Here is a 55,347-nt window from a genome sequence, read left to right on the forward strand (position 1 = left end):
TGCCTCGTCAACTTCTACGGCGAGGGCGCGCGGATGGGGCTGCACCAGGACCGCGACGAGGCGTCGTTCGACTGGCCGGTGATCTCGGTCTCGCTCGGCGACGAGGGGCTGTTCCGGATCGGCGGGGGCGGGGAGGGGGGGAGCACCGGAAGCGGCTGGGCGGCCCCCCGCGGCGGGGGGGGGGGAGCAGCAAGAGGCCCCCGCCGCCGCCTCACTTCCGACAATCCTGCAATTTCCTGATGTCCGCGGCCCCGGTTTGCGCTTAAAAATGCACAAATCGAACAACGCCGTGAGGGCCCCATGGGGGAACGAGCCTTGATCGCAGACGACCTGCGCAGCCGCATCATGTCCGAGCCCGACGTGATCCTCGAGGATCTGGACCTGATGCGCGCCCTGATCGCGGGCAACGACCGCGCCAAGGGCAGCAACGTGGTGGACCTGCGGGCCATCGCGATGGAACGGCTCGAGAACCGGCTGGAGCGGCTCGAGGACACCCACCGCAGCGTCATCGCCGCCGCCTACGAGAACCTCGCGGGCACCAACCAGATCCACCGCGCCGTGCTGAAGATGCTGGATCCGGTGGATTTCGAGGGCTTCCTGCACGGGCTGGCCACCGATGTCTCGGACATCCTGCGCCTCGACGCGCTGCGGCTGGTGCTGGAAACCGATCTCGCCGACAGCGATCCCGACATCCGCAGCATGTCCGACGTGCTGTCGATCGCCCAGCCCGGCTTCATCAGCGGCTATCTCACCCGCGGCCGCAACACGCCCGAGCGACGCGTCACCCTGCGCCCCTGCGACGGCGGCGATCCCCGCGTCTACGGCGCGGCGGCGGGCGACCTGCGCTCCGAGGCCTGCCTCAGGCTCGACTTCGGCGACGGCCGCCTGCCCGGGCTGCTGGCCCTCGGCAGCGAGGATCCGCACATGTTCACCCCGGCCCACGGCACCGACCTCCTCGGCTTCTTCGCCGGGGTGTTCGAACGCTCGATGCGCCGCTGGCTGGCCTGATTCCGCGCCGATGATCTCGCCCGCCGCCCGCGACGCGCTCCAGGCCTGGCTCGACGGCATGGGCGCCATGGGCGGCGCGGCGGACAACACCCTGACCGCCTACCGCGCCGACGTGCTCGGCTGGCTCGAATTCCTGCAGATGCACTTCGGCCAGGGCACCGGCATCACCACCATCGCGGGGGTCGGCATCTCCGACATGCGCGCCTGGATGGCCCACGAACGCGGCCGCGGCGTCCAGGCCCGCTCCCTCGCGCGGTCGCTTTCGGCGGTGAAGAGCTTCGCCCGCTGGCTGTCCGAGCGCGAGGGCTTCGACCCGACCGCGATCCTCTCCACCCGCTCGCCGAAGTTCCGCCGGAAGCTGCCCCGCCCGCTCTCGGAAGACGCGGCGCGCGAGATGATCTCGACGGTCGAGCTGCAGGCGACGCAGGGCTGGGTCGCCGCCCGCGACGTCGCCGTGGTCACGCTCCTCTACGGCTGCGGGCTGCGGATCTCCGAGGCGCTCGGCCTCACCGGCGCCGACCACCCCCTGCCCGATCCCCTGCGCATCCGGGGCAAGGGCGGGAAGGAGCGCATCGTCCCCGTCCTGCCCGCCGCGAGGAAGGCCGTCGCCGCCTATGTCGCCCTCTGCCCCCACCCGCTCGAACGCGACGCGCCGCTGTTCCGCGCCATCAGGGGCGGCCCCCTCGCCGCGCGCACGATCCAGAAGGTGATGGAGCAGTCGCGGATGCAGCTCGGACTGCCCGCCACGGCGACGCCCCACGCCCTGCGCCACTCCTTCGCGACCCACCTCCTTGACGCCGGGGGCGACCTGCGCGCGATCCAGGAGCTTCTGGGTCACGCCTCGCTTTCCACGACCCAGGCCTACACCGCAGTGGATACCGCCCGCCTGCTGGACGTCTACGCCCGCGCCCACCCCCGCGGCTGAGGCCTGAGGGGCAACACCGCCGCCGCCCGCAGCGCCCTCGCTCCCTCCCCCGCACCCCCTCCCATCTTTGCTTATATAAATATCCCGGGGTCCGGGGCAGAGCCCCGGTCCCGCACTCTCCACCCGCGCGCCCCCCCGGACAAAAGGGAACCGTTTGCACCCCCGCCCCGTTTGCGCCATGACATGTGGATGCTTCCTGCGACGCGCGCCCTTCTCGTACATCTCCTGACCGCCACCGGCGCGGTCTTCGCCATGCTGGCCATGCTGGCCGCCGTCGAGGAGGAGTGGAGCATGATGTTCCTCTGGCTCGTCGTGGCTTTCGGCGTCGACGGGATCGACGGGCCCCTCGCCCGCAAATACGACGTTAAGACCCACGCGCCCCAGTACGACGGGGTGCTGATGGACCTGATCATCGACTACCTGACCTATGTCTTCATTCCCGCCTACGCGCTGTTCAAGTCGAACCTGCTGGAGGGCTGGACGGGCTGGACCGCGATCATCGTCATCACCTTCACCAGCGTCGTGTACTTCGCCGACACCCGGATGAAGACGAAGGACAACTCCTTCTCGGGCTTCCCGGGGTGCTGGAACATGGTGGTGATCGTGATGTTCGCGCTCGCGCCGAACTTCTACGTCATCCTCGGCATCGTCGTGCTGCTCGCCATCGCGATGTTCCTGCCGCTGAAGTTCGTCCACCCGGTCAGGACCGAGCGCTGGCGCGCCGTCACGCTGCCCATGGCCCTGTTCTGGACCTTCTGCGCGGGCTGGGCCGCCTGGGTGGACTTCGACCCGGCCTCCTGGGCGCACTGGGGGCTGATCGTGACCTCGATCTACCTCGTCCTCGCGGGCATCGCGCAGCAGATCATCCCTCAGCCCGACTGAGCCAGCCGCAGCCGGATCGGCCCTTTCGCATCCCTCGCGTTGACCCGCTCCCCTTTCTGCACCGCCTCGATATCCTCCAGGCCGTCCGCCACGCGCCGCACGTCGTCCATCAGCGGCCGCCAGTCCTGCGCAAGGGCGCGGGCGGCTTCGGACGGGCAGAACGTCTTGTCCGCCCCCCGCCGGTGAGCGAGGTCCAGGAGCGTGTCGCGGATCCGGGCGTCGGTGATGGGCATTCTCATGGACCTGGTTTGGACACGCTACACATAGCGCCCGCCCGACACTTGTCTTGAACGAACCCGTTTCGCACCGAGGGCAGCCCCCGACCGCCGGCGGGAGAGTAGCCCCCGGTTGTCATTGTCGCGCCATTGATGCGAGAGACAATGGCGACGAGGGCGGTCGGGAGTTGCCCGGGGTGACACCCGGGCGCGTCGTCCGAGCTGCAGCACATCGCACCGCAGCTCGGAAAACACTTCAGCTTGTCAGGCCAACCCGTTCGCAAGAAACGGGAAACCCTGCATCATCCCAGCGCCGCGTCGCACCGCCCGCACACCCCGGGATGGGCGTGCGTCCCGACGTCGGGCAGGATCTTCCAGCACCGCTGGCACTTCTCCCCCTTGGCCAGCGCGAAGACCACGCCGATCCCCGGCACGTCCGGCAGGCGGAACGCCGACCCGGGCGCGGGATCGCCCGAGAGGGTCATTCCCGAGGTGATGCAGATGTCGTCGAAGGCCACCGTGCCGAGGTCGGCAAGCAGCCGCGCATCCTCGACATGGACCACCGGCGCCGCCTCGAGCGAGGCGCCGATCACCTTGTCCCGCCGCTGCACCTCCAGCGCCGCCGTCACCACGCGGCGCGCGCGGCGGATGCCTGCCCACTTCTCCGCCAGCGCCTCGTCCCGCCAGGCGGCGGGCGTCTCGGGGAAATCGACCAGATGCACCGAGGAGTCCTCGCCCGGGAACCGCTCCAGCCAGACCTCCTCCATGGTGAAGACCAGCACGGGGGCGAGCCATGTGGTGAGACGGTGGAACAGCAGGTCCAGCACGGTCAGCGCCGCGTTGCGCCGCTCCGACGGCCCGTCGCAGTACAGCGCGTCCTTGCGGATGTCGAAATAGACCGCCGAGAGGTCCACCGTGGCGAAGGTGAAGATCGCCTGGAACACCCCCTGGAAATCGTAGGCGGCATAGCCCTCGCGCACCACCTGGTCGAGTTCCGCCAGCCGGTGCAGCACCCAGCGCTCCAGCTCGGGCATCTCCGCGGCCTCCACGCGATCGGCCTCGGTGAAGCCCGCAAGGTTGCCGAGGATGAACCGCATGGTGTTCCTGAGCCGCCGGTAGCTATCGGCGGTCCCCTTCAGGATCTCGTCGCCGATCCGCTGGTCGGCGGTGTAATCCGCCTGCGCAACCCAGAGCCGCAGGATGTCGGCGCCGTACTGCTTCACCACCGTCTCGGGCTGCACCACGTTGCCGAGCGACTTGGACATCTTCATGCCCTTCTCGTCCAGCGTGAAGCCGTGGGTGACGACCGCCTTGTAGGGCGCGCGCCCCCTGGTCCCGCAGGCCTGCAACAGCGACGAATGGAACCACCCGCGGTGCTGGTCGGTGCCTTCCATGTAGACGTCGGCGATCCCGTCCGGCGCCCCGTCCGCGCGGTCGCGCAGGACGAAGGCGTGGGTCGAGCCGGAGTCGAACCACACGTCGAGGATGTCGAACACCTGCTCGTAGTCGTCGGGATTCACGATCCCCGACAGGAACCGCTCCTTCGCGCCCTCGACGTACCAGGCATCGGCGCCCTCCTTCTCGAAGGCTTCGACGATGCGGGCGTTCACCTCTTCGTTGCGCAGCAGGAAATCCGCCGCGTCCGGCTTGGCCCCGACCCTGGTGAAACAGGTCAGCGGCACGCCCCAGGCACGCTGGCGCGACAGCACCCAGTCGGGCCGCTGCTCGATCATCGCGTGCAGCCGGTTGCGGCCGCGCGGCGGCGTCCAGGTCACCAGCTCGTCGATCGAGGTCAGCGCCCGCTCGCGGATCGTGCTGCCGTAACGGTCCTGCCCGTCACCCACGGCACGGTCGATGGCGGCGAACCACTGGGGGCGGTTCAGGCGGATCACCGGCGCCTTCGACCGCCACGAATGGGCGTCCGAGATCGTGATCCGCTTCAGCGCGAACAGCGCGCCCGGCTCCTTCAGCTTCTCGATCACCGCCTTGTTGGCGCCGCCGGGCTTGCCGTTCGGCTTCAAGACCGCCTCGCCGCCGAAGAACGGCAGGTCCGCCCGGAAGGAGGAATCGTCGAGGATGTTGAAGGTCATGGGCAGCCCATGCTTCAGCCCGATCTGGTAGTCGTCGTCGCCGTGGGACGGCGCGGTGTGCACGAAGCCCGTCCCCGCATCCGCCGTCACATGTTCACCCGGGAACAGCCGCACGTCGAAGTCCCACTCGCCGTGCGCGCCGTCGAGCCCGCGGAACGGATGGGCGCAGACCACCCCGGCCAGCTCCTCGGGATGGACCGGGCGCAGCCGCCGCACCATGTCCTTGTCCAGACGCCCGGCGGCGAAGACCTCCTCGGCCAGGTCGTCGGCCACGACGAACAGCTCGCCGATGGCCGCCCAGCATTCCTCGGGCCGCCCGGTGACCTCGTAGAGGCCGTAGGAGATCGACGGGCCGAAGCAGATCGCGCGGTTCTGCGGGATCGTCCAGGGGGTCGTCGTCCAGATCAGCACCGCCGCGCGCTCAAGCTGCGCCTGCCGGGCGGATCCCGCCGCCGCCACCGCCTCGCGCGTCTCCGGCGTCTCCTCCTCGAAGGGGATCACGTTCTCGCGGTCGTAGATGTCGGACTGCGCGCTCGCCACCGGGAAGCGCACCCAGATCGCCTCGGTCTGGCGGTCGTGATACTCGACCTCGGCCTCGGCCAGCGCGGTCTTCTCGACCGGCGACCACATCACGGGCTTCGATCCCTGGTACAGCGTCCCGTTCATCAGGAACTTCTGGAACTCCGCCGCGATCACCGCCTCGGCGTGGAAGTCCATGGTCAGGTAGGGATCCTCCCAGTTGCCGGTGACGCCCAGCCGCTTGAACTCGTCGCGCTGGATGCCGATCCAGCCCGCGGCGAATTCCCGGCACTCCTTGCGGAACTCGACCACCGGCACGGCGTCCTTGTCCTGCCCCTTGGCGCGGTACTTCTCCTCGATCTTCCACTCGATCGGCAGGCCGTGGCAGTCCCATCCGGGCACGTAGCGCGAATCATGGCCCATCATCTGGCGCGAGCGCACTATCATGTCCTTGATCGTCTTGTTCAGCGCGTGGCCGATGTGGAGGTGCCCGTTGGCATAGGGAGGACCGTCGTGCAGCACGAAGGGCACGCGACCCGCGGCGGTCGAGCGCAGCCGGCCATAGACGCCGATCCGGTCCCACCGCGCCAGCCACTCGGGCTCGCGCTTCGGCAGGCCCGCGCGCATCGGGAAATCGGTCTGCGGCAGGCGCAGGGTGTCCTTGTAGTCGTGGGAAACGGTCTCGGAGGAGGTGTCGGAGGACATGGGTAAAGCCTCGGTCAGTCAGTCGGTGAAGGGGCAGAGGAAGGGCGGCGCGGGTCCATACGCCTTGTCCCGGCAGCTCGGTTGGTCAGAGCGCCGGGCCGCTAATTCGGGCGATGATCGCACGAGGGCTCCACATGGGCAGGGGTATAGGCCGCACGCTGCGCGGAAACAAGCCGTCCCGACCGTCCCATGGCTCACCGGGGCGCGTTCACATGCTCCCACACCGCCGAGATCACGACCGACCCCTCGCCGACGCCCGAGGCCACCCGCTTGACCGACCCCGCCCGCACGTCGCCGACGGCGAAGATGCCGGGATGCGAGGTGGCGAAGAAGCTGGCACCGCCCACCTCCGTCCCGGTCCTGACGAAGCCCTTTCCGTCCAGCTCGACCAGCCCCGAGAGCCACGCGGTATTGGGCGCCGCCCCGACCATGACGAAGACGGCGCCGGTGCGGATGTTCCAGTCCTGCCCGCCGACACGCTCGTGAACGGTGATCCCCGTCAGGTGCTCATCGCCATGGAGCGTGGTCATCTCGGTGCAGTAGTGCAGCGTGATCTGCGGGTTCCGCTCCAGCCGCGACAACAGGTAGTCGGACATGGAACTCGCCAGCGAGTCGCCGCGCACCAGAACGTGCACATGCCGGGCGGTCCGGGACAGGAACATCGCCGCCTGCCCGGCCGAATTGCCGCCGCCGATCACAACCACCTCGGTATCCCGGCAGTACCGCGCCTCGACGTCCGTCGCGGCATAATAGATCCCCGCCCCCTCGAAATGCTCCAGCCGCTCCAGCGGCAGCCGCCGGTACTGCACCCCCGTCGCCACCACCACCGCGCGCGCGCAGACCACGCGGCCGTCGTCGAGCGTGACGCAGAACAGCCCGTCCTCCCGCTTCTCCAGCCCCACGGCCCGGCGCGGCATGGCGAAACGGGTGCCGAACTTCATCGCCTGCACCTCGCCGCGGAAACACAGGTCGGCGCCGGAGATGCCCGTGGGAAACCCCATGTAGTTCTCGATCCGGCTCGACGTGCCGGCCTGCCCGCCGATCGTCAGGTCCTCGATCACCAGCGACGAGAGCCCCTCGGCCCCGGCATAGACTCCGGCGGAAATGCCCGCGGGCCCGCCGCCGACGATCAGCACGTCGAACACCTCGTCCGTCCCGATGCCGAGGTCGAGCCCGAGGCGCGCCGCCACCCGCGCGGGCGTCGGATCGCGGATCACCTCGTCCTTGCCGAACAGCACCGCCGGTTCGGTCACGGACAGCGAACAGGCATTGGCCAGCGCCTCGGCCTCGTGCTCGCCCAGGGTCAGGCTGCGGCAGGGGATGCGGTTGCGCCCTGCGAAGGCGGCGATCTGGCGGATCTCGCGGCTGACCTCGGCCCCGATCAGCGTCAGCGATGAACTGCCCGATTCGAGCGCCCGCCGCCGCCGCGCCGCCAGCACCGTCACCACGATGTCGCCCATCTCGGGCACCGCCGCCATCAGCGCCAGCATCCGCTCCCGCGGCACGCAGAGCAGGCGCGAGGGCTGCACCGTCCGCGCGCCCAGCATCGCCTTGCCGCCGTGCAGGAAGGTGATCTCGCCGAAGAACTGCCCGGGCCCGAGCGAGGCGTTGCCGTAGCGCCCGCCGGTCTGCGGGTCGATCGCCTCCAGCTCGCCCTCCAGCACGTAATGGAAGGTCTCGACAGGGGCGCCGACCTCCTGGATCACCTCGCCCGCGCCGTGAGCGGTCTCGACCCCGACCTTCGCCATGGCCGCCACGTGCCCGGGCAGCAGCGGCGTGCGGATCATCGTCGCGAGATCGGCCGCCATGCTCTCCATGCTCAGTCCTCCTTGCTGCCGGGGAACAGCCCGCTCAACGCCCGGCTGACGAGCCGCGAGACCGAGGGCCGCGGCGCCCCGTGGAACGGCAGCGGCCGGCAGACCTCGATCGCCGCGACACCCACGCGCGCCGTCAGCGCCCCGTTCACCACGCCCTCGCCGAACCGCCGCGACACCCGCGACAGGATCCCGCCGCCCGCGAACGAGCCGATCAGGTCGTCCCCCACGGCGACCGCCCCGGTCGCCACGAGGTGCGTCATCACCGCCTTCGTCAGCCGCCAGCTGCCCAGCGTCCCGCCCCGCCCGCCGTAGATCTCGGCGATGCGCCGGATCATCCGCAGGTTCGATGTCAGCGCCGTGACGACGTCGGCCAGAGCCAGCGGCACCAGCGCCGTGACCATGGCGACCTGCCGCGCCGCCGCCTCCACCTCCAGCCGCGCCCGCGCGTCGAGCGGCGCCAGCAGCTCGACCTCGGCCAGGTCGAACAGCCCGTCGGCATCGAAGCTGTCGCCCCGCCGTTCGGAAAGCCGCGTCCGCCCCCAGTCGAGCTCGGCCCGCCCGGAATAGAGAGACACCAACCGGTCCACGACGTCGCGCGCCGCCTTCAGGTCGCCCGAGGCCCGCGTCGCCACGGCGGCCTTGTGGACCCCGTCGAGGCGCTGAAGACGCGCCAGCGCCGCCCATTCCTTCAGGGCGATCAGCACCAGCACCAGCACGAAGGCCCCGACCAGCCCCATCGCGGTATAGCCCAGCACCGGGTTCGCCGCGATCAGGGAGGTCACGATGTTCCAGGCCGCGAGCGACAGGAAGAAGCCCAGCATCGCGACCAGCGTCCGCCAGAACCACCGCGCCAGCGCCGAGGGCTTGCGCGCCGCCAGCGCCGCCATGGTCCGCATCGCCTGCCCGCTTGGCAGGTCCATGTCGGTGTCGGGTACCGGCGGCACCTCTCCGGGTCCGGGGCGCGCGGTGGCCATGACCGTCACCTCGTCCTCGATCAGCACCGGCCCCCGCTTCGGCTCACGCATTGCATCCCTCCCCGCGCGCAACAAGGACGGCGCCACCACCCGGCACGCGCCGGTCCGCAACCCCGGAGCGCATCCCCTGCTTCTTCTTTGCCCAAATACTCCCGCCGGAGGCATCCGCACCCTCGACCGGCGCGACGCCGCACAAGACGCGCGCGCTCACAGCCGGTCCCCGATCAGGAACTGCGCCGCCCGGTCCAGCCGGATGTGCGGCGGCCCCTCGCCCGGCTTCAGAGTCAGCGGCTGCGGCGCGAAGGACATCACGGCATAGTCGCCGTCGAGCCACGCCTCCGCCCCCTCCCGCGCCGGGGCGAGAAGATGCATCGGGTCGGCGGGCAGCTCGCCCGGATAGAAGGCCGCCCGCTTGCCCGAACCCAGAAGCTGCCCCCGCACGACGTCGAGCGTGCCGCCCTGGTGGTCCACGGTATCCTCGGTCGTGGCGCGCAGGGCGGCGATGGCCATGGCCTCGGTCCGCGCTCCGGCGAAATCCGCGCGCCCCTTCGCGTCCGCCACCAGCGCCGTCATGATCGCCGCAAGCCGCGCGTGCTGGGTGTGGTGCAGGTGGTCCGCCTTGGTCGCGGCGAAGAGGATCCGCTCGACCCGTCGTCCGAGAAACAGCTGGCTCAGGAAGGCGTTCCGGCCGGGACGGAAGGCCGACAGGATCTCGGCCATGGCGCGGCGCAGGTCCTCGACCGCCTGCGGCCCGGCGTGGATCGCGCCGAGCGCATCGACCAGCACCACCTGGCGGTCGATCCGGGCGAAATGGTCGCGGAAGAACGGCTTCACCACCTCGCGCTTGTAGGCCTCGAACCGCCGCTCCATCTCGCGCCAGAGCGCGCCGCGCGGCACCGTTTCGGGCTTCGCCAGCGGCGCGAAGGTCAGCACCGGGGAACCGGCGAGGTCGCCGGGCAGCAGGAACCGCCCCGGCGTGCAGTCGGAGAACCCCTCCTCCCGCGCCGCGTTCAGGTAGGCGGTGAAGACCGCCGCCAGCCGCTGTGCCACCGGCTCTTCCAGACGCGCCGTGCCGTCGGTCGTCCCCGCCAGCGCCAGGTACTCCGCCGCGAGGGGGCGCGCGGCGATCCGCGCCAGCGTCTCCTCCGCCCAGGTCGCGTAGTCCTTGTCGAGCAGCGCGAGGTCCAGCAGCCACTCGCCCGGGTAGTCGACGATGTCGAGATGGACCGTCCGCACCCCCCTCAGTCCCGCCATCAGCCCCGTCGGCTGCACCCGGAGCGACAGGCGCAGCTCCGATACGGCGCGCGTGCTCGCAGGCCAGCGCGGCGTCGGCCCCGTGAGGTCGGCGAGGTGCGTCTCGTAATCGAAGCGCGGCAGCGTGTCGTTCGGCTGCGGCTGGAGATAGGCGGTGCGGATCGAGCCGTCCGCCGCCGCGGCAAGCTGCGGCATCCGCGCCCGGTTGATCAGGTTCGCCACGAGCGAGGTGATGAACACCGTCTTGCCCGCCCGCGACAGGCCGGTGACGCCAAGGCGGATGACGGGGTCCGAGAAGGCCCCTGTCACGCTGGACCCGACCGAGCCGATGCTGCGGCTCAGCCCTTCCGCGATGTCGCCGATGATCACGTCTGCCGCCTCCTTCACTCGTCCGCAACATAGGGGCGCCCCCGTGCCGCCGCCAGTGCGATCGCCGCGCGACCGCCGCCCTCCGATTGCCAAGCCCGGCCGCCCGCGCTAAAGCGCGGCCCATGCCCCGCTATGCCCTGAAGGTCGAATACCACGGCGCCCCCTTCGCGGGCTGGCAGCGCCAGAAGGACCAGCCGAGCGTCCAGGGCGCGATCGAGGACGCGCTGCGCCGGATCGACCCGGACCACCCCGGCATCGCCGCCGCCGGACGAACCGACGCCGGAGTCCATGCCACGGCCCAGGTCGCCCACTGCGACCTCGCGCGGTCCTGGGATCCTTTCCGCCTCTCCGAAGCGGTCAATTACCACCTGAAGCCCCTGCCCGTGGCCATCACCGCCGCCGCCGAGGTCGCACCCGACTGGCACGCCCGCTTCTCCGCGATCCGCCGCGACTATACCTTCCGCCTGATCGCCCGCCGCGCGCCGCTGGTCCACGAGAAGGGCCTCGCCTGGCAGGTCCGTCATCCCCTCGCCCTCGTGCCGATGCAGGAGGGCGCGCGCCACCTCGTCGGCCACCACGACTTCACCACCTTCCGCTCGACCCTCTGCCAGGCCGCCTCCCCGCTGAAGACACTCGACCGTCTCGACATCGAGGAGAGTGCCGTCCCCGGCGGCCGCCTCTTCACCTTCCGCCTCTCCGCCCGCAGCTTCCTGCACAACCAGGTCCGAAGCTTCGTCGGCACGCTGGAGCGGGTCGGCGCGGGCGCCTGGGCGCCCCGGGACGTGGCGACCGCCCTCGCCGCCGGCGACCGCGCGGCCTGCGGCCCGGTCTCTCCGCCCGAAGGACTGTACCTGACCGGGGTCGGCTACCCCGGGGACCCCTTTGCAGATGCACAACAGTCGCAGGCCGAAGCCAAATTGTGATTTGCCCGGCGCAGGGAGAGATGACAGTCTTGCAGCCATGGCAGACACGCCGGACTCACCGTAAAAATGCGGGATCCGGCCAGATACAGACAAGGCAATGCAGATGAAATCCATTTCGCTGATGGCCGCGCTCGTGCTGGGCGCCTCCGTGCTCACCCCCCTGGCCGCCGAGGCCGGCATGATCGAACGCGCCTGTCTCGGCTCCGAGCGCAAGGCGGCGAATCGCGCGCTCTGCGGCTGCATCCAGCAGGTCGCTGACCTGACCCTCGACCGGCGCGACCAGCGCATGGCGGCCCGCTTCTTCCGAGACCCCGACCGGGCCCAGGTCGTGCGCCAGTCCTCCAGCCGCCGGGACGAGGACTTCTGGAAGAAGTACATCCAGTTCGGCTCCACCGCCGAGGCCTACTGCCGGTGAGCCAGACGGACTTCTCGAGAAGTCCGTCCCGCTTTTCTGAAGAAAAGCGGGCCTGCCGCACCCGACCGTCGACGCCGAACCGGACTTCTGAAGAAGTCCGGTCCGCTTTTCTTCAGAAAAGCGGCGCGTGATCTTCGTCCTGACGGGCGCGGGGCTGTCGGCCGAAAGCGGACTCGGCACGTTTCGCGACGAAGGCGGCCTCTGGTCGCGGTACGATCTGGCCGACGTGGCGACTCCCGAGGGTTTCGCCCGGGATCCCGCCCGCGTCCACGCTTTCTACAACGCCCGCCGCGCGAACTGCCGCGCCGCCGAGCCCAACGCGGCACACCTCGCCCTTGCAGGGCTCGAAGCCGCCCTCGGCGACCGCGTGGAGATCGTCACCCAGAACGTCGACGATCTCCACGCCCGGGCGGGCAGCCGCCGCGTGATCGCGATGCACGGGCACCTCATGCAGGCCCTGTGCCACGCCTGCGCCGCCCGCTGGCCGGCGCCGGAGACGATGTCGCCCGAGGACAGCTGCCCGCGGTGCGGCGCCACCGCGACACGACCGGACGTGGTCTGGTTCGGCGAATTTCCCCATCACATGGAGCGGATCGAGGCCGCCCTCGCCCGCGCCAGCCGCTTCGTCGCCATCGGCACCTCAGGCAGCGTTTACCCGGCAGCGGGCTTCGTGGCCGAGGCGCAGCGCCGCGGCATCCCCACGCTCGAACTGAACCTCGAGCGCACCGGAAGCTCCGCGCTGTTCGACGAGACCCGCGAGGGCCCTGCAACCCGCGTGGTGCCCGCCTGGGTGGAGGAGATGCTCGCCACCGCCTGACGCCGCGTCCGTGCGGACGACACGGGATGGCCCGCGCGACCGGAGGCGGGCGAACTGCCTCTGCCCCGACTCAGGGCGCAAACGCGAAAAGCCCCGCTGCACCAGCGGGGCTCGGCCATCCGGGAGCCGTATGCGATCAGGCCGCGGCGCGGGCCTTGGCGATCTCTTTCTTCAGCTTCAGCGCATCGGGCGACAGCTCCGAGTCCTTCGCCTTCGCCATGAAGCCGTCGATGCCGCCGCGGTGGTCCACGGTGCGCAGGGCGGCGGCCGAGATCTTCAGCTTGACCGTACGGCCCAGCACTTCGGACATCAGCGAGACTTCGTTCAGGTTCGGCAGGAACCGGCGGCGGGTCTTGTTGTGGGCATGGCTGACATTGTTGCCAGACATCGGGCCTTTTCCGGTCAGTTCGCAACGGCGCGACATGGGTACATCCTCGATCTGTCGCCGCAGCGCGCCCGGAGGCGCGACCTGCGGCACTGCTTGACGGCGCCGCCGGGGCAGCACCATGAATTCCGTCCGCGCGTCTTAGTGGCGCCTCCCACGGGCGTCAAGCGATTCATCGCCGTCGCGCTTCCCGGGAAGACCGCGCGGGTATCGCCGCCGCCCCCCGGCGCTACCTTCCGCCGGTCAGCAGCGCCAGCACCTCCGCCGCCGCCGCCGCCGGGGGCCGGTCCCCCGCCCCCACGGCGTCGCCGAGCCGCGCCATCGCCTCCCGCGTCGCGGGATCGGCGCGCAGGTGGGCGAGCATCCCCTGCCGCACCTCCTCCTCGAACCAGTGCCGGTTCTGCTCTGCCCGCCGCTTGTCGAAATGCCCCTCGGCCCGCCGCCAGTCCGCCAGCGCGCTCATCTTCCCCCAGGCCGCCTCCAGCCCCTCACTGGTCTCGGCCGAGACGGTCATCGCCAGGGGAAACCCCTCGGGATCCTGCGCACGCTTGCGAAGCAGTCGCAGCGCCCCGGTATAGTCGGCCGCGGTCCGCACCGCCGCCTGCCTGAGCGCGCCGTCGGCCTTGTTGACCAGGATGATGTCGGCCATCTCCATGATGCCGCGCTTCACCCCCTGCAACTCGTCCCCGCCGCCCGGGGCCAGCAGCAGCACGAACAGGTCGCTCATCTCGGCCACCATGGTCTCGGACTGGCCGACCCCCACCGTCTCGATCAGCACCACGCCGAAGCCCGCGGCCTCGCAGAGGCTCACCGCCTCGCGGGTGCGCCGGGCGACGCCGCCAAGCTCGCTCTGGCTGGGCGAGGGGCGGATGAAGGCGTTCGGGTGGCGCGACAGCCGCTCCATCCGGGTCTTGTCGCCGAGGATCGAGCCGCCCGAGCGGGACGAGGACGGATCGACCGCCAGCACCGCCACCCTCTCTCCCGCCTCGCAGAGCCGCATCCCGAAGGCCTCGATGAAGGTCGACTTGCCCACGCCCGGCGTGCCCGACAGACCGATGCGGAGCGCCTGCCCGGCGCCGGGCGTCACCCGGTCGAGCAGCGCCACCGCCTGGTCGCGATGGTCGGCGCGGCGGCTTTCGACCAGCGTGATCGCCCGGGCCAGCGCCCGCCGTTCGCCTGCGACCAGCGCCTCGGCCAGGGAGTCGGCCTGGGCTTCGGGATCTCGGACGGGCATCGGCACCTCTCCTTCGGGGCGTCCTTTCTGTGCCCGCCGCACCCCGGCTTGTCCAGTCTCCTCCGCCGCCGCTGGAAACCGCGCGCCGCTTGCGCGATACCCCCGCCATGCCTGCGCCCCTGCCCATCGACGACGCCCTGCCCGCCCTTCTCGACGCCCTGCGCGCCGGGCGGCAGGCCGTGCTGCAGGCGCCGCCCGGCGCGGGCAAGACGACGCGGGTGCCGCTGGCCATGCTCGACGCGCTGGACCTGCCGGGCCGGATCCTGATGCTGGAACCCCGCCGCCTCGCCGCCCGCGCCGCGGCCGAGCGGATGGCGGAGACGCTAGGCGAAACCGTGGGGCAGACGGTGGGCTACCGCATCCGGGGCGAGGCGCAGGTGTCGAAGGCGACGCGGATCGAGGTCGTGACCGAGGGCATCCTGACGCGGATGCTGCAGTCCGACCCCGACCTGCCCGGTGTCGCCGCGGTGATCTTCGACGAGTTCCACGAGCGCTCGCTGAACGCCGACCTCGGCCTCGCGTTCTGCCTCGAGGTGCGCGAGGCGCTGCGCCCGGACCTGGTGCTGGTGGTGATGTCGGCGACCCTTGACGCGGGGTTCGTGGCCGAGCTCATGGGCGGAGCGCCGGTCGTCACCTCGGAGGGTCGCAGCTTCCCGGTGGAGACCCGCTGGCTCGACCGCCCGCTCGACCGCAGCCTCAGGTTCGAGCCCACCATGGCGGGGCTGATCGAACGGGCGCTTGGCGAAACCGAGGGCGGCCTCCTCGCCTTCCTGCCGGGCGAGCGCGAGATCCGCGCCGTCGCCCGCCTGCTGGAGGGCCGCCTGCCCGCCGGTGTCGCCCTGCGCCCGCTTTACGGCGCGCTGCCGTTGGCCGAGCAGCGGGCGGCCATCGCGCCGGCCGCTTCGGGGCGCAAGCTGGTGCTGTCGACGGCCATCGCGGAGACCTCGCTGACCCTCGCCGACGTGCGGGTGGTGGTGGACGGCGGGCGGGCGCGGCGCGCGCGGTTCGATCCGGGATCGGGCATGTCGCGGCTGGTGACGGAACGGGTGACGCGGGCCGAGGCCGACCAGCGGCGCGGCCGCGCGGGACGGGTGGCCGACGGGGTCTGCTTTCGCCTCTGGGCGAAGGCCGAGGAAGGCGCCCTCGCCGCCTATCCCCCGGCGGAAATCGAGGCGGCGGACCTTGCGGGCCTCGTCCTCGACCTCGCGCTCTGGGGCACCGCCGATCCGGCCGCCCTGCCCCTGCCGACCCAGCCCCCCGCGGGCGCCTTTGCCGAGGCGCAGGCGCTGCTGGACGGGCTCGGGGCGCTGCGCGACGGGCGGATCACCGATCACGGCCGCGCGCTGGCGGCGATGCCGCTGCACCCCCGACTTGCACATATGCTGCAACTGGCAGGCCCGAAGGCAACGGAACTTGCCGCGCTCCTGTCCGATCGCGACATTCTCGTGGGTGCCCCGTCCGACCTGTCGCTGCGGCTCAGGGCGCTGCGCCGATCGGGCGCCGACCAGCCCCACGTCGCCAACCGCGCCGCGGTCGACCGGGTGCGCAAGGAGGCGCAGCGCCTCTCCCGCCTGGCCGGTCCCGAGGCCGGCCTCACGCCCACCCAGGCGCTCTCGCTCGCCTTCCCCGACCGCATCGCGCAGCGCCGCCCGGGCGAGGCGGCGCGCTTCGTCATGTCGGGCGGCAAGGGCGCGGTGATGGATGCCGCCGACCCGCTGGCCGATGCGCCGCTCCTCGTCCTCGCCGACACCGACGGCAACCCGCGCGAGGCGCGGATCCGCCAGGCCCTGCCGCTGACCGCTGCCGAACTGCGCGAGGTCCACGGCGAGGCGATCCGCTGGGAAGACCTCTGCCAGTGGGACCGGCGCAGCCGCCGCGTCCTTGCCCGCCAGCAGGGGCGTTTCGGCGCGCTGGTGCTGGACGACCGCAGCTGGAGCGACGTGCCGCCCGAGGATATCGCCCGCGCCATGCTCGACGGCGTGCGCGACCTCGGCTTCGCCTTCCCGCCCGCCGCCGAGCGGCTGCGCGCCCGGGTGGCGCTGGTGCGCTCCGAGGGCCACGCCCTGCCCGACATGTCCGACGCGGCGCTGATGGAGGGGCTGGAGGACTGGCTGCTGCCCTTCCTCGCGGGCGTCAGGAGTGCCGGGGACTGGAAGGCCTTCGATCCGACCCCGGCGCTGGCGCAGATGCTCGACTGGGAGCAGACGCAGCTTCTGGACAGGAGCGCCCCCTCGCATCTCGTCACGCCGCTGGGGCGCAAGGTGCCCATCGACTATTCGGGCGAGCACCCGGAGGCCGAGCTGCGCCTGCAGGAGATGTTCGGCACCACGCGCCACCCGCTGGCCGCGGGCCGCCCGATCCGCCTGACGCTGCTGTCGCCCGCGAACCGCCCGGTGCAGACCACGCTGGACCTGCCCGGCTTCTGGGCCGACAGCTATGGCGACGTGCGGAAGGACATGCGCGCCCGCTATCCCCGCCACCCCTGGCCCGAGAATCCCGCCGAGGCCGCGCCGACCCTGCGCGCGAAGCCCCGCGGCACCTGATGCCCCGCCCAAGGAAGGAGACGAGATGAAGCTGCTCGAAGACCTGGCCGACGAACTGGCCCTCGAAGCCCTGGCCGCCGCCGACAACAGCGGCGACGCGACCATCGTCGACCAGATCGGCGAGGTGCTGGGCGCCTCCTCCCAGACCCTGCAGGAAGCCTACCTGACGGCCGTCCGGGTGCGCCGCGCCGAGCGGCGGGCACGCGAGATCCTGGCGCCCTACAAGGCCAGGACAGCACCCAAGGCGGGCTGAGACCGCCTCAGACCCCGAGGCACCAGCGCATGATCGCCTTCTGGGCGTGCAGCCGGTTCTCGGCCTCGTCGAAGATCACCGAGTGCGGCCCGTCCATCACCGCGCTCGTCGCCTCGTCCTCGCGGTGCGCGGGCAGGCAGTGCATGAACAGCGCCTCGGGCTTCGCCTTCGCCATCAGCTCCTCGTTCACCTGGTAGCCGCGCAGCTGGTTGTGCCGCCGCTCCCGCGCCGATTGCGGATCGTGCATCGACACCCAGGTGTCGGTGACGACCAGATCCGCCCCCTGCACGGCCTTGTGGGGATCGCGCTCGATCGTGATGTCGCCGAGCAGCTCCGGCTCGGGGTCGAGCGTGGGGGGGCCGGTGAAGGTCAGGTCGAACCCGAACTGCCTCGCCGCGTGCGCGAAGCTTGCGAAGACGTTGTTGCCGTCGCCGGACCAGACGACCTTGCACCCTTTGATCGGACCGTTCCGCTCCTCGAAGGTCATCACGTCGGCCATGATCTGGCAGGGATGGGTGCGGTTCGTGAGGCCATTGATCACCGGCACCGTGGCGTGTTCGGCCATGTCCAGAAGCGTCTGCTCCTCGAAGGTCCGGATCATGATGAGGTCGACATAGCGCGACAGCACGCGGGCGGTGTCGGCGATGGTCTCGCCATGGCCGAGCTGCATGTCGGCGCCCGAGAGCACCATGGTCTCGCCGCCCATCTGCCGCACGCCGACGTCGAAGGAGACGCGGGTGCGGGTCGAGGGCTTCTCGAAGATCAGCGCGACCATGTGGCCCTTCAGCGGCTGTTCGTCATCGGGCGTGCCCTTGGGGCGGCCGCCCCGCGCCGTCTTCATCGCGCGGGCGTGGTCGATCATGTGCCGCAGGTCTTCGGGCGCGGTCTTGTGGATATCGAGGAAATGGTTCATTTCACTGGCTCTTTTCTGAGAGCGCCGGGGGCTGTCTGCCCCCGGACCCCCGAGGATATTTGGAAAGCAAAGATGAAGCGGTCCGGCTTCCGTCCGGGAAGCACGCTATTCCGCGGCGTGTCGCGCCTGGGCGGTGGCGGCGGCGCGGTCGAGGCGGGCGACGGCCTCGGCGATGTCGCCGTCGGTGAGCGTCAGGGAGGGCAGCAGGCGCACCACGTTGTCGGCGGCGGGGACGGTCAGGACGTGTTCGCCATAGCCCGCCTGGACCACCTCGGCGTTCGGGATGTGGCACTTCAGGCCCAGCATCAGGCCGGTGCCGCGCACCTCGGCGAAGACGCCCGGGTGGGCGGCGACGAGACCTTCGAGGGACTGGCGGAACAGGCCCGCCTTGCGGTTCACCTCGTCGAGGAAACCGTCCCGCGTCATGATCTCCATGACCTTCGCGCCCACGGCGCAGGCCAGCGGGTTGCCGCCGTAGGTCGAGCCGTGGGTGCCCGCGGTCATCCCGCTTGCCGCCTCCTCGGTCGCCAGCACGGCGCCGAGGGGGAAGCCGCCGCCGATGCCCTTGGCCACCATCATGATGTCGGGCGCGATCCCCGCCCATTCATGGGCGAAGAGCTTGCCGGTGCGGGCCATGCCGCACTGCACCTCGTCGAGGATCAGCAGGATGCCGTGGTAGTTGCAGCGTTCGCGCAGGCCCTTCAGGCACTGGTCGGGAACGGGACGGATGCCGCCCTCGCCCTGGATCGGCTCGATCAGGATCGCGGCGGTGCTGTCGGTGATGGCGAGGCCGAGCGCCTCGTGATCGCCGAAGGGGACGTGGGTGAAGCCCGGCAGGAGCGGGCCGAAGCCCTTGGTCATCTTCTCGGACCCCGCCGCGGCGATGCCGGCGGCGGAGCGGCCGTGGAAGGAGCCGGTGAAGGTGACGATGTCGGTCCTTTCCGGATTGCCGCGCTCGTAGTGGTACTTGCGGGCCATCTTGACGGCCAGTTCGCAGGCCTCCGTCCCCGAGTTGGTGAAGAAGCAGGTGTCGGCGAAGGTGTGTTCGACCAGCAGGTCCGCGAGCTTCTGCTGGGCCGGGATCTGGTAGAGGTTCGAGACATGCCAGAGCGCCTGCGCCTGTTCGCTCAGCGCCGCGACCAGTTCGGGGTTCGCGTGGCCGAGGGCGTTCACGGCGATCCCGGCGCCGAGATCGAGGTATCGCGTCCCGTCCGCCTCGGTCAGCCAGCTGCCTTCCCCTTTCGTGAAGGAGAGGGGGGCGCGGTTGTAGGTGGGCAGGATGGATGGGATCATGGTTCTGGTCCTTGCACGGGCGAAGCCCATTGAGTGGCGCGGGTGGCCGGGGCTGTCAATATTCGGGCGGAAAGGCGTGTCATCTTCGCGGAGGATAGGCGCATGACACGGGGATGCACAGATGCGGCGCGGACGAAGGACGTCGCCCCGCGGGATCGGGTCAGCGTCGGCGTCGGAGGATGGGGCGCGAAGCGGTGTGCATGACGCGTCGTTAACCGCTCGGCACGGGCTTGGGAAGCGGAATCTGCGCCGGACCGCCGATTGGCCTTGCGGCCCCCCGCCCGCTTGCCCATGGATCGGCCATGACTCCGCGCGCGCCGAACCCCCTCCTTGCCGTCCTGCTGATGATCCTTGCCACCGCCTTCATCGCGGCGACGACGGTGCTGGCGAAGGCGCTCGGCACCGAGGCGCTCGGCCCGGCGCTGCATCCGCTCCAGATCAGCCACGGCCGCTTCGTCTTCGCCTTCCTGGCCTTCCTCTCGCTCGCCGCGGTGATGCGGCCGAAGATACGCCAGCCGAACCTTCCCGTGCACGCCGCGCGTTCGTTCCTGGGCTGGTCGGGGGTGACGCTGATGTTCGCGGCCGTGGCCCTCATCCCGCTCGGCGACGCGACGGCGATCAGCTTCCTGAACCCGGTGTTCGGGATGCTGCTGGCGATCCCGCTGCTGGGCGAGAAGGTGGGGCCCGTCCGCTTCGGCGCGGCGGGAATTGCCCTGCTCGGCGCCATGGTGCTGCTGAGGCCCGGCAGCGGCACGATCCAGCCCGGCGCGCTGCTGGCGCTGCTGGCGGCGGTGCTGATGGGCTGCGAGATCATCTGCATCAAGCTTCTGAGCGGGCGCGAGCCGCCGCTGCAGATCCTGCTGATCAACAACGCCATCGGCCTCGCGATCTCGAGCCTCGCCGTGATCTGGGTCTGGGCGGCGCCGACCCTGGCACAGTGGGCGGCGCTGGCGGCGCTCGGGGTGCTGATGGCCTGCGCGCAGAGCTTCTTCGTCAACGCCATGGCGCGGGCCGACGCGAGCTTCGTCGCGCCCTTCAGCTATGGCACGCTGCTGTTCGCGACGCTCTACGACTTCGCGGTGTTCGGCGTGGTGCCCGGCGCCGCCTCGTGGCTCGGCGCCGGGATCATCGTGTTCGGCGGTGTCGTGCTGGCGGTGCGCGACGGGCGGAAGCGCGCTCAGCCGGTGACGACGGCGCGCCTGTAGAGGTGCCAGGTGGCGTGGCCGAGGACCGGCATCGCCACGATCAGCCCGATCAGCGCCGGCAGCGAGCCGAGGGCGAGGCAGACCGCCACCACGAGGCCCCAGGCGGCGATCACCTTCGGGTTGGCCTTCGCCACGCGGACCGAGGTGACGATGGCGGCCACCAGCCCCACGTCGCGGTCGACGAGCAGTGGAAGCGACACGACGCTGACCGCGAGCACCACGGCGGCGAAGACGAAGCCGACCGCGAAGCCGACGACGATCATCGTCCAGCCCGCCGTCGTGGTCAGGGCGTCCCGCACCAGCGCGACGGCCGAGGCGGGCAGCGCGGGCCCGAGCGTCGCCTCGTAGATCAGCCCGGCGGCGCCGAGCCAGCAGAGGAACAGCAGGAACAGCACCGCGCCGACGCCGACGATGGGCGCGAGCGAGGGCGAGGCCAGCAGCGCGAAGCCGTCGGACCAGCGCGCCTCGAGCCCCATGACGCGGCGGCGGCTCATCTCGTAGAGGCCGATGGCGGCGACGGGGCCGAGCAGCGCAAAGCCCGCGACGAGCGGGAACAGGAGCGGCAGCAGCGCCTGGTGGAAGGCGAACCACGCCAGCACCAGGCCGATCACGGGATAGAGCAGGCAGGCGAACATGACATCGGTGCGGAACGCCGCGAAATCGTCCCAGCCGTCCCTCAGCGCGGCCCTGAGGTCGTCGAACGTCAGGCGGCGCGTCTCGGGCATGACGCCCGTGCCGCCGATCCGCCCCAGCCGCGGCGGCACCGCGCTGGCGCCGTCGCCCAGCGCGCGGGCCGTCCAGGACAGGGGGTTGCCGATGGTCTTGACCATGGTGAAGTCCTCCGGTTTTCGGCGCCCCGCGGGCAGCGCGAGGCGCTTCACCGGGCCATCCTAGCACGAAAAGCCGCGGGTGTGCACAACCGTGTGGACGTCGCGCCGATCAGGACTTCAGGCGGTATCCCTTGCGGAACCAGTGCCAGCACAGCGCCAGCACCAGTGCGGTGCAGAACAGCACGATCACGAGGCCGAGCCAGGGCGAGCTGTCGGAGCGGCCGATGATGCCGAAGCGCACGCCGTCGATCAGGTAGAAGACCGGGTTGGCATGGGTCAGGTAGAACATCGCCGGCGGCAGCGTCTCGATCGAGTAGAAGGTACCGGAGAGGAAGCTGAGCGGCGTGATGATGAAGTTGGTGATCGCCGCCATCTGGTCGAACTTGGTGGCGAAGATCGCCGCGACGATGCCGAGCCCGCCGAGGAAGGCCGCGCCGAGCACCACGAAGGTCAGCGCCCAGAAGGGATGCGCGAGCCCGGTGCCGAGGAAGACCGCCATGACCAGCCAGATCGCCACGGCCACGAACAGCCCCCGCCCAACGGCGCCGGCCATGTAGCCGACGACCAGCTCTCCGGCCGAGAGCGGCGGCATCAGCGTGTCGACGATGTTGCCCTGCACCTTGGCCACCATGATCGAGCTCGAGGTGTTGGCGAAGGCGTTCTGGATCACCGTCATCATCAGGATGCCCGGGGCCAGGAACTGCACGAAGGGCACGCCCATGACGTCGCCGCGGCTGGGCCCGATGGCAAGCGAGAACACGGTCAGGAACAGCCCCGCGGTGATCAGCGGCGCCAGCAGCGTCTGGGTCCACACGCCGAGGAAGCGGCGCACCTCGCGCTCGGCCAGGGTCTGCACCCCCAGCCAGTTGACGCGGCCGAACCTGCGGCTGCCCATCTCGAACGTCTTTTCCATGCTCATCCTCCGGCCTTGTCCGCGGCGGTCCTTGTATCCGCGACACGGGTGACTACAATAGGGCCTCAAGCCAAACCTCAAGGCCGGGCGTCGTCATTCGCACCCGGGCCTCTTCCTTTACTGCAAGGAACCTGCGCCATGTCCTGGAACGATGAACGAGTCGAGCTCCTGAAGAAGATGTGGGGCGAAGGCCAGTCGGCCAGCCAGATCGCCAAGGAACTGGGCGGCGTGACGCGCAACGCCGTGATCGGCAAGGTGCACCGTCTGGGCCTGTCGAACCGCACCGCCGCCCCCGCCGCCGAGGCGGAGGCGCCCGAGGCCGCCGCCCCTGCCCCCGAGCCGAAGGTCGAGGCCGCGCGCCCCGCGCCGCAGCCCGAACCCGAGGTCGCCAGGGACGAGGCGGAGGAGGAAACGCCCGCCCCGTCGATCAGCGCCGCGCGCCGCGCGATCATCCCGGCCGGCCAGCCCCTGCCGCCGCAGCCCTCGGCCAACGAGATCTCGCCCGAGGCGCTGGCCTCGGTGCGCGAGGTCGAGAAGACCAGCAAGAAGATCAGCCTGATGGAGCTGACCGAGCGGACCTGCAAGTGGCCCGTCGGCGATCCGGCGACCGAGAACTTCTGGTTCTGCGGACTCGCCGTGCAGCAGGGCAAGCCCTATTGCGAGGCCCATGTCGGCGTCGCGTTCCAGCCGATGAGCTCGCGCCGCGACCGGCGGCGCTGAGATGGCCGCGCCCGGCGTCGAGGGCGTGCTGGAGGCGGCGGTCTATGCCGCCGATCTCGACGCGGCCGAAGCCTTCTATGGCGGCACGCTGGGGCTGGAGCGGATCCAGCGCGTCGACGGGCGGCACGTGTTCTTCCGGACCGGACACAGCGTGGTGCTGGTGTTCGACCCCGACGAGACGGATCAGCCGCCGCGCAATCCGAAGATCCCGGTGCCGCCCCACGGCGCACGGGGGCCCGGGCATCTCTGCCTGAACGTCGCCGAGGCGGCGATGGACGCTTGGCGGGCGCGACTGGAAGCCGAGGGCGTGGAGATCGAGCAGGATTTCCTCTGGCCCAACGGCGTCCGGTCCATCTATGTCCGCGATCCCGCGGGCAATTCGGTGGAGTTCTCGTCCACACGCCTGTGGTTCGGCGAGGACCGCTAGCGCCCGAGCGCTAGCGTCTGCGCGCGAAGCCAGGCCATGAAGCCGCGCGGATTGCCCTTCCACGCCGCGATCTCGGCCGGGTCGAACGGATGGCCCACGCGCGGCGCCTGGGGCCTGTTCAGGGCGTGGACGACCTCGTGCAGAAGAAGCCCCTGGCGCAGGGTCGCCGAGATGCGGTTCGCCATCAGGTACCAGCGGGAGTTCTGGCCGGGAAAGTAGATCGGCAGCACCGTGGCGCCCGAGCGCTGGATCATCTTCGCGGTGAAGGGGTTCCACTCCGCCTCTTCCGCCGGGCCGAAGAGCGACCGTGACGACGCCACGACGCCCGAGGGGAAGAGCACGATCGCGCCCCCCTCCTCCAGATGCGCCATGGCGCGGCGGCGCATCTCGAGGTTCTGCTCCAGCGCATCCGCCTCGTGGGCAAAGGGCACGGGGATCATGAACTGCTCGATCTCCCCCACCCCGGTCAAAAGCGAGCGGGTCAGGATCTTGTAGTCCGTGCGGACCCGCCCGATCAGCTCGGCCAGCACCATGCCGTCGACAAGGCCGTGGGGATGGTTGGCGACGATCACCAGCGGGCCGGTCGCGGGGATGCGGGCGATCTCGTCGGCCGGGGTCTGGAGGTCGATCCCCATGACCTCCAGCGCCTGCTTCCAGAAGCCCTGGCCATGGGGCACGCCCATCCCCTCGAACTTCCGGATCAGCCGCAAGAGGTGCAGCTTGCCGGTCAGGAACTCCATCGCCTGGATGGTGCGGGCCTGGACGGGGTTGGTGAAGGTGCCCGCATAGGACAGGCGGCGGCGGTCATAGGGCTGGTCGGCCAGATTGCCGCCGTCGCCCTGGCCCTTCAGCGCCCGGGGCGGAGCATGCATCAGACGGCCCCTGTGACGGCTGCTGTCTGTCAAACCGCGTCTCTCCTGCCGGGTGGCCCGGGTGCTACATCTCTTCGCCGAAGCGGTCGGCCACCAGAGCTTCGAGCGCGTCGGCCAGCCGGTCGGCCTCGGGGCCGCTGGTCTGAACCTCGATAAAGGTTCCCTTGGAGGCTGCCAACATCAAAAGCCCCATGATGCTGTCGCCCGACGCGCTGAGTCCGTCCTTCGACACCGCCGCGCGGGCATCGTGCTGCTCGACCACCTCGACCAGGCGGGCCGAGGCGCGGGCGTGCAGCCCCTTCTCGTTCACGATCTTCAATCTGCGGCTGACCGTCGCGCTCATGTCCCGGTCTCCCTCCCCTGGACCTCGCCCTGGACCTCGAAGGCGTCGATATACTTGCGACCGGCGGCCAGGGCCATGCGCACCGCCTCGGGCACCGGAAGCTGGCGGGATTTCGCCAGCTTGATCAGCATGGGAAGGTTCACCCCGAAGACGATCTGCCGGTTCCGCGGGTTGCAGGCCAGGAGGCTGAGATTGCTGGGCGAGCCGCCGAACATGTCGGTGGCCACCACCACGCCCCCGCCGGTGTCGACCCGGTCGGCGGCGGCGCAGATCTCGGCCTCCTTGGCGGCGCGGTTGTCGTCGGGGGCGATGGCGATGGCCTCGATCCCCGGCTGGCGGCCCACGACGTGTTCGACTGCCGACAGGAACTCCCGCGCCAGGCCGCCGTGTGCCACGATGACTATACCGATCACGACACGTTACCCCGTCTTGACCGCCCCCGGAAAGGCGGCCCGTCGCTCCATCTCCCGGTGCCTAGTTGATACCTGCCACCCCTCGGCTGCAAGGGCCTTTGCCAGAAGTTCCGTAACGGCGACCGAGCGGTGTTGCCCTCCGGTACATCCGAAGCCGATGGCGAAATGGGTCTTGCCCTCGTCCGCGTAGGCCGGCAGCAGGCCGAGGCTGAGGTCGCGGACCCGCGCGAAGAAGTCGGCGAAGCGCGGATCGGCGATGACGTGGTCCGCCACCGGAGCGTCCAGCCCGGTCAGCGGGCGCAGGGCCGGGTTCCAGTGCGGATTGCGCAGGAAGCGGACGTCGAACACCATGTCGAGCCCCCGCGGCAGGCCCCGCTTGTAGCTGAACGACTGGACCGAGACGGCCAGGCGGCTGCCGCTCTCGGCACCGAACCAGCGGTCGAGTTCGGCGCGCAGGTCGTGGGGCGTGAGTTCCGACGTGTCGATCAGGATGTCGGCGCGGGCGCGGATCCCGGTCAGCAGGTCCATCTCGCGCTCGATCCCCTCGGTCGGGGTTTCCGCCGGGGCCATGGGATGACGGCGGCGGGTTTCCGAGAAGCGGCGCTGCAGCACATCGGGCGAGGCGTCGAGGTACAGCACCTCGGCCCGCACGTCCGGCAGCCGTTCCAGCACCTCGATGCAGTCGATCAGCGCCGCGGTGGAGAAGTCGCGGTTCCGGACGTCGAGCCCGAGCGCGAGCGGCCGGGTGAGCGGCCCGCCTTCCAGAAGGCGCGGCAGCAGGGTCAGCGGCAGGTTGTCGATGGCCTCGAACCCGAGGTCCTCCAGCACGTTGATCGCGCTGGAGCGTCCCGCGCCCGAGGGGCCGGTGACAAGCACAAGCCGCGGGCCCGTGGGGACCTGCGCCGGGATGTCGTCGGGATCGCTCATGGCGTGTCGGCCAGTCCGGCCTTGAGATACTGAATCAGCATGGCATCAAGATGGGGCAGATCGCCTCCTGCCAGAAGGGGCAGCGGCAGGCCCAGAATGTCGCAGGTCGCCGGGCGCGGCAAGCGGCCCTCGGACGCGCGGTCGAGGTCCACCACCGCGGCCAGCGCCGCCTGCGCCAGAAGGTCGGCCCGCAGCAGTCCCAGCCCCCGCGCCTCGATCAGCGGCGGCAGCGTCGGCGGAGCAGAGGCGAAAAGGATGCCACCCTGCCGCGCGATCCGGGTGCGGTCGTCGGCGACCAGCGCGGCGCCATGGGCCATGAGGCGCAGAGCCAGCGTGGACTTGCCGCGGCCTGCCGCGCCGCGGATCAGGAGCCCGCGCCCGTTCAGCGCGACGCAGCCGGCATGCAGGATGGTCCCGGGCGGGCCGTCGGCGGGGGGCGCCGGGCTCACACCGGCAGGCCCACCACGAAGCGGGCGCCAAGGGGGTCCGAGGTGACGTCGGCGTCGGTCGGGCGGATGTTCTCGGCCCAGATGACGCCGCCGTGGGCCTCAACGATCTGCTTCGAGATGGCGAGGCCGAGGCCCGAGTTGTTGCCGAACTGCCCCTCGGGGCGTTCCGAGTAGAAGCGGTTGAACACCTTCGTCAGCGCCGCCTCGGGGATGCCGGGGCCGGTATCCTCCACCACCACCAGCACGCGGTTCTCCCGCTTCCTCGCCCAGACGCGGATCGCGTCGCCGTCCTCGCAGAACGAGATCGCGTTGGTGATGAGGTTGACGAAGACCTGCGCGAGGCGGCTTTCGAGGCCGTCGATCACGATGGGCTCGGCCGGGAGGTCCGAAATGAACTCGACCCCCTTCGCCTTCGCCTCCTCGCCGAGATAGTCGGAGAGGTTCGCCAGCATGTTCAGCAGGTCGAACCGCTCTTCCTCCTCCTTCACCAGCTCGCTGTCGAGGCGGGAGGCGTTCGAGATGTCGCTGACCAGCCGGTCGAGGCGGCGCACGTCGTGGTCGATCACGTCGAGCAGGCGTTCGCGCTGCTCCTCCTTCTTGACGAAGCGCAGGCTGCCCACGGCGGAGCGGAGCGAGGCGAGCGGGTTCTTGATCTCGTGCGCCACGTCGGCCGCGAACTGCTCGTTCGCGTCGATCCGGTCGTAGAGCGCCGCGACCATCCCGCGCAGCGCCCCCGAGAGGCGGCCGATCTCGTCGGGGCGCGCGGTCAGGTCGGGGATGCGCACGCGCGAGGGCTTCACGGTCCGCGCGTTCCGGTCGCGCCCGATCTCGGCGGCGGCGGCGAGGTCGGACAGCGGGTTGGCGATGGTCGAGGCGAGGACCATGGAGAGACCGATGGAGACGAGGATGGCGATGACGAACATCTGCAGCACCTGCTCGCGCTCGATCCGAACCAGGCGGTCGATCTCGCCCGAGGCGGAGGTCAGCGCGACCACGCCGACCACCGTTCCCGCGACCTCGACCGGGCTGGCGACGGCGAAGAAGGTGGAGCCGCGGGCGTCGAGCCCGGTGCGCACCATCGTCGCGCCGCCCAGCGTCTCGGACACCATGGCGCGGGCCTGGTCCTCGGGCGTCTCGCTGGAGGTGTCGGGCCGCGCGGCCGATAGCAGGCCCGACAGCCCCTCCCAGAGGCTGTTCAGGAAGTTGGTCAGAACCGTGCTGCCGCCCTCGCCCTCCCCCGTCGGCTGACCGAGGCCGACGCTGGAGGCGGCAAGGCTGCCGTCGGGGGCGAAGAGGAAGATCTGGTTCGTCGCCGAAAGCGAGAGGTCGGCCAGAACGGCGGCCGCGGCGTCGCTCCCCGCGGCAAGGCTGCCCGCGTCCACGCCCGGCAGGCGCGCCTCGATCACGCTGGCGATCAGGCCCGCCTCCGTCACCAGCGCCTTCTCGCGCTGCTTCACCAGGCTGTCGCGAGAGGGATTGAGGTAGAGCACGCCGACCACCAGGATCACGATGGCCAGCAGGTTGAAGATGATGATCTTGCGCGCCAGGGGCGAGCGGTTGAGGAACAGCACGCCGCGCCGCTCGCGGCGGTCGCGAAGTTCCTGCTCGACCGTTGCGTGGGGACCGGTCCAGTCCTCGCCCAGCACGATTCCGCGCTGCCTGCCGGATCCAGATCCGCCCGCCTCCATTCCCGGCGCCATGGTCAAGGACTTACTCTTCGTTATAGCGGTAGCCGATGCCGTAAAGCGTCTCGATCGCCGAGAAGTCGCTGTCGACGCTGCGCATCTTCTTGCGCAGCCGCTTGATGTGGCTGTCGATGGTGCGGTCGTCGACATAGACCTGGTCGTCATAGGCGACGTCCATCAGCTGGTCGCGGCTCTTCACGAAGCCGGGCCGCTGGGCCAGCGCCTGGAGCAGCAGGAATTCCGTCACCGTGAGCGAGACGTCCTGCCCCTTCCAGATCACGGCGTGGCGGGCGGGATCCATCGACAGGTTGCCGCGCACCATCATCTGGCTGGTCTCGGCCTCGGTCATCTCCTCGCCCGAGAGCACCTCCTGGCGGCGCAGCAGGGCGCGGATCCGCTCGACCAGCAGGCGCTGGCTGAAGGGCTTCTTCACGTAGTCGTCGGCGCCCATTCGAAGGCCCAGCACCTCGTCGATCTCGTCGTCCTTGGAGGTGAGGAAGATCACCGGCATCGCGGTCTTCTGGCGGACGCGCTGGAGCAGGTCCATGCCGTCCATGCGGGGCATCTTGATGTCGAACACCGCCATGTCCGGCAGACGCTTGTTGAAGGCGTCCAGGGCGGCCTGGCCGTCGTTGTACGTTTCAACCTCGAAGCCCTCGGCTTCGAGCGTCATGGCCACGGACGTCAGGATGTTCCTGTCGTCGTCCACCAGTGCGATCCTCGACATGGGTGTTCCTCGTGCTGCTCGATTGATACTTTTGTATTTACACCATATTCCGCGCGCGCCAGCGCCAAATCAACTGTTAACTGCGAATCAGCCGACCCGTCGCGCCACAATCTGGCCACATAATCGTTAGGGATGGCTAAATTACCTCACTTTTAGGGACAATCCCCGCCACCGCCCCGCGGACCCGGCGGCGGCGCGCCGATGGTTGCGCTAACCTGCGACGTGGTTGCGCTAACGGAGGTGCCCCCGCCTGTTCCTCTTTGGTTTCAATATGCTACACTGTCCTCACCCCCTGAGCCCGCCGGTTCACAGCCGCGTCGGCCCAACAACATGAACAACGGCCCTGCGGTCGGCGGAGGAGAGAACCCATGAGCATCGGACGGGTCAACAAGGCCCATACCCTCGAAACCCAAGGGATCACCGGGCTCGGCACGGTGCATTACAACCTGCTGGAACCCGACCTGATGACCGAGGCGCTGGCGCGCAAGGAAGGCACGATGGGCCAGGGCGGCACGCTCCTGGTGACGACGGGCAAGTTCACCGGCCGCTCTCCCAAGGACAAGCACGTGGTCCGCTCCGCCAGCACCGAAAAGACGATCTGGTGGGAGAACAACGCGCCGATGGAGCCCGCCAAGTTCGACGCGCTCTACGACGACATGATCGCCCACATGAAGGGGCGCGACTACTTCGTGCAGGACCTCTACGGCGGCGCCGACCCCGCGCATCGGCTGGACGTCCGCGTGGTGACCGAGCTCGCCTGGCATTCGCTGTTCATCCGCACCCTCCTCCGCCGGCCCGAGCGGGCCGAGCTGGACGAGTTCACGCCCGATTTCACGATCATCAACTGCCCCTCCTTCACCGCGGACCCGGAAAGGCACGGCTGCCGGTCCGGCACGGTGATCGCGCTGAACTTCGACCGGAAGCTGATCCTGATCGGCGGCACGGAATACGCGGGCGAGAACAAGAAATCGGTGTTCACGCTGCTGAACTACATCCTGCCGGAAAAGGGCATCATGCCGATGCACTGCTCGGCCAACCACGCGCCCGGCAATCCGGTGGACACCGCCGTGTTCTTCGGCCTCTCGGGCACTGGCAAGACGACGCTCTCGGCCGACCCGGCCCGGGTGCTGATCGGCGACGACGAGCATGGCTGGTCCGACCGGGGCACCTTCAACTTCGAGGGCGGCTGCTATGCCAAGACGATCTCACTGTCTCCCGAGGCCGAGCCCGAGATCTTCGCCACCACGAAGAAGTTCGCGACCATCATCGAGAACATGGTGTTCGACCCCGAGACGAAAGAGCTGGACTTCGAGGACGACAGCCTGACGGCGAACATGCGCTGCGCCTACCCGCTGCACTACATCTCGAACGCCTCGGCCAGCGCCCTTGGCGGGCATCCCAAGAACATCATCATGCTGACCTGCGACGCCTTCGGGGTGCTGCCGCCGATCGCCCGGCTGACCCCGGCGCAGGCGATGTACCACTTCCTGTCGGGCTTCACCGCCAAGGTGGCCGGGACCGAGCGCGGGGTGACCGAGCCGCAGCCGACCTTCTCGACCTGCTTCGGCGCGCCCTTCATGCCGCGCCGCCCCGAGGTCTACGGCGAGCTTCTGAAGCAGAAGATCGCCAAGCACGGCGCGACCTGCTGGCTGGTCAACACCGGCTGGACCGGCGGCGCCTACGGTACCGGCTCGCGGATGCCGATCAAGGCGACGCGGGCGCTGCTGACGGCGGCGCTGGACGGCTCGCTCGCCAGGGCGCCGTTCCGCAAGGACAAGAACTTCGGCTTCGAGGTGCCGGTGACGGTCAGCGGCGTGCCCGACATCCTGCTGGATCCGCGCCGGACCTGGGACAATCCCGAAAGCTACGACCGGCAGGCGGCGAAGCTCGTCAGCATGTTCTCGGAGAACTTCGCGCAATACGCCGACCACATCGACGACGACGTGCGCGCGGTGACGATCGGCTGAGGCGCAGGCCGTCGGTCAGGATTTTGCGGCCCGGCGGCGATGTTGCCGGGCCGTTTTTCTTGTCCGGCGCGCCCGCAATTCCAGGCACGGATTCGAACTGTTCCAGCTTCCACCGCCCCGTTCCGCACAAAGGGGATCTCCCGACCGCGGGCGGGGGTATCCCCCGCGTCGTGCCGGAGGCACGCCTTTGGCGTGACGGGGCGGTCGGGGGATGCCCGGGTTGACACCCGGGCAGTACATCGCCGCCGGTGCGCCCGGAATTTCCCAAATTCCGGAAACGGCAACGCCCCTACCCCATCAACCCCTTCCGCAGCAGGTTCGCCCCCGCGACCACCAGCACCACCAGCGTCAGCCGCCGGAACTTCGCCTGGTCCAGCCGGTCCTGCATGGCGAAGCCCGCGACAAGGCCCAGCCCAGCGGGCAGCACCATCCAGAGCGACAGCGGCAGCGTCGCCGCGTTCAGCACGCCGGACTGGACATGGGCCGCCGTCAGCATCACCGCCCCCATGCCATAGACCACGCCCTGCACCCGGATCTGCTCGGCCTTCGGGGTGTCGAGCGCGGTGAGGTAGATCACCGTCGGCGGCCCCCAGACGCCCGAGATCCCGCCCACGAAACCCGCGAAGGCGCCGATCCCCACCTCGGCCCGCCGCCGCTGGTGGGGCAGGATGTCAAGCCGCCAGCCCGCAAGCTGCGCGAGCGAGAACAGCACCACCGGCACGCCGAGGATCAGGTACAGCGCCTGCGCGGGCAGCAGCGTGACGAGCTGCGCCGAGAACAGGATGAACGCCATGACCATCGTGACGAACAGCCAGTGCACCTTCAACGAGTCGAGCGCCGCAGCGGGTCCGCCCCTCAGCGCCTGCCAGAGGTTCGACAGCACCGTGGGCACGATCAGCGCGGCAAGCGCCAGGTTCGGGGCCATCACCGAGCTCAGGAGCGAGATCATGATCATCGGCATGGCGAAGCCGACCGCGCCCTTGACGAAGCCGCCAAGCAGGCCGGCGATGACGAAGACGCCCCAGGTGAATGCCGTGAACGTGTCCAACCGCCGCGCTCCCCTTTTCCGGATGGGGCCGTTATACCGGGGCGGTGGGCAGGCACCAGCGCGAAGCGACTGCGTCATTTTCGTTCAAACGAACGCCCCAAAAGGAAATCTTGTTGCGTGACGGCCGGGATCGCCCTATGTCATGCTGCAACTGCACGATAGGGAGCCGCCCCATGGCCCATGACGGACAAGACCTGCCCACCGCCGCCCCCACACCGATCCTGGAGGGGCTCCTCGGCCTGACCGCCGCCGCGGGCGACGCCGCCGGGACGCTGCTGGAGGCCGCCATCGCCACCCTGAAGCCGCGGGTCACGGCGGGCGGGCGGATCGACGCCGCCGCCATGGACGCCGACCAGCACGCCATGCACGGCCTCGCCTGGCTTGCCACCTATGCCGAGGCGCTGCGCCGGATGCAGGTCTGGGCCGAACGGCTGGAAAGCGCGGGCCAGTTCGGCGAGACCGAGCAGCTGATCCACCAGATCGCTTTCGGTGAGTACCTGAACCAGATCGCGGGCGGCCTGCCGATGAGCCAGGGCGAGATGCTGCGCCTCCATGACCTCGGGCTCGAAGACGCGACGCAGGCGGCGTTCCGCACGCCCGAGGTGACGGAGCTCTGTCGGCGCGGCAACACGCAGACCGCCCGCGTCCGGCTGGTCGAGCTGATGCGCGAGCACGCCGCCAACATCACCGTGGGGCGCAGCGGGATCGACGAAGAGCTCGAGATGATCCGCGAGCAGTTCCGCCGCTTCTCCGTCGACAGGATCGAACCCCACGCCCACGAATGGCACCTGAAGGACCGGCTGATCCCGATGGAGGTGATCGGCGAACTGGCCGAGATGGGCGTCTTCGGCCTGACCATTCCCGAGAACCTCGGCGGCCTCGGCATGTCGAAGGCGGCGATGGTCGTGGTCAGCGAGGAGCTGTCGCGCGGCTACATCGGCGTCGGCTCCCTCGGCACCCGCTCGGAAATCGCGGCCGAGCTGATCCTCTGCGGCGGCACGGACGCGCAGAAGGAGAAATGGCTGCCGGGCCTCGCCAGCGGTGAGATCCTGCCGACGGCCGTGTTCACCGAGCCGAATACCGGCTCCGACCTCGGGTCGCTCCGGACCCGCGCGGTGAAGGACGGCGACACCTACCGCGTGACCGGCAACAAGACCTGGATCACCCACGCCGCCCGGACCCAGGTGATGACGCTGCTGGCCCGCACCGATCCCGCCACCTCGGATTACCGCGGGTTGTCGATGTTCCTGGCCGAGAAGACCCCCGGCACAGACGAAGCCCCCTTCCCCACCCCCGGCATGTCCGGCGGCGAGATCGAGGTGCTGGGCTATCGCGGCATGAAGGAATACGAGATCGCCTTCGATGGTTTCGAGGTGAAGGCCGAGAACCTGCTCGGCGGCGAGGAGGGCAAGGGTTTCAAGCAGCTGATGGAGACCTTCGAGTCGGCCCGCATCCAGACCGCCGCCCGGGCCATCGGCGTGGCGCAATCGGCGCTAGACGTCTCGATGCGATATGCCGAGGACCGCAAGCAGTTCGGCCGCGCCCTGATCGAGTTCCCCCGCGTCTCGGGCAAGCTCGCCATGATGGCGGTCGAGATCATGGTGGCGCGTCAGCTGACCTATTTCTCGGCCTGGCAGAAGGACCACGGCAAGCGCTGCGATCTCGAAGCCGGGATGGCGAAGCTTCTCGGCGCCCGCGTGGCCTGGGCGGCGGCGGACAACGGCTTGCAGATCCACGGCGGCAACGGCTTCGCGCTGGAATACACGATCTCCCGCATCCTCTGCGACGCCCGCATCCTCAACATCTTCGAGGGTGCCGCGGAGATCCAGGCGCAAGTGATCGCAAGGAGGCTGCTGTCCTAGCAGATATCGGAAAGCCTCCGGGGGAGGCTTTGCCTCCGCGGCACGCGGAGATCCAGGCGCAGGTGATCGCCAGAAGGCTCCTCGGCTGGCAGATATCGGAAAGCCTCCGTGGCGGCTTTCCCTCCGCGGCACGCGGAGATCCAGGCGCAAGTGATCGCAAGGAGGCTCCTGTCCTAGCAGATACCGGAAAGCCTCCGGGGGAGGCTTTCCCTCCGCGGCACGCCGCAGATCGCGCGCGGCGCTACGGCGGCCATAGGCAGGCCGGTCCGCGCCGCTGTCCGACCGGATCAGGCCGCCGACAGGATATGGATCTTCCGGTCCGCCACCATGTCTTTCACCGCCTCGCCGAAGGCCTTCATGTGCGGCGCGGCGCCGTGGGCCTGGAGGTGGGCGAGGCTTTCCCATTCCTCGACCACCACCAGCACGTCCTCGCCATAGGGCGTCTGCGCCGCCCCCGCACCTTCGGTGTCGGTGCAGACCACGTACTTGAGGCAGCCGTCCTCGGCATGGACCTCGGGCACGATCTTCGCGAAGGCCTCCAGATAGGCCGGTCGCATCCCCGGTTTCGCCGTCAGCACCGCCACCACATGCACGCTCTCGGTCATGGTCTCTCCCTCAAATCTCCGTCGTCCGAGAGAACCACGCGGGCGCTCCGGGCACCACCCCCCTTGCGCCGCCGATGCCCAAGGGGCAAGCCTTGCCGCCATGAGATCCGCCCTCCTGATCCCGATGCTCCTCGCGGCCGCCTGCGCCGGCAAGGACGAAACCGTGTCCGGCTACATCGACCGCGAGGCGACTTTCCTGCTGGAAGAGCTCGACGGCGCCCCCTTTCCCGCCCGCGCCACCATCGCCTTCCCGTCGGAGGGCGCGGTGCGGGGCGAGGCGCCCTGCAACCGCTGGTCGGCGCGACAGACGGTGCCCTATCCCTGGATCGGGATCGAGGACATCGCGTCGACCCGGCGCACCTGCCCCGCGCAGGCGCAGGAAAACGCCTATCTGGCCGCCCTGCGCCAGATGACCCTGGTCGAGGGGCTGGGCGACGTCGTGATCCTGTCGAACGACGCCGGGCGCCAGATGGTGATCCGCGCTCAGAAGTGACGGCGGAACAGCGTGATCAGCCGCTCCCGCGCCGCCGGAAGCGGTCGTTCGCCCAGGGCCGGGGCCAGGTGGTTCTCCAGGAAATGTCCCGTGGTGCGAAGCCCGTCGAGCAGCTCCGAGGCCGAGGCCGTCCCCTGCCCGAGCAGGCAGAGCGGAAGGGGCAGCAGCCGCCCGGCCCAGTCCCCGGCGCCCTCCCGGCTTACCGCCCGCCCCGTCCGGGGCGAGACATAGGCCAGGTCCTCGCGGCTGCCGGTCACCGCGCAGGCGGTCAGGTCCAGCCCGAACCCCGCCTCGTCCAGCAGCGCCTGCTCCCAGTGGAGATAGGCCAGCGGCCAGTCGTCGTTCGGGCCCAGCATGTCCAGAAGCCGGATCGACCGGGCATAGAGCGCCGGATGCGCCTCCCGCTCGGGCAGGAGGAAGGCCAGCAGCGCCGCGACGGCGTTCAGCCCCGCCAGCGCCAGCCGGTCCTCCAGCACGGCCGTGCGGCTCCTCACCGGCTCGACGGTATAGGTGCCGAGGTGATCCTCCAGCCGCGCCCGCCAGGTCAGGTCCAGCTGCGCCCCGGGCTGGAGGATCGGAGACAGCTTGCGCCCCGCCCCGCCGCGCACGATCCCGGCATGGCGGCCATGGGCGGCGGTGAAGGCCTCGACGATGGCCGAGGATTCACCGTGACGGCGGACCGTCAGAACCACTCCCTGATCGCGCCAGTCCATCGCCTGCCCTCACCCCACACGCCCACCGCGCGCGACTAACCTAGTCTGCCGCACCCCGGCGGGCGAGCACGGTAACCCGCGCAGCCGGACGCGGTCCCGGCGCCGCACATGGAGCGCGCACGCAAGAACCCTGCGACAACGGCCCGGAGGAACCGAGCCGCAACGTCGCGGATCCGTCCCGCCCCCCTGTTTCTTCTTTTCACCAAATACTCCCGCCGGAGGCTCCCGCACCCGCAACCGGCGCCGAGGCCGGATCAGGCCCCCGCGCCGCGAAACCGCGTTACTCCGCCAGACCGTCCTCGTCCAGCAGGTGACGCCCGGCGCGGTCCTCCACCTCGATCACCCAAAGGTCCGGATCGAAGCCCCGCTGCCGCGCGATGGCGGCGTCGCAGTCCGCCTCCGCCCCCTCCGCCAGTACGGTCCAGACGCGCGCCCCCGACATCAGGTCGAAGCTCCTCTGGAACACCGTCGCGCGGCCGTCGAGCGTGTTCGACTTCACCAGCACCGCCCCCGCCGTGTCGTCGCCATGGGCCACGACGAAGGCGGGAATGTCGTGCAGTTCCAGCCGCCTGCGATAGGCGGCGACCCAGAAGGCGGCGGTCAGCCGGGTCAATTGCCGTCCTTGAAGTCCAGCCCGATCTCGGTATAGCGCGCCGCCTCGTCCAGCCAGCCGGGGCGCACCTTCACCTGCAGGAACAGGTGCACCTTGCGGCCCAGGAACTCCTCCAGCTCCGCGCGCGCGAGTTGCGAGACGGTCTTGATCGTCTCGCCCTTCTTGCCCAGCACGATGCCCTTGTGCCCGTCCCGCTGGACATAGATGAACTGCTCGATCCGGGCCGAGCCGTCCTTCTTCTCCTCCCAGCTCTCGGTCTCGACGGTCAGCTCGTAGGGCAGCTCCTGGTGCAGCCTGAGCGTCAGCTTCTCCCGCGTCATCTCGGCGGCGATCATCCTGAGCGGAAGGTCGGCGATCTGGTCCTCGGGATAGAGCCACGGCCCCTCGGGCAGCGCCGCCGCCAGCTTCGCCTTCAGCGTCTCGACGCCGTGGCCGCGCTCGGCGGATATCAGGAAGGTCTCGACGAAGGGAAAGCGCTCGTTCATCTCTTTCGTCAGCGCCAGCAGCACCGGCGCCTCGACGCGGTCGATCTTGTTGATGGCAAGGTACACGGGCCGCTCGCCCACATGTTCCTTCAGCGCGGCGAGGATCGTCTCGACCCCCTCGGTCAGCCCGCGATGCGCCTCGATCAGCAGCACCACGAGATCGGCATCCGCGGCCCCGCCCCAGGCGGCGGCGACCATGGCGCGGTCGAGCCTCCGGCGCGGGCGGAACAGGCCCGGCGTGTCGACGAAGACGATCTGCGCCGCGCCTTCCATGGCGATGCCGCGGATCCGGGCGCGGGTCGTCTGCACCTTGTGGGTGACGATCGACACCTTGGCCCCGACCATGCGGTTCAGCAGCGTCGACTTGCCGGCATTGGGCTCGCCGATCAGGGCGACGAAGCCGGCGCGGGTGGGCGTATCGCTCATGTCTCGGGCTCCAGTCTGGCAAGGAGGGCGGCGGCGGCGGCCTGTTCGGCGGCGCGCTTGCTGGTGGCCTGGGCCGACTGCCGCTCGCCGGATTGCAGCCGCACCTCGATGGTGAAGAGCGGCGCGTGGTCGGGGCCGGACCGCCCCGTCTCGACGTAGACCGGCGGCGGCTGGCGGCGGGCCTGCGCCCATTCCTGCAGCGCGGTCTTGGCGTCGCGGGCGTCCTCGTCCACCGATTTCAGCGCCCCGTCCCAGTGGCGCAGGATCACGCGGCGCACCGCCTCGAGCCCGCCGTCGAGATAGACCGCGGCCAGCACCGCCTCCATCGCGTCGCCCAGCAGCGCCTCCTTGCGCCGCCCGCCCGACATCATCTCGGACCGGCCGAGCTTCAGCACCGCGCCAAGGTCGATCTCCCGCGCCACGGCGGCGCAGGCCTCCTTCCGGACCATCGCGTTGAAGCGGGGGGCCAGTTGCCCCTCGGCGGCCTTGTCGTCGGCCTTCAGCAGCGCCTCGGCGATGACGAGGCCCAGCACACGGTCGCCGAGGAACTCGAGCCGCTGGTTGTCCGGCCGCGAGGCCGAGGAGATCGAGGCATGGGTGACGGCGCGCACCAGGTGCTCGGGCGACGAGAAGCTGTGCCCGAGGCGCGCGGAGAAGGCGGAGAGGTCGGCGGAAAGCTTCACTGGATCCACTTGAAGAAGCGGTCGGGCCGCCAGGTCCAGAAGTACAGCATGGACTTGCCCGCGGACGAGAAGATCACCATGTCGGCGCGCCCGATCAGGTTCTCGTAGGGCACGAAGCCGACGCCGCCGGTGTTCTGCGAGAACCGGCTGTCGGTGGAGTTGTCGCGGTTGTCGCCCATGAAGAAATAGCTGCCTTCGGGGACGGTATAGACCGGGGTGGTGTCGGGGATGCCGGGGCGGTTCTCGATGTTCAGGATGTCGTGGGAGACGCCGTTCGGCAGGGTCTCGCTATAGCGGTCCTTGATGCAGTCGCCGCCGAGCGGCGCGTTGTTCTTGCAGCGCGGCAGGTTGCCCACGGGGCCCTGCTTGTCATAGGTCTCGACGAATTCGCCCGCCGGTTCCTGGGGCGCCTCCTCGCCGTTGATGAACAGCACGCCGTCCTTGACCTGGATCTGGTCGCCCGGCAGGCCGACCAGCCGCTTGATGAAATCGGTGCCCTGCACCGGATGGCGGAACACCACAACGTCGCCCCGCTCGGGCTCCGAGCCGAGGATGCGCCCCGAGAACGGGCACATGGAGAACGGACAGGAGTAGCGGGAATAGCCGTAGGCCATCTTGTTGACGAAAAGGAAGTCGCCGACCAGCAGCGTGTCCTTCATCGAACCGGAGGGGATCCAGAAGGGCTGGAAGAAGATCGTGCGGAAAATCCCTGCGATCAGAAGGGCATAGACCACCGTTTTCACGGTTTCCATGATGCCGTCTTTCTTCTCAGCCATGCCCTGCCCGCCCCTGTCCTCTTGGTATGGCCGCTAGATGCGGGAGGCCCGCGGGGGAGTCAAGTTGCCACCCGCCCCGCGCCCTGCGCCAGGGGCCGCGCCTCGATCACCACGAAGGCCTGCGCCCAGGGGTGGTCGTCGGTCAGGGTGACGTGGATCACCGCCTCGTATCCCGCGGGCGTCATCGCCGCCAGCCGCTCGGCCGCCCAGCCGGTGACGGCCATCACCGGCTGCCCGGTCGCAAGGTTGCTCACCGCCATGTCCTTCCAGGCGATCCCCATCCTCAGCCCGGTGCCCAGCGCCTTGGAACAGGCCTCCTTCGCCGCCCAGCGCTTCGCATAGGTTCCCGCGACGTCGTGCCGCCGCTCGGCCTTCCTCTGTTCGACCTCGGTGAAGACGCGGTTGCGGAAGCGGTCGCCGTGGCGCGCCAGCACCCCCGCGATCCGCTCGATGTTGGCAAGGTCGGTGCCGATGCCGAGGATCATCGCACTCCCCCGCCCACCAGGACCGGGAGCCGCACCGCCCTCGCCCTGCCACCGCCGGATGCGGCAACGCTGCGGGGCTGTCCCCCCGCACCCCCCATCTTTGCTTTCCAAATATCCCCGCCGGAGGCACCGCGCCGCAAGGCGCGGACCGGCGCGCCACGCTTCGGCAGGCGCACCCGCTCCGCGGGGCCGCGGTGGTACGGCGCCCCCCCGGTCAGATCTGCTTCTCGGGCATCTGCACCACCAGCCCGTCCAGCGCGTCCGAGACCTTCAGCTGGCAGGTCAGGCGCGAGCGCTTCGGATCGGGCTCGTAGGCGAAATCAAGCATGTCCTCCTCCATGCTCTCCTTCGCCGGCAGCTTCTCCACCCAGTCCTCGGCGACGTAGACGTGGCAGGTGGAACAGGCACAGGCGCCGCCGCAGTCGGCCTCGATTCCGGGGATCCCGTTGTCGCGGGCGCCCTCCATCACGGTCAGCCCGTTCGGCACCTCCACCACGTGCTCCTTGCCGCCGTGCTCGATATAGGTGATCTTCGCCATCTCGCCGTCTTCCTTGCTGCGCGTCCGTCGCATCCGTTCCTAAAGGCTGGCGCGCCGGCGCACCAGTGGCATTTGCGCGCGCCGTTTCCGCGGCGGGGCCGGCCGGGCCCGACCGCCGCGGGGGCTGGACAGGCACCGCGGATGTTCCATATCTGTTCTCCATGACCGACCTGTCCCCCGAAGCCGGGCCCGCCCGCTGGGCCCGCCCGCCCTCCTGCCTGACCGCGGCCGAGCTCGAGCTGCCGCCGAGCGGCGCGCGCATCGCCGTGGCCGGGCTCGTGCTGGTGCGCCAGCGGCCGGGTACCGCCAAGGGGGTGATCTTCCTCACGCTCGAGGACGAGACCGGGGTGGTCAACGTGATCGTCTGGAAGAAGCTCTACGAGCGGTTCCGCCGCGCGGTGATCGCCGGGCGCTGCCTGCGCGTCACCGGGCGGCTCCAGCGCGAGGGCGGGATCACCCATGTCATCGCCGAGGAGATCGAGGACATCTCGTGGATGCTCGACGGCCTGCTGCGCACCGCCGCCCCCGATCCCTGAACTGTGCCGGGCCCCGCGAGGGCCGGACAGGCGGAGCGGTCCGGCAGGGTCCTAGTCGGCAGCCCGAACGGCGGGCCGGCGGAAAGCGCTCCTTTCAGACGCCATCGCCCGATGTCATCCCGCCAGCCGGACACGGCCCGGCAGCGGGCATCGCTAGGACGACCCGGCGCCTTCCGCCGGAGCGGTCCGATCACGCCGCCGTCGAATCGGCCCGGCCCGGATTGCGTCCGGAGGGTTGCCAATGCCGCCCGCCCTCCGCCATCGTTTCCGAACAGCCTACTTGGCGCCCCCGGTCCGGCCCCGCCGTTGCGGTCGGGCGGCAAACACCGGACCCTTGCGGCGCCGAGCCGAGGATCCCCGCGCCGTCGCCGCGTCCGCGGCGCACCGGCCATCGCCGTCCCGCCCGCACCCCGCCCCGGAGCATCACGCCATGAGCACCCTCTTCTTCATCGCCTCCAAGATCGTCGGCCTCCTGATCCGCGGCGAGACCTGGCTGGTCCTGCTGCTGGCGCTCGCCCTTCTCGGCCTGCTGCTGAACCGCCGCCGCCTGGCGGGCGCGGCCCTCGCCCTGGCCCTCGCCGCCGTCCTCGTCCTCACGGCCCTGCCGGTCGGACCCTGGGCCATGCGCCCGCTGGAACGGCAATACCCGTTCAATCCGCCGCTCCCGGCGCCGCCGGACGGCATCATCGTGCTGGGCGGGGCGGTCGAGGCGGCAAGCTGGAAGGCCACCGGGCAGGTCCACCTCAACGACGCGGGCGAGCGGCTCACCGAGGCGGCGGTGCTGGCGCGCCGCTTTCCCGAGGCGCGGCTGATCCTGTCCGGCGGCGGCGCCACGCTGGCCGAGATCGGCGGCGCGATCCCCTCGGAAGCCGCGGCCATGGCGGCGCTGCTGACCGGACTCGGGATCGACCCGGCACGGCTGACCCTGGAGGAGGAGTCGCGCAACACCATCGGCAACGCCACCTATTCCTTCGACATCGTGCAGCCGCAGGAGGACCAGACCTGGCTTCTCGTCACCAGCGCCTCGCACATGCCCCGGGCGGTGGAGACCTTCGCCCGCGCGGGCTGGACCGGCATCGTGCCCTGGCCGGTCGACCTGTCCACCGCGCCCGGCCCCCTCGGCCTGACCTGGGATCTGCCCTGGAACCTCTACTACCTGAACCGCGCGGTGAAGGAGTACGTGGGACTCGTCGCCTACCGCCTCGCCGCGCGCTGAAACCGCCCGCCCCCTGCGCCCCGGCCGGGCCGCGACGGCTGGACGACGCTTGCCCTCGTGATCGACTGCCACAGCCGCGAGCTTCCGGGCTGGCACCCGTCACGGTCCGGGAAGGCCACGACCGCTGCCAGGTCCTGGAACATGCCCTGATCAGCAGGTTCGGCACGCTCGGCAAGGTGCCAGGGAATTGAACGGTCCCGCCGATGCCCGGATGTCACCTGTAACCGGACCGCGCCCCGCCCGCCCGTCAGAGCGGCGCTGGACGCCATTTGGCGGCGCCTGCCTGCGCAGCAGGACCCGCCGCCGGATCTGTATCGTAAAGGCCCCGTCACCGGGGCGGTCGGCATGTGGGGTCAGTTGTTCAGGACTGCCATGTTGTCCGCTTCCCAACCGATCCAGACCGGATCGGTGCCGACCGATCGGCCGGTTTCCGCGTCAACGTAGGCCTTCAGCAGCGCGTTGCCCTCGCCCACGGCGATCTGCATCGCCATGCGGCTGCCGAGGAAGGTCCTGCCCACCACGCGCCCCTGCACCGCGTTGGCGGTCTGCGGACGTTCGACGCTGAAGCCCAGCTTTTCCAACCGGACCGAGGCGGTGATCGGCTCGCCCTTGGCGGGCAGACCCGCCGGCGCCTTGCCCAGAAGGGTCGTGCCCTCCCAGTCCATCACCACCTTGTCGCCCTCGGTGCCGCGCATCCGGCCCGACAGCAGGTTGGTTTCACCGATGAACTCGGCCACGAAGCGGCTGGCCGGGCGGAAGTACAGCTCTTCCGGGGTGCCGTCCTGCTCGACCTTGCCCTTGTTCATGACCACGATGCGGTCGGACATGGTCAGCGCCTCTTCCTGGTCATGGGTGACGAAGAAGAAGGTCTTGTTGGTGCGGCGCTGGATCGACTTCAGTTCCTGCTGGACCTGACCGCGCAACTTGGCGTCCAGCGCCCCCAGCGGTTCGTCCAGCAGCAACAGCGACGGGTCGGGCGCCAGGGCCCGCGCCAGCGCAACCCGCTGCCGCTGCCCGCCCGAAAGCTGCACCGGGTAGCGCGCTGCGTAGGACTCGAGCTCGAGGAAGGACATGATCTCGTCGGAGCGGCGCCGGATCGCGGATTTGTTCATGCCCTTCAGTTCCAGCCCGAAAGCCACGTTCTGCGCCACGGTCATGTGCGGGAACAGCGCGTAGTCCTGGAACACCATGTTCACGTTGCGCTTCTCCGGTGGCTGGCTGGTCACGTCCTCGCCGTCGAGGATCACCCGCCCCGAGGTCGGACGCTCGAACCCGCCGAGGATGCGCAGGGTGGTGGACTTGCCGCAGCCCGACGGGCCGAGGAAGGTAACGAACTCGCCCCGAGCGATGTCCAGCGTCAGATTGTCCAGCGCGACGACTTTGCCGAAATGCTTGGACAGGCCTTCGATGCGGACAAGCGGTGTCTGGTCGGTCATGCTCAGGTTTCCTTGTTCATGCGGCGGGTGAAGCGCTCGGCCCAGATGCCGATGGCGGCGGTCAGGATCAGCGCAATGGTCGCGATGGCGTTGATTTCGGGGCTCATCCCGGAACGAAGCTTGGCAAAGATCAGCACCGGCAGCGTCGGTTCGTAACCGCCCAGGAAGAAAGAGCGCACGAAGTCGTCGAAGGACAGCAGCAGGCAAAAGATCGAGGCGCCGAGGATCGCGGGCACCAGATAGGGTAGCGTGATCCGGATGAACGAGATCAGCGGATCGGCCCCCAGGTCGCGCGCGGCCTCGATCTGGCTCCTCGGCAACGTCGACAGCCGCGCCATGACCACCAGTACCACGAAGGGCACGTTGTGCACCGCATGGGCCCAGACGATCGCGCCCATGCCGGGTTCGATCCCCAGCCAGCGGGCATATATGCGGAAGGCAATGGCCGAGATGATGCCCGGCACCAGCGCCGGCAGCACCGTCATGCCGAAGACGGCGGTGCGGCCCCAGAACCTGCGCCCTTCCAGCATCACCGCGATCCAGATGCCGACAAAGACCGAGATCAGCGTCGACAGCACCGCGATGGCGGTGGAATAGCCGAAGGTCGACAGGACTTCGGCATCGGCGAAGACCCCGGTGTACCAGTCCAGTGTCCAGGACCGGATCGGGAAGCCGATGAACTTGCTGTCCTTGAAGCCCATCACCACCATCAGGATCAGCGGCACGAAGACATAGAGGACAAAGGCCCAGTAGACGCAGGCAAGAAAGATCCGGTTGCCGCGGAACAGCTCGGGACGGTCGTTCATTGCTTCTCTCCCTTTCGCAGGGCGCTCATCAGCTTCTGGAAGGTCGCCGTGAGGACCAGCGCCGCGGCGAACATGATCGTGGCAAAGGCCGCCCCGGTGGGCCATTCATCCCCCGCCACGTGGAAGAAGCCTGCGATGGTTTCGGCAAAGACCGTGGTCGAGGGCCCGCCAAGCAGGACCGGCGTGGCGTAGAAGCCGGTCGAGATCAGGAACACCAGCGTGCACCCCGACGAGATGCCCTCGATGGTCAGCGGCAGGGACACGCGGCGGAACCGGGTCCAGGCGCCCGCGCCCAGATCGGCGGCGGCCTCGTTCATGCTCTTGGGCAGCTTCTCCAGTGCCGAGTACAGCGGCAGCAACATGTACAGCGCGGTCAGGTAGACGATCCCGACCCCCATGGAAAAGCTGGTGTACATGAAGGGGATCGGCCGTTCGATCAGGCCGAGGCTCTTCAACAGAAGGTTCACGGCGCCGGTATTGCCCAGCAGGATCATGATCGCATAGGTGCGCACGATCTCGCCCACCCAGAACGGGATCAGCAGCAGCAGCAGGAACAGCATCTGGTTCTTGCGGCTGACGTGCCGTGCCAGGAAATAGGCCACGGGATAGGTGATGATCAGCGTGCAGAAGGTGAACACGCCGGCAAAGATCAGCGTCCGGAAGAACGGCATCCAGAAGATGCTATCCCCGAAGAAGCGGGCGTAGTTGTCCAGCGTGAAGTTCTGCTCGACACCCTGAGCGACCGGGTACGCATCGGTCAGCGACACGCGAATCATCTGCAACATCGGGCCAAGGTGCTGGGTCAGCACCCAGAGGATCGGGAAAGCGGCGAGGATCAGGAACTGGCGCCGGGGCGAGGCCGTGGTCAGCCGCATCAGCGCGTGATAGGGTCCCCATGCGGCCAGGCGGCCCCAAAATGTGCGGCCCGAACTCTCTTCTGTCATGGCTCGCTCGTCCTGCTGTGCGGAGGCGTCATACGTCATGCGGTCGTCTTTCGAGTGTGCCTGTGCCCCTGCCCCGCACCCGGCGGGACAGGAACAGGTTCGTTGAGGATGGCGATCAGGCGGCCTTGATCGCCTCGACCGCCGGGTCCATCAGGCTGTATTTCAGCTCGTTCTGCTCGGCGCGGAAGAATTGCAGTTTGGCCAGCTGTTCTTCGGGGAAAGAGGTGGATTTCCGCTCCAGCTCGGTCAGGTGCGGCGCCACGTCCTTGTAGGTCGAGATGAAGCCCGAGGCCTTGGTCATGGCCGCACCGATTTCCGGCGAGGACAGCAGCGCGTCGAGGAAGGTGTAGGCGTTGTCGGCGTTCGGCGCGTTGTTGGCGATGTTGAACGTGTAGACAAAGCCGTAAGAGCCTTCGCGCGGGATGCTCATCCCCAGAGGGAAGCCGTCATTGATTAGCGCCGCCGCCGGGCCGTTCCACGAATGGCCGAGGACGATATCCTGGTTGATCATCATCTGCTGGAATTCGGCGCCGCCGTCATAGTACTTCCGCACCAGCGGCTTCTTGTCGATCATGAACTGCTGCACCTCTGCCATGATCTCGGCCGCGCGTTCGTGATCGTTGGCATATTCGATGAAGTTGCCGTCATAGCCTTTCATCAGCATCACGATCGACAGCATGTCCTGGATGATATAGGCGTTCTGGCCCTTGTACTTCTCGCTGAAAAGCGTGTCCCAGGTCTGCGCCTCTTCCTCGCTGACAACCTCGGTGTTGTAGGACAGCACTTCCATGCCGGACAGGATCGGCACGCCCCACTTGTTGCCGTTGATCGTCGCCCAGTCGCCTTCCGAGAAGATCGGGTCGATCTTGCCCCAGTTGGTCAGCCGGTCCGCGTCCATCGGCGCCAGCAGGTCGTTTTCGATGAACTGCAGGAAACGGTGGCCGGCGACGGTCATGATGTCGACCGTCGGGTTCGGCTGCTCGGCGGCCAGCAGGTTGAACTGCTTGCCCTGGTCGTCGACCAGGCGAACGTTGACCTTGATGCCGGTGTCGGCCTCGAACTGCTCGCGGAAAGCCTCGGGAACGAAATCGTTGTAGGTCCAGATGTTCACTTCGCCGCCGGACTGCGCCGAGGCGTGGCGCAGGTAGACGGGCGAGGCCAGTGCCGCGCCGGTGGCGGCGGCGGTGCCAAGAAAGCGACGGCGGTTGAAGATCAGTCTCGACATGGTGTTTCTCCTTGTTGGTCCAGTGGTGGTTCTTCTTGTTGCCCCGGCGAGGGGTCTTCTCGGTTAGGTCTCCAGCGCGCGTCACGCGCTGGCTTGCTGACGCAAAAGCCCCGTCTTCGCGGCCGCCTTCAACTCGTCCAGGCTGAACCGCTTCAGGTCCAGCGCCGCGAGGATCTGGTTCTCGGCCTCGAAATCCCGCCCGTACATGGCGGAGAAGATCCGGATGCCGGCCTCGTGCAGCGGCGCGGGATGCCCCGCCAACCGGCCAAGCGCGGCGGTCAGCACCAGCCCGTAGGGCACGTCTTCGGTAACATAGCGGCTGTCGGCGGTGGCCGGACCCGTGCCGCCGTTGCCCTGCGCGTGCATCTGCTGGTTCATCTCGGAGATCGTGGCGACCGGCACGTGGAAGGACAGGTGGAAATGTTCGAAGATCGTCCGGACCTCCAGACCCAGCGCCTGCGCGATCTCCAGCCGTTCGCGGTCCAGCTCTTCCAGCAGGCGGCCCACCTTGGGCGTGATGTTCTGGCCCTGGGACCAGGTTTCGCCGCGCTCCATCCGGGTGATGTTGCCCAGGGCGATGCCCATGTGGTTCTGCGGGTTGAGGTTCGACAGCGAGATCGCCAGCAGCCCGTCGCGCGGCTGGAAGCGGTCGCCGAACAGCGCCTGGCACAGCGCCAGCGCGTCCGCAGAGCGGTCTTCCGGCACGGTGCAAAGGTCGACCCGGCTGCGCACGGTGTTCACCTTGACCTCGGTGCCCGAGTGCCGCCGCCCGGTGCAGATCGTCGTGCCCCATGCGGTGATCGGCGCGACGACGCCGCGCGCCGCCAGAAGCTGCATCAGGTAGACCGCCCCCAGCGAGGCATGGGAGGACACGATCACGTGGTGCCGGTCCTCGATATGCGGCGCCAGCGCGTCCAGCACGGTTTTGTGCCCATAGCCGGGCAGCGCGATGATCAGCACATCGTTCTCGCGCGCCAGGGTGGCCGCGCTGTCGGCAATCCGCGGGGTCAGCGTGGTTTCCACCGCGCCGGTGGCGCGCAGCGCCGCCCCCTGGGCCAGCTCTGCCGTGCCCGCGCCCGACGGCGACCACAGCATCGGGTCGTGCCCCGCCTCGTGCAGCACCGCCGCCGTTCCGAACGCGACCGAGCCCGCGCCCGCCAGTCCTACCGTCTTGCCCACACTTCCCCCTGATTCGCTAAGAGTCGTCTTCCGAACTCTACACCATTATTGCAGATTGAAATCCGTTATGGCGGATTTTAACTCAGGAGGTCGTTTCCGGCAGCCGCACCGGATCGCCCAGCACATGCATGAGGCGGTTCGCCCAGCCGAACAGCGAGGCCGACAGGATCAGGTCCAGAACCTCCGCCTCGTCCAGCCCCGCATCCTTCAGTGCCGCCATGTGGTCCGGCCCGGCCTGCGACGGCGTTTCGGACAAAGCCACGGCAAAGTCGAAGATCGCACGGTCGCGCGGCCCGAGGTCCGCCCGGCGACCGTCGCGGAACAGCCTGTCCGTCACTTCGGTGGATTTCTCGAGCTGCGCATGCCGCGCCGCGTGGACGGCGGCGCAATAGATGCAATGGTTGACCATCGAGGCCCCCAGCGCACCCAGTTCCCGCTCGGCCCGGCTCATCCCGCCCTTGTCGTACATGATGCCGTTGAACAGCGGCGAACGCACCTTCAGGCTTTCGACATCATGCGCCAGCGTCAGCACGTATTCCGACACCTTGGTGTTCGAGGGCGTGACCTTCAGCGCATCCAGCTGCTCTGCGCTGGCCTCTTCCAGGTCGACCGGCTTCACGCGCGGCTGCCAATGCGGCACGTTGCGGGTGAATTTCGTGATCACCTTGGTCATGGATAGGCCTCCTTCAACAGGCGCAGCCCGGCAATCACCCGCAGCTGATAGGCCAGGAACGCGTTCAGTTCGCACAGCCGCACGATATCGGCATCGGCAATCCCCGCCGCCTGCAGGCCCGAGATATCGGGCGCCGCGACGTTGCGGGTATCGGCGGCCACCTTGTCCATGAAGGCCACGACCGGCGCCAGCCCCTGCCCTGCACCGTCGTCAGAGGGATCGGCCAGCGCGGCATAGTCGCCCGCATCCGCCGCGTATTGGCCTGCCAGCGCCTCTTCGCCGTTCAGCACCGCGATGCGGGCCGCCAGCGCCGCGCGCAGCGCGTGCGACCAGGGCCCGCAATCCCGTGGCCGCAGCACCGCCGCTTCGGCCTCCTGGGTCATCTCGAAGATGCTCGCGCGCCCCTCGATGGCCGCCCCGGGCGCGCGGCCCGCGCCCAGCCCGGCGCTTTTCAATGCGGTCGTATCCAAAGCCATCAGGCCACCTTCCCCTTCTTGTCCTCGCAGACAAGTTCCGACGGCACCCATTCGCTGCCGTCCAGTTCCGGCTTGTCGTAGGCCAGCATCGCCTGCCAGTGCTCGGCCACGTCCTCGGCATAAAGCTTCGACGCGACCGCGCGCGCCATCCATCCCGCCCCCTCGGAGATCCCCGGGATATCGCCGCTGACCTTGCCCAGGCTGGCCGACGCCCCGTAGTTGAAACAATAGACATTGGCCAGCCACGGCGCCCGCCCGGGCACCTTCTCGCGGAAGGTGAAGTCCTCGTTCAGATAGGGAAACAGCCCCAGGTCGCGCGACGGCTCGTCCGCCGGCGGGGTATAGATGTCCCGCCACAGCAGGATATCGCCCGCCGCCTCGCCGAACTCGGTCCGCGACAGCGGGTCGATGGTGAAGCCGGTGCCCAGGATCACGAAATCCGCCTCGTAGGTCGTGCCATCGGCAAAGCCCACCCGCACCGCGCCGTTCCGCTCGACGGTGCTTTCCACCGCCTTGCCGAAATGGAAATGCGCATTGGGGTGGCGGCTGACCCGGTTGGTCGAGCCATGCGGCGGCGGCGTCTGGGTGGCAAAGGAATACTGCATGAACCGCCAGCGCCATTCGTCGGGCAGGCTGGCATAACCGGCAGTGAAGCCGAAAGAGCCGATCCCCATCATCTTGTTGACGGTGGGCATCTCCTTGCGGCGGATCAGGTGGCGGACCTCGGCGGCGCCATGCTCCAGCGCCTCGGCGGCATTGTCCACGGCAGAGGCGCCAACCCCCACGACCGCCACGCGCTTGCCTCTGAGCCGGTCGAAGTCGATCTCGTCGGCGCTATGCGCCCAGAAGGACCGGTCAAGCCCCTGCACGAACCCCGGAATATTCGGGCGGCCGGTGCCGTCGCGCCCGGTGGCAAAGACCAGCTTGCGGGTCAGGATCGACCGCTCGGCCGCGCCCGACAGGTGCAGGCGCAGCAGGTCACCCTCGGGCTCGACCCGGTCGACGGACACGCCGTTCTCGGTCGGGATCGCCAGCACCCTGCGATACCACTTCAGGTATTCCATCCACATCGGCCGCGGGATCTTGTCCAGCTTTTCCCAGTTGGCGGTGCCGAACTGCGCGCGATACCACGCCTGGAAGCTCAGCGCGCCATGGCCGTAGGCCGGGCCGGTCAGCTCCTTGGGAGAGCGCAGCGTCTCCATCCGCGCATAGGTCAGCCAGGGGCCTTCCAGCCCCTCGGGGCTGCGGTCCAGCACCCGCATGTTGTGGATGCCGCCGGTCTTCAGCGCCATCCAGGCCACCATGCCGCACATTCCGCCGCCGATGATCACGACGTCGCTGACCCCCTCGCGGGCGGGCACCCAGTCCTTGCCCGGCCAGCAGAGGAATTTCAGATCCTCGCGCAACCGCGCCTCCAGCACGGGCAGACCCTGGCCGTCGATCGGGGAAGCGGTGTCGTGTGTCATGTCGTCTTTCCTGTAACTCTGCTGTTCGGTCGCGGCACGCTCAAGCCGGCCGGCTGACGGACCAGTCCCGGTGGAGATCGTCGATATGGAAGGTATGGGCATGGCGCTGGCGCGGCCCATGCGCGGGGTTCTCGTGCAGGTGCGGGTGGTCACCCGGCAATTCGGGATGGTCGTGTGTGCGGATCAGCGGATCGCTTGCGGGCCAGACGCGCAGCGCCAGCGCCGCCACGCCAAGGGTCAGCGCCGACAGGATCAGCAGCGCCGGCGCCAGTCCGACGCGTGCGCCCAGCTCACCCGCCAGCGGGTAGGCCACCAGCCAGCCCGCATGCGACAGCGAGAACTGCGCCGCGAAGAGCGAGGCGCGGTCCCCTGCCCCGGCAGAGCGCGCGATCACCAGCCCGCCCGGCGTCAGCACCAGCGAGGCGGCCAGGCCGAAGCAGACCCACAGCCCCATGTACCCGGCATAGGCCAGCGGCAGCGCGATACCCAATCCCAGCACCGCGTGCAGCATCGCCCCCAGGGCCATCACGCGGCGTTCGTCCAGCGCCTCGATCAGGCGCGGCACCAGCACCGCGCCGGTCGCGGCGCCCAGCCCGTAGAAGGCCATCAGCACCGGGTAATGCCGCTCGGCATCGCCGAGCTGCGCACCGGCCAGCACCACCGAGTTGACCAGCACCCAGGCCATGCTCAGCGAGAGGGCAAAATTCAGCAGGAACAGGCCGCGCAGCCGCGGAGTCCGACGATAGATCGACAGCCCCGTCAGCGCCCGGGCCAAAAACGGCCCCCGGCGCGGAGCGCCCGCCCCGGCGGGGAACCGCGTGACCAGCAGCGCCGCGATGGACCCCGAAAAGGCCAGCGCCGCGACCCAGAACAGGAACTCGGCCGCAACCACTTGCAGCACCATGGCGGCGATCACCGGCGAGAGCACGGATTCCAGTGTATAGGCGATGCGCGACCAGACCAGCGCGCGGCTGTAGGCGCGCTCTTCGGGCAGCACGTCCGGGATCACCGACTGGAAGATCGGCGTGAAGCCGGACGAGACCGCAAAGAAGACCAGTGCCAGCGCCGCGATCTGCCAGGTCTCGGTGGCGAAGGCCATCGGCAGCAGCAGCGCCATGCGGGCGATATCCAGCCCGACCATCACCCGCTTGCGCGGGCGCCCGGCGAAAAGCGCCTCGGCCAGCGGCGAGATGCCCACATAGGCCACCATCTTCACCGCAAGCAGGAAGCCCAGGATCTGCCCTGCCGCCGCCGTGCCGCCGATGCGATAGGCCGCCAGCGACATCGCCACGGTCATCAGGCCGATCGCCAGAAGCGAACAGACCTGCGCGGCAAAGAGCTTCCGGAAGACGGGATTGGCAATCGGGTTGATCCGGGGTGCGGTCATGAAACGAGCGTATCCTGCGGGAGGCGGTTGGCGTAGAACCGGGCGGTACTGGTATCGACGCGGTACTGAGCGGCATAGTCTGGGGCGATCCGCGACAGATTGTCCACAGCCGCGATGATCGAGTCCACCTTCTCGTCGCTCATCAGGGCGGAAAGGTTCAGCCGCACCCAGCCGGGCTTGGCGGTTTCCTCGCCCTGTTCCAGCGCCGCGATGGTGGCATCCGATTCGGCGCGGCCCAGCCCCAGCAGCCGGTGACCATAGGGCCCGGCGCAGGCACAGCCGCCGCGCGCCTGCACCCCGCTCAGGTCGCTGAGCAGTCGGGTGAAGAACTGGTGATGCACCAGCCCCCCCTGCCCGTCACGCACCCGCAAGGAAAAGATCGGCAGCGCCTCGGCGCCGGGAATGCCCAGCAGCTCGATCCGGTCGTTGTCCGCCCAGACCTTCAGCGCCCGCGCCCGCAATTCGGCCTGCCGGCTGTCCAGCCAGCTCTGCCCCAGCGCCTCCTTGACCAGCATGGCCAGCGCGGCGCGGATATCGCCGGTCACATTCGGGGTGCCGCCCTCTTCCCGCGCCGCAAGGCTGCCGGAATAGACATGCCCCCAGGGCGACACGAAGCTGACCGTGCCGCCGCCGGGGATGGTCGGCGTGGCACGGAGGGCGATCCCGTCGCGGATCACCGCGACGCCACTGGAACCGGGACCGCCGGGAAACTTGTGCACCGAGAACACGACGGCATCCTTCTGCGCATCGGTGCCCGCCTTCATGTCCATTGCGCAATAGGGACCGGCACAGCCGTAGTCCCAGACCGACAGCGCGCCATGCGCGCGCAGCATCCGCGTCACCGCGTCCACATCGGTCAGGATGCCGGTCACGTTGGACGCCGCCGAAAAGGTGCCGACGATCCGCGCCGCGCCCTGCGCCGCGATCAGGGCGCGCTCCAGCTCGCCCATGTCGACGCCGCCGGTCGGCGCCTCGGCGATCTCGATCACCTCGGCCCCGGTCTCGCGCCAGGGCAGGATGTTGGAATGATGTTCGTAGGGGCCGGTCAGCACCACCACGCGCCGCCCCTGCCGGACCAGCGCCGCCAGATCCAGCAGCCCCGCGATGCGGTTGAGTCCGGCGGTAGAGCCCGACCCGGTGAACACCACGCTCATGCCCGCGGCGGCGCCGGTCAGCCGGGCGATCTCGGCCCGCGCCGCCTCGCGCAGCCTGGTCATGTATTCGCCGCAGAAAGAGGCCTGCGTGTGGGTATTGGCGTAATAGGGCAGCACGCGGTCGCGGATGAAATCCTCGACCTGCGCCAGCGCCCGCCCCGAGGCCACGTAATCGGCATAGATCAACGGTCGCGCCCCGAACGGCCCGTCGACCTGCGCATCCTCGCCGATCAGCCCCTCGCGGATCCGGTCGTGAACGTCGGCGCCTTGCAGCACGGCCTTGAAATCGTCGAGCGCAGTCATGTCATCCCCTGATTTGACCGGATCGAGTATGACGTAAATTCTGCAAAAATCTTCACAGTTGTTTGCCATTGATTTCGTCTTTTTGTGTCATATGATCGAAGAATGAAGCACAAACCAGATCAATTTGACTTTCGGATCCTCGAAGAGCTGCAGCGCGACGCGGGCCTGCCCCAGCGGGCGCTGGCCGAGAAGGTCGGGCTGTCTCAGAACGCCTGCTGGCGCCGGCTCAAGGCGCTCGAGGCGTCGGGCGCGATCCGCAACCGCACCGTGGTGATCGACCGCGAAAGCCTCGGCGGCGGCTTTGTGGTGTTCTCGCTGATCAAGACGCGGCACCATTCCGCAGAGTGGCTGCGGCTGTTCCGCAAGCATGTCTCGGCCATCCCCGAGGTCATCGACTTCTTCCGCATCGGCGGCGAATACGACTACCTGATGAAGATCGTGGTCAGGGACATGGCCGGCTACGACGACGTCTACAAGCGGCTGATCGAGAACATCGAGCTGGAAACCGTGACCTCCTATTTCGCGATGGAGGCGATCGAAGAGCAGCGCCCGATCCCCCTGCGGTAGGGGCGCCGCCCGCGTCGCCGGGATCGGCGACGCCCGCGTCGCCGGGATCGGCGCGTCCCCACCGCCGTCCGGCGACCGGGAAGCGCTCCCTGCCCCGCTCAGCGCCAGGTCAGCACCACCTTGCCGGACTGGCCGGATTTCATCGCGGCAAAGCCGTCACGAAAGGCCTCCACGCCCATCCGGTGCGTGATCACCCGGCTGACATCCAGCCCGTTCTGCAACATGGCGATCATCTTGTACCAGGTTTCGAACATCTCGCGCCCGTAGACCCCCTTGATGGTGATCGCCTTGAACACGATGCGCGACCAGTCCACCGGCGACTTGCCCGGCGGGATCCCCAGCAAGGCGATCTTGCCGCCCATGATCAGGCTTTCGACCATCTGGTCCAGCGCCTGCTGGCTGCCGGACATCTCCAGCCCGACATCGAACCCCTGCTTCATGCCCAGTTCGTGGATCACGTCGCGCAGGTCCTCGCGGGTCACGTCCACCGTGCGGACATTGCGGCAGACCTGTCGCGCCAGCGTCAGGCGGTCCGGGTTGATGTCGGTGATGACCACATGGCGCGCCCCGGCATGGCGCGCCACCGCCGCCGCCATGATGCCGATGGGCCCCGCGCCCGTGATCAGCACATCCTCGCCCAGCAGGTCGAAACTCAGCGCCGTGTGCACCGCGTTGCCCAGCGGGTCGAGGATCGCGCCGATCTCGTCGGGGATGTCGTCCGGCAGCGGCACCACGTTGAAGGCCGGCAGCTTCAGGTATTCCGCAAAGGCGCCCTGCACGTTCACCCCGATGCCGCGCGTGCCCGGATCCAGATGGAACCTGCCCGACCGGCTCTGGCGGCTTTCGGTCCCCACCACATGCCCCTCGCCGGAACAGCGCTGGCCGATCTTCAGCCCGGTCACGTTGCGCCCGATCTCGACGATTTCGCCGGCGAACTCGTGGCCGGTGATCATCGGCACGGGCACCGTGGCACGCGCCCAGTCGTCCCAGTTCCAGATATGGATATCGGTGCCGCAGATGCCGGTCGCGTTGACGCGGATCAGCACCTCGTCCGGGCCGATCTCGGGCACCGGCGCCTGCACCACCCACAGCCCCTCTTCGGGGCGCGATTTCTCCAGCGCTTTCATCGTGTTGGGCCGGGTCATTGGATCACTCCCAGCGCGCGGCCAACCTTGGCGAAGGCGGCCAGCGCACGGTCAAGCTGGTCGTTGCTCAGGGCGGCGTTCATCTGCGTGCGGATGCGGGCCTGCCCATGCGGCACCACCGGGTAGAAGAAGCCCGAGACATAGACCCCCTCTTCGAACAGCCCGGCGGCCATCTTCTGCGCCAGCGGCGCCTCGCCCAGCATCACCGGCACGATCGGATGCTCGCCCGGCAGCAGGTCGAAGCCCAGCTCTGCCAGCCCCTTGCGCCAGTAGGCGGCATTCTCGACCAACCGCCTGCGCAGCGCGCCCCCCTCTTCCACCAGGCGAATGGCCTCCAGCCCGGCGGCCACGATGGACGGCGGCAGCGCGTTCGAGAACAGATAGGGCCGCGCGCGCTGGCGCAGCAGGTCGATCACCGGCTGCGGACCGGCGACATACCCGCCCAGAGCCCCGCCAAGCGCCTTGCCCAGCGTCCCGGTCAGGATGTCCACATCCACCCCGAAGTGATCCGGCGTCCCGGCGCCCCTCGGCCCCATGAAGCCGGTGGCGTGGCAGTCATCGACCATGACAACCGCCTCGTAGGCCTTGGCCAGCCGCGTGATCTCGGGCAGGTTCGCAAGGTAGCCATCCATCGAGAAGACCCCGTCGGTGGCGATCATCACGTGCCGGGCGCCGCCCTCGCGCGCCGCTTTCAGCTTGGTCTCGAGGTCGCCCATGTCGTTGTTGGCATAGCGGTAGCGCTGCGCCTTGCACAGCCGGATGCCGTCGATGATCGAGGCATGGTTGAGGCTGTCCGAGACAATCGCGTCCTCCGGCCCCAGCAGCGGCTCGAACAGCCCGCCATTGGCGTCGAAACAGGCGGCGAACAGGATCGAGTCGTCCTTCTTCAGGAAGGCCGCAAGCTTCTGTTCAAGCGTGCGGTGCAGATCCTGCGTGCCGCAGATGAACCGGACAGAAGCCATGCCAAAGCCCTTGTCGTCCATCACCTCGCGCGCCGCGCGGATCAGGTCCGGGTGATCGGCCAGCCCCAGGTAATTGTTGGCACAGAGGTTGATCACGTCGCGCCCGCCAACGGCGATCTCGGCGCCCTGCGGC

At 69.3% G+C, this 55,347-nt stretch carries 57 protein-coding genes (1 of these 57 only partly in view); 18 read left to right on the forward strand and 39 right to left on the reverse strand.

Annotated elements, in window-relative coordinates; all coding sequences use genetic code 11:
- The 4 genes from A7B20_RS15885 to A7B20_RS15900 form a co-directional block, all read left to right on the forward strand.
- Positions 1-240, forward strand: a 240-nt coding sequence (locus A7B20_RS15885; RefSeq protein ID WP_172961039.1) for an alpha-ketoglutarate-dependent dioxygenase AlkB, incomplete at its 5' end; no start/stop codon positions are given.
- A 60-nt stretch (positions 241-300) separates the two neighbouring features.
- On the forward strand, positions 301-1,008 hold the full coding sequence (locus tag A7B20_RS15890) for a DUF484 family protein (RefSeq protein ID WP_102109568.1): 708 nt from the start codon (positions 301-303) through the stop codon (positions 1,006-1,008).
- A gap of 10 nt (positions 1,009-1,018) precedes the next feature.
- Entirely contained in the window at positions 1,019-1,933 is a 915-nt protein-coding gene (locus tag A7B20_RS15895; RefSeq protein ID WP_102109569.1) for a tyrosine recombinase XerC, read from the forward strand.
- A gap of 189 nt (positions 1,934-2,122) precedes the next feature.
- Positions 2,123-2,815: a CDP-alcohol phosphatidyltransferase family protein gene (locus A7B20_RS15900; protein ID WP_102109619.1), complete on the forward strand. Its 693-nt coding sequence runs from the start codon at positions 2,123-2,125 to the stop codon at positions 2,813-2,815.
- Here A7B20_RS15900 and A7B20_RS15905 read toward each other — a convergent pair.
- From A7B20_RS15905 to A7B20_RS15925, 5 genes are all read right to left on the reverse strand, one after another.
- A complete protein-coding gene (locus A7B20_RS15905; RefSeq protein ID WP_172961040.1) occupies positions 2,803-3,048 on the reverse strand; it encodes a DUF3253 domain-containing protein in 246 nt (81 codons plus the stop codon). The genes A7B20_RS15900 and A7B20_RS15905 overlap by 13 nt on opposite strands.
- A 284-nt stretch (positions 3,049-3,332) precedes the next feature.
- Complete coding sequence (ileS, locus tag A7B20_RS15910) at positions 3,333-6,344, reverse strand: isoleucine--tRNA ligase (protein WP_102109571.1); 3,012 nt, start codon at positions 6,342-6,344, stop codon at positions 3,333-3,335.
- A gap of 194 nt (positions 6,345-6,538) precedes the next feature.
- Positions 6,539-8,161, reverse strand: coding sequence for an FAD-dependent oxidoreductase (locus tag A7B20_RS15915; RefSeq protein ID WP_102109572.1), 1,623 nt, complete (start codon positions 8,159-8,161; stop codon positions 6,539-6,541).
- 2 nt (positions 8,162-8,163) lie between these two features.
- Positions 8,164-9,186 carry a YcjF family protein gene (locus tag A7B20_RS15920; RefSeq protein ID WP_102109573.1) on the reverse strand — a complete coding sequence of 341 codons (1,023 nt, stop codon included), beginning with the start codon at positions 9,184-9,186 and terminating at the stop codon, positions 8,164-8,166.
- A gap of 156 nt (positions 9,187-9,342) precedes the next feature.
- Entirely contained in the window at positions 9,343-10,758 is a 1,416-nt protein-coding gene (locus tag A7B20_RS15925) for a YcjX family GTP-binding protein (protein WP_102109574.1), read from the reverse strand.
- 122 nt (positions 10,759-10,880) lie between these two features.
- Between A7B20_RS15925 and truA the strand changes: the two genes are divergently transcribed.
- The 3 genes from truA (at position 10,881) to A7B20_RS15940 (ending at position 12,913) form a co-directional block, all read left to right on the forward strand.
- Positions 10,881-11,681 carry a tRNA pseudouridine(38-40) synthase TruA gene (truA, locus tag A7B20_RS15930; RefSeq protein ID WP_102109575.1) on the forward strand — a complete coding sequence of 267 codons (801 nt, stop codon included), beginning with the start codon at positions 10,881-10,883 and terminating at the stop codon, positions 11,679-11,681.
- A 103-nt stretch (positions 11,682-11,784) separates the two neighbouring features.
- Complete coding sequence (locus tag A7B20_RS15935; RefSeq protein WP_102109620.1) at positions 11,785-12,096, forward strand: hypothetical protein; 312 nt, start codon at positions 11,785-11,787, stop codon at positions 12,094-12,096.
- A gap of 127 nt (positions 12,097-12,223) precedes the next feature.
- Entirely contained in the window at positions 12,224-12,913 is a 690-nt protein-coding gene (locus tag A7B20_RS15940; protein ID WP_102109576.1) for an NAD-dependent deacylase, read from the forward strand.
- Positions 12,914-13,049: 136 nt separating this feature from the next.
- Here the strand turns inward: A7B20_RS15940 and rpmB are convergent, their stop codons facing one another.
- Positions 13,050-13,337: a 50S ribosomal protein L28 gene (gene rpmB, locus A7B20_RS15945; protein ID WP_102109577.1), complete on the reverse strand. Its 288-nt coding sequence runs from the start codon at positions 13,335-13,337 to the stop codon at positions 13,050-13,052.
- A 190-nt stretch (positions 13,338-13,527) separates the two neighbouring features.
- Positions 13,528-14,532: a methylmalonyl Co-A mutase-associated GTPase MeaB gene (meaB, locus tag A7B20_RS15950; protein WP_102109578.1), complete on the reverse strand. Its 1,005-nt coding sequence runs from the start codon at positions 14,530-14,532 to the stop codon at positions 13,528-13,530.
- Between the two features lie 107 nt (positions 14,533-14,639).
- Between meaB and hrpB the strand changes: the two genes are divergently transcribed.
- A complete protein-coding gene (gene hrpB / locus A7B20_RS15955; RefSeq protein ID WP_102109579.1) occupies positions 14,640-17,075 on the forward strand; it encodes an ATP-dependent helicase HrpB in 2,436 nt (811 codons plus the stop codon).
- A 25-nt stretch (positions 17,076-17,100) separates the two neighbouring features.
- Complete coding sequence (locus A7B20_RS15960; RefSeq protein ID WP_102109580.1) at positions 17,101-17,328, forward strand: hypothetical protein; 228 nt, start codon at positions 17,101-17,103, stop codon at positions 17,326-17,328.
- 7 nt (positions 17,329-17,335) lie between these two features.
- Here the strand turns inward: A7B20_RS15960 and argF are convergent, their stop codons facing one another.
- The gene (argF, locus tag A7B20_RS15965; protein WP_102109581.1) at positions 17,336-18,241 is read right to left on the reverse strand and encodes an ornithine carbamoyltransferase; all 906 of its coding nucleotides are present in this window, start codon (positions 18,239-18,241) and stop codon (positions 17,336-17,338) included.
- 105 nt (positions 18,242-18,346) lie between these two features.
- Positions 18,347-19,534 (reverse strand): aspartate aminotransferase family protein, encoded by a 1,188-nt coding sequence (locus tag A7B20_RS15970; RefSeq protein WP_102109582.1) that lies wholly within the window; start codon positions 19,532-19,534, stop codon positions 18,347-18,349.
- 302 nt (positions 19,535-19,836) lie between these two features.
- On the opposite strand from A7B20_RS15970, the gene A7B20_RS15975 reads away from it, so the two are divergent.
- A complete protein-coding gene (locus A7B20_RS15975; RefSeq protein WP_102109583.1) occupies positions 19,837-20,739 on the forward strand; it encodes a DMT family transporter in 903 nt (300 codons plus the stop codon).
- Here the strand turns inward: A7B20_RS15975 and A7B20_RS15980 are convergent.
- Both A7B20_RS15980 and A7B20_RS15985 read right to left on the reverse strand, forming a co-directional pair.
- A complete protein-coding gene (locus A7B20_RS15980) occupies positions 20,712-21,620 on the reverse strand; it encodes a DUF2189 domain-containing protein (RefSeq protein ID WP_342747271.1) in 909 nt (302 codons plus the stop codon). The two genes, A7B20_RS15975 and A7B20_RS15980, sit on opposite strands and share 28 nt — an antisense overlap.
- Before the next feature lie 58 nt (positions 21,621-21,678).
- Positions 21,679-22,482, reverse strand: coding sequence for an ABC transporter permease (locus A7B20_RS15985; RefSeq protein WP_245867003.1), 804 nt, complete (start codon positions 22,480-22,482; stop codon positions 21,679-21,681).
- 138 nt (positions 22,483-22,620) lie between these two features.
- Here A7B20_RS15985 and A7B20_RS15990 point away from each other — a divergent pair, with 138 nt between their 5' ends.
- Positions 22,621-23,202, forward strand: coding sequence for a GcrA family cell cycle regulator (locus A7B20_RS15990; protein ID WP_102109585.1), 582 nt, complete (start codon positions 22,621-22,623; stop codon positions 23,200-23,202).
- A 1-nt stretch (position 23,203) separates the two neighbouring features.
- Positions 23,204-23,629, forward strand: coding sequence for a VOC family protein (locus tag A7B20_RS15995; RefSeq protein ID WP_102109586.1), 426 nt, complete (start codon positions 23,204-23,206; stop codon positions 23,627-23,629).
- Here A7B20_RS15995 and A7B20_RS16000 read toward each other — a convergent pair.
- The 7 genes from A7B20_RS16000 to A7B20_RS16030 all read right to left on the reverse strand — a co-directional run bounded on the left by A7B20_RS16000 (position 23,626) and on the right by A7B20_RS16030 (position 29,045).
- Positions 23,626-24,501: a lysophospholipid acyltransferase family protein gene (locus tag A7B20_RS16000; protein WP_102109587.1), complete on the reverse strand. Its 876-nt coding sequence runs from the start codon at positions 24,499-24,501 to the stop codon at positions 23,626-23,628. The two genes, A7B20_RS15995 and A7B20_RS16000, sit on opposite strands and share 4 nt — an antisense overlap.
- A 64-nt stretch (positions 24,502-24,565) precedes the next feature.
- Positions 24,566-24,844 (reverse strand): HPr family phosphocarrier protein, encoded by a 279-nt coding sequence (locus A7B20_RS16005; RefSeq protein ID WP_102109588.1) that lies wholly within the window; start codon positions 24,842-24,844, stop codon positions 24,566-24,568.
- Positions 24,841-25,257, reverse strand: a complete 417-nt coding sequence (locus A7B20_RS16010) for a PTS sugar transporter subunit IIA (protein ID WP_102109589.1) — start codon at positions 25,255-25,257, stop codon at positions 24,841-24,843. Before A7B20_RS16010 ends, A7B20_RS16005 begins: the two co-directional genes overlap by 4 nt.
- A gap of 6 nt (positions 25,258-25,263) precedes the next feature.
- The gene (gene rapZ / locus A7B20_RS16015) at positions 25,264-26,184 is read right to left on the reverse strand and encodes an RNase adapter RapZ (protein ID WP_102109590.1); all 921 of its coding nucleotides are present in this window, start codon (positions 26,182-26,184) and stop codon (positions 25,264-25,266) included.
- Positions 26,181-26,633 (reverse strand): HPr kinase/phosphorylase, encoded by a 453-nt coding sequence (locus tag A7B20_RS16020; RefSeq protein WP_102109591.1) that lies wholly within the window; start codon positions 26,631-26,633, stop codon positions 26,181-26,183. The genes rapZ and A7B20_RS16020 overlap by 4 nt, the downstream gene beginning before the upstream one ends.
- On the reverse strand, positions 26,630-28,333 hold the full coding sequence (locus A7B20_RS16025; protein ID WP_102109592.1) for a sensor histidine kinase: 1,704 nt from the start codon (positions 28,331-28,333) through the stop codon (positions 26,630-26,632). The genes A7B20_RS16020 and A7B20_RS16025 overlap by 4 nt, the downstream gene beginning before the upstream one ends.
- Before the next feature lie 10 nt (positions 28,334-28,343).
- On the reverse strand, positions 28,344-29,045 hold the full coding sequence (locus A7B20_RS16030) for a response regulator transcription factor (RefSeq protein ID WP_102109593.1): 702 nt from the start codon (positions 29,043-29,045) through the stop codon (positions 28,344-28,346).
- 368 nt (positions 29,046-29,413) lie between these two features.
- Between A7B20_RS16030 and A7B20_RS16035 the strand changes: the two genes are divergently transcribed.
- A complete protein-coding gene (locus A7B20_RS16035) occupies positions 29,414-31,012 on the forward strand; it encodes a phosphoenolpyruvate carboxykinase (protein WP_102109594.1) in 1,599 nt (532 codons plus the stop codon).
- Between the two features lie 289 nt (positions 31,013-31,301).
- On the opposite strand, the gene A7B20_RS16040 is transcribed toward A7B20_RS16035, so the two are convergent.
- Complete coding sequence (locus A7B20_RS16040; RefSeq protein WP_245867006.1) at positions 31,302-32,060, reverse strand: sulfite exporter TauE/SafE family protein; 759 nt, start codon at positions 32,058-32,060, stop codon at positions 31,302-31,304.
- Positions 32,061-32,233: 173 nt separating this feature from the next.
- Between A7B20_RS16040 and A7B20_RS16045 the strand changes: the two genes are divergently transcribed.
- Entirely contained in the window at positions 32,234-33,922 is a 1,689-nt protein-coding gene (locus tag A7B20_RS16045; RefSeq protein ID WP_102109596.1) for an acyl-CoA dehydrogenase family protein, read from the forward strand.
- Between the two features lie 287 nt (positions 33,923-34,209).
- Here the strand turns inward: A7B20_RS16045 and A7B20_RS16050 are convergent, their stop codons facing one another.
- Positions 34,210-34,527, reverse strand: coding sequence for a putative quinol monooxygenase (locus tag A7B20_RS16050; protein ID WP_102109597.1), 318 nt, complete (start codon positions 34,525-34,527; stop codon positions 34,210-34,212).
- Positions 34,528-34,627: 100 nt separating this feature from the next.
- On the opposite strand from A7B20_RS16050, the gene A7B20_RS16055 reads away from it, so the two are divergent.
- Positions 34,628-35,020: an META domain-containing protein gene (locus tag A7B20_RS16055; protein WP_102109598.1), complete on the forward strand. Its 393-nt coding sequence runs from the start codon at positions 34,628-34,630 to the stop codon at positions 35,018-35,020.
- Here the strand turns inward: A7B20_RS16055 and recO are convergent.
- The 7 genes from recO to A7B20_RS16090 all read right to left on the reverse strand — a co-directional run bounded on the left by recO (position 35,011) and on the right by A7B20_RS16090 (position 39,739).
- Positions 35,011-35,733 (reverse strand): DNA repair protein RecO, encoded by a 723-nt coding sequence (recO, locus tag A7B20_RS16060; protein ID WP_102109599.1) that lies wholly within the window; start codon positions 35,731-35,733, stop codon positions 35,011-35,013. The genes A7B20_RS16055 and recO overlap by 10 nt on opposite strands.
- A gap of 280 nt (positions 35,734-36,013) precedes the next feature.
- The gene (locus tag A7B20_RS16065) at positions 36,014-36,346 is read right to left on the reverse strand and encodes a DUF1491 family protein (protein WP_102109600.1); all 333 of its coding nucleotides are present in this window, start codon (positions 36,344-36,346) and stop codon (positions 36,014-36,016) included.
- Positions 36,343-37,257 (reverse strand): GTPase Era, encoded by a 915-nt coding sequence (gene era, locus A7B20_RS16070; RefSeq protein ID WP_102109601.1) that lies wholly within the window; start codon positions 37,255-37,257, stop codon positions 36,343-36,345. The genes A7B20_RS16065 and era overlap by 4 nt, the downstream gene beginning before the upstream one ends.
- The gene (rnc, locus tag A7B20_RS16075; protein ID WP_102109602.1) at positions 37,254-37,940 is read right to left on the reverse strand and encodes a ribonuclease III; all 687 of its coding nucleotides are present in this window, start codon (positions 37,938-37,940) and stop codon (positions 37,254-37,256) included. The genes era and rnc overlap by 4 nt, the downstream gene beginning before the upstream one ends.
- Complete coding sequence (gene lepB, locus A7B20_RS16080) at positions 37,937-38,716, reverse strand: signal peptidase I (RefSeq protein ID WP_102109603.1); 780 nt, start codon at positions 38,714-38,716, stop codon at positions 37,937-37,939. The genes rnc and lepB overlap by 4 nt, the downstream gene beginning before the upstream one ends.
- Before the next feature lie 59 nt (positions 38,717-38,775).
- The gene (gene acpS, locus A7B20_RS16085; protein WP_102109604.1) at positions 38,776-39,201 is read right to left on the reverse strand and encodes a holo-ACP synthase; all 426 of its coding nucleotides are present in this window, start codon (positions 39,199-39,201) and stop codon (positions 38,776-38,778) included.
- 214 nt (positions 39,202-39,415) lie between these two features.
- Complete coding sequence (locus A7B20_RS16090; protein WP_102109605.1) at positions 39,416-39,739, reverse strand: 2Fe-2S iron-sulfur cluster-binding protein; 324 nt, start codon at positions 39,737-39,739, stop codon at positions 39,416-39,418.
- A 161-nt stretch (positions 39,740-39,900) separates the two neighbouring features.
- On the opposite strand from A7B20_RS16090, the gene A7B20_RS16095 reads away from it, so the two are divergent.
- Together A7B20_RS16095 and A7B20_RS16100 are read left to right on the forward strand one after the other, a co-directional pair.
- Positions 39,901-40,275 (forward strand): OB-fold nucleic acid binding domain-containing protein, encoded by a 375-nt coding sequence (locus A7B20_RS16095; protein ID WP_102109606.1) that lies wholly within the window; start codon positions 39,901-39,903, stop codon positions 40,273-40,275.
- 430 nt (positions 40,276-40,705) lie between these two features.
- Entirely contained in the window at positions 40,706-41,491 is a 786-nt protein-coding gene (locus A7B20_RS16100) for a YdcF family protein (RefSeq protein ID WP_157937707.1), read from the forward strand.
- Positions 41,492-41,844: 353 nt separating this feature from the next.
- Here A7B20_RS16100 and A7B20_RS16110 read toward each other — a convergent pair whose 3' ends face one another.
- From A7B20_RS16110 to A7B20_RS16155, 10 genes are all read right to left on the reverse strand, one after another.
- Complete coding sequence (locus tag A7B20_RS16110) at positions 41,845-42,927, reverse strand: ABC transporter ATP-binding protein (protein WP_102109608.1); 1,083 nt, start codon at positions 42,925-42,927, stop codon at positions 41,845-41,847.
- Positions 42,928-42,929: 2 nt separating this feature from the next.
- Positions 42,930-43,715, reverse strand: coding sequence for an ABC transporter permease (locus A7B20_RS16115; RefSeq protein WP_102109622.1), 786 nt, complete (start codon positions 43,713-43,715; stop codon positions 42,930-42,932).
- Between the two features lie 14 nt (positions 43,716-43,729).
- Positions 43,730-44,716 (reverse strand): ABC transporter permease, encoded by a 987-nt coding sequence (locus A7B20_RS16120; protein ID WP_102109609.1) that lies wholly within the window; start codon positions 44,714-44,716, stop codon positions 43,730-43,732.
- Positions 44,717-44,792: 76 nt separating this feature from the next.
- A complete protein-coding gene (locus tag A7B20_RS16125; protein ID WP_102109610.1) occupies positions 44,793-45,902 on the reverse strand; it encodes an ABC transporter substrate-binding protein in 1,110 nt (369 codons plus the stop codon).
- A gap of 81 nt (positions 45,903-45,983) precedes the next feature.
- A complete protein-coding gene (locus A7B20_RS16130) occupies positions 45,984-47,081 on the reverse strand; it encodes an NAD/NADP octopine/nopaline dehydrogenase family protein (protein ID WP_102109611.1) in 1,098 nt (365 codons plus the stop codon).
- An 82-nt stretch (positions 47,082-47,163) separates the two neighbouring features.
- The gene (locus A7B20_RS16135) at positions 47,164-47,754 is read right to left on the reverse strand and encodes a peroxidase-related enzyme (protein ID WP_102109612.1); all 591 of its coding nucleotides are present in this window, start codon (positions 47,752-47,754) and stop codon (positions 47,164-47,166) included.
- Entirely contained in the window at positions 47,751-48,230 is a 480-nt protein-coding gene (locus tag A7B20_RS16140; RefSeq protein WP_245867021.1) for a hypothetical protein, read from the reverse strand. The genes A7B20_RS16135 and A7B20_RS16140 overlap by 4 nt, the downstream gene beginning before the upstream one ends.
- Positions 48,230-49,696, reverse strand: coding sequence for an FAD-dependent oxidoreductase (locus A7B20_RS16145; RefSeq protein ID WP_102109613.1), 1,467 nt, complete (start codon positions 49,694-49,696; stop codon positions 48,230-48,232). The genes A7B20_RS16140 and A7B20_RS16145 overlap by 1 nt, the downstream gene beginning before the upstream one ends.
- 40 nt (positions 49,697-49,736) lie before the next feature.
- Positions 49,737-51,083, reverse strand: coding sequence for an MFS transporter (locus A7B20_RS16150; RefSeq protein WP_102109614.1), 1,347 nt, complete (start codon positions 51,081-51,083; stop codon positions 49,737-49,739).
- Positions 51,080-52,540, reverse strand: coding sequence for an aminotransferase class V-fold PLP-dependent enzyme (locus A7B20_RS16155; RefSeq protein ID WP_102109615.1), 1,461 nt, complete (start codon positions 52,538-52,540; stop codon positions 51,080-51,082). The genes A7B20_RS16150 and A7B20_RS16155 overlap by 4 nt, the downstream gene beginning before the upstream one ends.
- 102 nt (positions 52,541-52,642) lie before the next feature.
- Here A7B20_RS16155 and A7B20_RS16160 point away from each other — a divergent pair, with 102 nt between their 5' ends.
- Entirely contained in the window at positions 52,643-53,107 is a 465-nt protein-coding gene (locus A7B20_RS16160) for an Lrp/AsnC family transcriptional regulator (protein ID WP_102109616.1), read from the forward strand.
- A 98-nt stretch (positions 53,108-53,205) separates the two neighbouring features.
- On the opposite strand, the gene tdh is transcribed toward A7B20_RS16160, so the two are convergent.
- Together tdh and A7B20_RS16170 are read right to left on the reverse strand one after the other, a co-directional pair.
- Positions 53,206-54,234, reverse strand: a complete 1,029-nt coding sequence (gene tdh / locus A7B20_RS16165; RefSeq protein WP_102109624.1) for an L-threonine 3-dehydrogenase — start codon at positions 54,232-54,234, stop codon at positions 53,206-53,208.
- A 14-nt stretch (positions 54,235-54,248) separates the two neighbouring features.
- Positions 54,249-55,347, reverse strand: partial view of a glycine C-acetyltransferase gene (locus A7B20_RS16170; protein WP_102109617.1) — the 3' portion only. Its footprint extends 89 nt past the window's final position; the window shows 1,099 of its 1,188 coding nt (coding positions 90-1,188); the start codon falls outside the window, past its right edge; its stop codon occupies positions 54,249-54,251.

Origin of the sequence: Oceaniglobus roseus (assembly GCF_002869745.1) — a bacterium.
In the GTDB taxonomy this organism is placed as follows: domain Bacteria; phylum Pseudomonadota; class Alphaproteobacteria; order Rhodobacterales; family Rhodobacteraceae; genus Oceaniglobus; species Oceaniglobus roseus.

Excerpts from the sequence above, each read along its gene's own strand:
- A7B20_RS15890 (WP_102109568.1), top strand. The coding sequence starts at position 301 with ATGGGGGAACGAGCCTTGATCGCAGACGACCTGCGCAGCCGCATCATG.
- A7B20_RS15895 (WP_102109569.1), top strand. The coding sequence starts at position 1,019 with ATGATCTCGCCCGCCGCCCGCGACGCGCTCCAGGCCTGGCTCGACGGC.
- A7B20_RS15900 (WP_102109619.1), top strand. The coding sequence starts at position 2,123 with ATGCTTCCTGCGACGCGCGCCCTTCTCGTACATCTCCTGACCGCCACC.
- A7B20_RS15905 (WP_172961040.1), bottom strand. The coding sequence starts at position 3,048 with ATGCCCATCACCGACGCCCGGATCCGCGACACGCTCCTGGACCTCGCT.
- ileS (WP_102109571.1), bottom strand. The coding sequence starts at position 6,344 with ATGTCCTCCGACACCTCCTCCGAGACCGTTTCCCACGACTACAAGGAC.
- A7B20_RS15915 (WP_102109572.1), bottom strand. The coding sequence starts at position 8,161 with ATGGAGAGCATGGCGGCCGATCTCGCGACGATGATCCGCACGCCGCTG.
- A7B20_RS15920 (WP_102109573.1), bottom strand. The coding sequence starts at position 9,186 with ATGCGTGAGCCGAAGCGGGGGCCGGTGCTGATCGAGGACGAGGTGACG.
- truA (WP_102109575.1), top strand. The coding sequence starts at position 10,881 with ATGCCCCGCTATGCCCTGAAGGTCGAATACCACGGCGCCCCCTTCGCG.
- A7B20_RS15935 (WP_102109620.1), top strand. The coding sequence starts at position 11,785 with ATGAAATCCATTTCGCTGATGGCCGCGCTCGTGCTGGGCGCCTCCGTG.
- rpmB (WP_102109577.1), bottom strand. The coding sequence starts at position 13,337 with ATGTCGCGCCGTTGCGAACTGACCGGAAAAGGCCCGATGTCTGGCAAC.
- meaB (WP_102109578.1), bottom strand. The coding sequence starts at position 14,532 with ATGCCCGTCCGAGATCCCGAAGCCCAGGCCGACTCCCTGGCCGAGGCG.
- hrpB (WP_102109579.1), top strand. The coding sequence starts at position 14,640 with ATGCCTGCGCCCCTGCCCATCGACGACGCCCTGCCCGCCCTTCTCGAC.
- A7B20_RS15960 (WP_102109580.1), top strand. The coding sequence starts at position 17,101 with ATGAAGCTGCTCGAAGACCTGGCCGACGAACTGGCCCTCGAAGCCCTG.
- argF (WP_102109581.1), bottom strand. The coding sequence starts at position 18,241 with ATGAACCATTTCCTCGATATCCACAAGACCGCGCCCGAAGACCTGCGG.
- A7B20_RS15970 (WP_102109582.1), bottom strand. The coding sequence starts at position 19,534 with ATGATCCCATCCATCCTGCCCACCTACAACCGCGCCCCCCTCTCCTTC.
- A7B20_RS15975 (WP_102109583.1), top strand. The coding sequence starts at position 19,837 with ATGACTCCGCGCGCGCCGAACCCCCTCCTTGCCGTCCTGCTGATGATC.
- A7B20_RS15985 (WP_245867003.1), bottom strand. The coding sequence starts at position 22,482 with ATGGAAAAGACGTTCGAGATGGGCAGCCGCAGGTTCGGCCGCGTCAAC.
- A7B20_RS15990 (WP_102109585.1), top strand. The coding sequence starts at position 22,621 with ATGTCCTGGAACGATGAACGAGTCGAGCTCCTGAAGAAGATGTGGGGC.
- A7B20_RS15995 (WP_102109586.1), top strand. The coding sequence starts at position 23,204 with ATGGCCGCGCCCGGCGTCGAGGGCGTGCTGGAGGCGGCGGTCTATGCC.
- A7B20_RS16000 (WP_102109587.1), bottom strand. The coding sequence starts at position 24,501 with ATGCATGCTCCGCCCCGGGCGCTGAAGGGCCAGGGCGACGGCGGCAAT.
- A7B20_RS16005 (WP_102109588.1), bottom strand. The coding sequence starts at position 24,844 with ATGAGCGCGACGGTCAGCCGCAGATTGAAGATCGTGAACGAGAAGGGG.
- rapZ (WP_102109590.1), bottom strand. The coding sequence starts at position 26,184 with ATGAGCGATCCCGACGACATCCCGGCGCAGGTCCCCACGGGCCCGCGG.
- A7B20_RS16025 (WP_102109592.1), bottom strand. The coding sequence starts at position 28,333 with ATGGCGCCGGGAATGGAGGCGGGCGGATCTGGATCCGGCAGGCAGCGC.
- A7B20_RS16030 (WP_102109593.1), bottom strand. The coding sequence starts at position 29,045 with ATGTCGAGGATCGCACTGGTGGACGACGACAGGAACATCCTGACGTCC.
- A7B20_RS16035 (WP_102109594.1), top strand. The coding sequence starts at position 29,414 with ATGAGCATCGGACGGGTCAACAAGGCCCATACCCTCGAAACCCAAGGG.
- A7B20_RS16045 (WP_102109596.1), top strand. The coding sequence starts at position 32,234 with ATGGCCCATGACGGACAAGACCTGCCCACCGCCGCCCCCACACCGATC.
- A7B20_RS16050 (WP_102109597.1), bottom strand. The coding sequence starts at position 34,527 with ATGACCGAGAGCGTGCATGTGGTGGCGGTGCTGACGGCGAAACCGGGG.
- A7B20_RS16055 (WP_102109598.1), top strand. The coding sequence starts at position 34,628 with ATGAGATCCGCCCTCCTGATCCCGATGCTCCTCGCGGCCGCCTGCGCC.
- recO (WP_102109599.1), bottom strand. The coding sequence starts at position 35,733 with ATGGACTGGCGCGATCAGGGAGTGGTTCTGACGGTCCGCCGTCACGGT.
- era (WP_102109601.1), bottom strand. The coding sequence starts at position 37,257 with ATGAGCGATACGCCCACCCGCGCCGGCTTCGTCGCCCTGATCGGCGAG.
- lepB (WP_102109603.1), bottom strand. The coding sequence starts at position 38,716 with ATGGCTGAGAAGAAAGACGGCATCATGGAAACCGTGAAAACGGTGGTC.
- acpS (WP_102109604.1), bottom strand. The coding sequence starts at position 39,201 with ATGATCCTCGGCATCGGCACCGACCTTGCCAACATCGAGCGGATCGCG.
- A7B20_RS16090 (WP_102109605.1), bottom strand. The coding sequence starts at position 39,739 with ATGGCGAAGATCACCTATATCGAGCACGGCGGCAAGGAGCACGTGGTG.
- A7B20_RS16095 (WP_102109606.1), top strand. The coding sequence starts at position 39,901 with ATGACCGACCTGTCCCCCGAAGCCGGGCCCGCCCGCTGGGCCCGCCCG.
- A7B20_RS16100 (WP_157937707.1), top strand. The coding sequence starts at position 40,706 with ATGAGCACCCTCTTCTTCATCGCCTCCAAGATCGTCGGCCTCCTGATC.
- A7B20_RS16110 (WP_102109608.1), bottom strand. The coding sequence starts at position 42,927 with ATGACCGACCAGACACCGCTTGTCCGCATCGAAGGCCTGTCCAAGCAT.
- A7B20_RS16120 (WP_102109609.1), bottom strand. The coding sequence starts at position 44,716 with ATGACGTATGACGCCTCCGCACAGCAGGACGAGCGAGCCATGACAGAA.
- A7B20_RS16125 (WP_102109610.1), bottom strand. The coding sequence starts at position 45,902 with ATGTCGAGACTGATCTTCAACCGCCGTCGCTTTCTTGGCACCGCCGCC.
- A7B20_RS16135 (WP_102109612.1), bottom strand. The coding sequence starts at position 47,754 with ATGACCAAGGTGATCACGAAATTCACCCGCAACGTGCCGCATTGGCAG.
- A7B20_RS16140 (WP_245867021.1), bottom strand. The coding sequence starts at position 48,230 with ATGGCTTTGGATACGACCGCATTGAAAAGCGCCGGGCTGGGCGCGGGC.
- A7B20_RS16145 (WP_102109613.1), bottom strand. The coding sequence starts at position 49,696 with ATGACACACGACACCGCTTCCCCGATCGACGGCCAGGGTCTGCCCGTG.
- A7B20_RS16150 (WP_102109614.1), bottom strand. The coding sequence starts at position 51,083 with ATGACCGCACCCCGGATCAACCCGATTGCCAATCCCGTCTTCCGGAAG.
- A7B20_RS16155 (WP_102109615.1), bottom strand. The coding sequence starts at position 52,540 with ATGACTGCGCTCGACGATTTCAAGGCCGTGCTGCAAGGCGCCGACGTT.
- A7B20_RS16160 (WP_102109616.1), top strand. The coding sequence starts at position 52,643 with ATGAAGCACAAACCAGATCAATTTGACTTTCGGATCCTCGAAGAGCTG.
- tdh (WP_102109624.1), bottom strand. The coding sequence starts at position 54,234 with ATGAAAGCGCTGGAGAAATCGCGCCCCGAAGAGGGGCTGTGGGTGGTG.